This is a genomic window from Hymenobacter sp. IS2118, assembly GCF_000715495.1.
Classification (GTDB): Bacteria; Bacteroidota; Bacteroidia; order Cytophagales; family Hymenobacteraceae; genus Hymenobacter.
This window is the reverse complement of record NZ_JNLX01000149.1, coordinates 56,263-113,933: the sequence shown is the minus strand read 5'-3', so window position 1 is coordinate 113,933 and position 57,671 is coordinate 56,263. Positions and strand designations below refer to the sequence as shown.

The following is a 57,671-nucleotide window of genomic DNA, read 5'->3' as shown; positions in this document are numbered from 1 at the left end:
GGCCGCATCGGGCACGAAAATGCTCCCGTGAACGCGCTGGCGGTGCCGGCAAATCTGCTGGGGTTTCGCACTATTTTTTCGGCCTTCCACCACTTTCCCCCCGAGGCGGCCACCGCCATGCTGCGCGACGCCGTGCGCGCCGGCACGGGCATTGGCGTGTTTGAAGGCGCCGGGAAGCACTGGCTGGAGTTGCTGCTGGCGGTCACGGTGCTGCCCGTGGCGCAACTGCTGCTCACGCCATTTTTTCGGCCGTTCCGGCTCAGCCGGCTGGTGTTTACCTACCTCATCCCCATCATTCCGCTCTGCACCATCTGGGACGGGTCGGTGTCACTGCTCCGCATGTATTCCACGGATGAGCTGCTGGCCCTGGCCCATTCGGCCGACCCGGCGGGGCTGTTTACGTGGCAGGCGGGCAAAAAGCACCACTGGTGGGGCCCGCAGGTCACCTACCTCATCGGCTGGCCGAAGCAATAGTAGCGCGAAGCGGTGCTTCGCGTTTCCGCGCCGTTTGGGTAATTGGCAAGACCAAGAAACCACCCTTCCCCCTACTTTCGTGCATGTCTTTTGCTGCTTATAAAAAAGCGCTGCCGCTGCTGCGCATTCCTTTTTCTATTTACCTCATGCCCGTGTTCTGGTTTGGGCTGAGTGCTCTGCGCGGGCCATGGAGCAGCGGACGGGCGGCGGGCGTATTTGTGGTGCTGCACCTACTGGCCTACCCCGCCTCCAACGGCTACAATTCCTACTACGACAAGGACGAGGGCAGCATTGGCGGCCTCAAGGCGCCGCCCAAAGTGACACCGGAGCTGCTGCACCTGGTGTGGCTCTTCGATGCGCTGGCCGTGGTCGGGGCAGCGTTGCTGTCGCTGCCGTTTGCGGGGCTGGTGGTGGTGTACCTGCTAGTTTCGAAGGCGTACAGCTACGAGGGAATCCGACTAAAAAAGTACCCGCTGCTAAGCACGCTGGTGGTGGTGGTATTTCAGGGTGCTTTTACTTTTTTGATGACGCAGGTAGGCGCGGGAGCCACGGAAAGCCAGCTATTGGAAAAGACCAACCTGCTGCTGGCGCTGGTGAGCACGCTGTTTTTGTGCGGCTCTTACCCGCTCACGCAGGTGTACCAACATGAGGAAGACGCCCAACGCGGCGACCGCACCCTAAGCTTGCGGCTGGGTATTCGGGGCACGTTTGTGTTTGCAGCGGTGGGACTGCTGGCAGGCGCTGCCACGCTGGGCCTGGCTTACTGGCTACGCCAGGAAATCCGGCCGCTGCTGCTATTTCTGGTGGCTACCGGGCCGGTGGTGGTACTGTTTGGCCGCTGGGCCTGGCTGGTGTGGCACGATGAGAAAGCTGCCAATTTTGAGCACACCATGCGCATGAACCAAGTGTCGTCGTTGTGTCTGAGTGCGGCCTTTATTGCTATGCTACTCTGGCACTAACGCGGCCCTTATTCCGAAAAAACACCTTCTGCACGGCGCATTTGCGTATAAACAAGTATTGTCTCGTTTCTTATTAGCTGACCTCATGCGCTACTCTTGGCTCGCTCTGTTGCCGCTGCTGGCGGCCTGCAATTCCAACCCCTCGGCCGTGCAGGAAGAAACGGCCTCCGCTACGGCCGGCCAGCCAGCGCAGGATTCTGCGGCGCTGCCCGCCCCCGATACTTCCCGCGCCAAAGCGGTTTCGGCCCTGCGCGACACCTTGCGCACGGTGCGCGAGCGGCGCAATTTCAGCAGCCCACAGGGTCCCCCCGATACCTTCCAGCTGGTATTTCGGGGCCCGTCGATGCTGGAAGGCACCGGCGAATTCACCATTACCAACGCCGAGGGCCAGGTCATCTTCCGAGAAATGCTCACTGAGCCCGACCTCGAAGCCGCGCTGGTGTACGAGATGACCACGCCCACTGCCACCCGCGCCCAGCGCGAAGCCTTTGTACGGCGGCGCATCGACCAGTTCTTTCAGCCTTCGCAATTTCACGCCCCCGCCATTGCCGCCGAGGCTGCTTTGCCAACGGGCCTTGAGAACCTGGACCCTACCGCCTGGAACGACCTCAAGCAGCGCCCCGACGCCATTCGATTCGACTATTTAAAAGGCAAAGAAGACCAGCAGCGGATTGCGTGGTCGCCACTGCAAAAAGAGGTTATTCGAGTACGGTAAAGCGCCGACCTATTACGCACCTTGCTCCCGCAACAGCTGCTCCAAGCCATGCCGTACCAGTTCGTAGGGCTGGTAGCCGCGGGCCAGCACGTAGCCCCGCTCCCCCAGCCGCACCACGCTGGTGGGGAAGCCCTGCACCCCGATGCGGGCCACGGCGGCAAATTCCTGCTGGGTTGCCCGGGCCGTTTCGGGGGCCGCAAACCGGCGGTGGAACTCCGTTGCATCCACGCCGAATGGCGCCAGCAGCGCGTTGTAGGTAGTCGGGTCGTTCAAATCCATTCCGTCCCGAAACAGGGCCAGCTGCACGGCGTGCGCGAAGGCCACGGCGCGGGCGGGGTCCTGCGTAATCTGCCGAAAAGCGACAATGGCCCGGCTCGGCGGCTCCGAGTCGTACACGTAATTTCCAGTTTCGGCCAGAGCGGTGAATGCAACGCCTACTTCCACGCCCGTCGCCTTTTTTACATCGGCCAACTCCTTTTTGAGGTCGTGCCATGCTTCCGCCATGGGTGCGGCCTGCACGCCGGTCAGCATGCCGCCGCACAGCACCGATACGTCGAGCCGGCCGGCAAAATCAGCTTGGACGCGGCCGATAACGGGGCTCATGCCGTAGCACCAGCCGCACAGTGGGTCGTGGATGTAGAGTAATTCGGGCAGGGAAACAGGGGCCATTGGGTAATGTGATGGAGCCCAAATTTAGCGGTGTAGAGACGCATATTTGCGTCTCGTCGTTGAACGACTTGCGGCAGCGCCGTCGAACAAATTGCGTTGAACGACTTGCGTCTCGTCGTCGAACGGTTCCGTTCAACGACGAGACGCAAATATGCGTCTCTACCCCGTTGCACAAAAAAGCCCGCTGCATTACTGCAACGGGCTTTTCGTTTGTAAAGCAAATCGGGATTAGCCGTTCATGGAGATGAGGAATTCCTCGTTATCCTTAGTGCCTTTGATGCGGTCCTTCAGGAATTCCATGGCCTCGGTGGCCGTCATGTCCGACATGAACTTGCGCAGTACCCACACGCGGCTCAGCTCGTCCTTGCTCATGAGCAGGTCTTCGCGGCGGGTGCCGGAAGCCGGGATGTCGATGGCCGGGAATACGCGCTTGTTGGCCAGCTTGCGGTCCAGCTGCAGTTCCATGTTGCCGGTGCCTTTGAATTCCTCGAAGATAACCTCGTCCATTTTGGAGCCAGTTTCGATGAGAGCGGTGGCAATGATAGTGAGTGAGCCGCCGCCTTCCACGTTGCGGGCCGCACCGAAAAAGCGCTTGGGCTTTTGCAGGGCGCCCGCATCGATACCACCCGAAAGGATGCGCGAGGAGCTGGGCTGCACCGTGTTGTAAGCCCGCGCCAGGCGGGTAATGGAGTCGAGCAGAATGACCACGTCGTGGCCACACTCCACGAGGCGACGCGCCTTGTCGAGAGCCATTTCGGCGATTTTCACGTGGCGGTCGGCCGTTTCGTCGAAGGTCGAGCTGAGCACTTCGGCCTTCACGGTGCGGGCCATATCGGTCACTTCCTCGGGGCGTTCGTCGATGAGCAGTATCATCAGATACACCTCGGGGTGGTTCTCGGAAATGGCGTTGGCTACTTCCTGCAGCAGCACGGTTTTACCGGTTTTGGGCTGGGCCACAATCAGGCCGCGCTGGCCTTTGCCGATGGGGGCAAACAAGTCAAGCACGCGGGTGCTGATTTGGCTGGACTTGGTGCTCAGCTTCATGCGCTGGTCGGCAAAAAGCGGGGTGAGGTGGCTGAACGGCACCCGGTCGCGGACTTCCTCCACGGTGCGGCCGTTCATGCTGTCCACACCCACCAGGGCAAAGTATTTTTCGCCTTCGCGCGGCGGGCGAATGGTGCAAATCACCGTGTCGCCGGGCTTCATGGCGTATTGCTTCACCTGCTGCGGCGACACGTAAATGTCGTCGGGCGAGGAGAGGTAGTTGTAGTAGGGCGAGCGCAGGAAGCCGTAGCCACCGTCGGGCATCAACTCAAAGGTGCCGCCGCCGGGCACCACCAGGTCCAGGTCCTGCCGGGCGGGGCGCTGGGGCTCGCGCTGCGGCTGGGGTTCGCGCGGCTCGCGCTGGGGCTGGTCGGTGCGGGGCGTGCCATCGGGGTTGAGGGCGCGCTGTTGGCGCTGTAGGTCGCGCTGGGCGTAGCGCTCCTCGCGGGTCAGGTTGCGGTTATTATCGCGCTCCTGGCCATTGCGGGGCTGGTCGTTGCGCGGCTCGCGGGGCTGGCCTTCCCGGTTTTCGCGGGGTTGGTCGTTGCGAGGCTCACGCTGCTCCCGGGGTTGGTCGTTGCGGGGCTCGCGGTTTTCACGGGGCTGGTCGTTGCGCGGAAAGCGCTGCTCGCGGCCGTCACGCGGCTCGCGGTTGTCGCGCTCGAAGCGGTCGGCGCGGTTTTCGCGGCGGTCGCCAAAGCCACTCCCACCGGGTTCGCGGCGGCCATCACGGCCATCATTGCCGTTCTCCAAGGGCGCGTTGGCAGCTTCGGCGGCGGCGGCAATTTCGGCGGCGGCTTTTTCGGCGGCCATCTCGGCGGCGCGCTGCTCCGTGATGGGGCGGCCGGCGCGGTCTACCCGCTCGCGGCGCTCGCGGCGCTCGCGGCGCTCGGGGCGGGCGGCGTTGGCGTCCTGCTGCTCGGTGCCGTTAATCTGTTGGTCGGCGCTGGGGCCAGCTTCTTCGTTGGCCTGCGGGGCCACTACTGGCACGGGCTCGTTGGCCAGGGAGGCGCCGGTAGCTTCCGAGGCGGGCACCAGGGCCAGGCCTTCGATGGGGTCCAGAATTTCGACGTTGGCGGCGGGCTCGGACTCGCGGCGGGGCTCCCGCGCGGGGCGGGCGGTTTTGGCAGCGGGCGGGGCTACGTCCGAAAAAGGCTGTTCGGCGGTGCTGGGGGCCGGGCGGCGGGCTTTGGGTGCGCGGGGTGCGGCAGCGGTCGCCGCAGGGGCTTCGGCCACGGCGGCCGGAGCAGCCGCGGGGGCAGGCTGGTCGGCGGCACCCGGAATGAGGGCTTGCTGGTCGAGGATTTTGTAAATCAAATCCTGCTTGCTGAGCCGTTTAAAGTTGCCGACATTCATCTGCTCGGCAATTTCTTTCAGGTCGGACAGCAGCCGGTCCTTCAACTCGTTAATGGTGTGCATAAAGGGAATAAGGGGAGAAACATCGGCGTGAATCGAGGGGCTGGCGACCCTGGGAGCCCGCGTGGGGCCCAACAAACCAGCTACGGCACGAAAGCGGACAGGCCGCGATAAAGCATTGGCAGGAAACGCGGGCTATTGCGAGAATAGCAGCGCGCGGCGCGCAATGGATAAGCAAGAAAATGAGGTGCGAAAGGGGCCGCGAGGGGGTTCAGCAAATGACGGGCCGGAAGCAGGCGCCAGGGCCTGCGGTTCCGGCCACGGCGGCCGGTTGCTAACGCAATGTTAGCGCATTACGGGCAAACTGCCAAATCGGATGCCGCCCGACGAGGCCCTAACAGGCTGGGCCGCAAAATAAGTTGCGTGCCCGCGCCAAGGCCCACAGCAGCAGCCCTGTGGTTCTACCCGGTTTTACTTCCGACATTTGCCCCCGTTCCACTTCAAGCCCCATGCTGCAAATTTCCGTTCTCCGCGACCAGACCGAGCTGGTGCTGGCTGGCCTCGCCAAAAAACATTACGCCACCGGCCCCGCCGATGTGGCCGCCATCCTTGACCTGGACCAGCGCCGCCGCTCCCTCCAAACCAGCCACGACGCGGCCCAGGCCGAAGCCAATGAGCTGGCCCGCCAGATAGGCGGCCTGATGAAAGCCGGCGATAAAGCCGGTGCCGAAACCCTCAAGGCCCGCACTGCCGAGCTCAAGCAGTACACCCAAGCCGCCGCCGCCGAGCTGACGCAAGTGGAAAAAGAGCAGCAGCAACTGCTCTACAAGCTGCCCAACCTGCCCCACGCCAGCGTGCCCCAGGGCCGCGCCGCCCAGGACAACGAAGTAGTGCGCGAGCACGGCACCAAGCCCACGCTGGGCCCCGACGCGCAGCCGCACTGGGAGCTTATTAAAAAGTATGACATCATCGACTTTGAGCTGGGCAACAAAATCACGGGCGCGGGCTTTCCGGTGTACAAGAACCAGGGCGCCCGGCTGCAACGCGCCCTCATCAACTTCTTTCTGGACGAGGCCCGCGACGCCGGCTACACCGAAATGCAGCCCCCGATTCTGGTGAACGAGGCCAGCGGCTACGGCACCGGCCAGCTGCCCGACAAGGAGGGCCAGATGTACCACGACGCTAAGGACGACCTCTACCTCATTCCCACGGCCGAGGTGCCGCTGACCAATATTTACCGCGACGAAATCATTGCCCTGGATAAGCTGCCCGTGCGCATGGCCGGCCACACGCCCTGCTTCCGCCGCGAGGCCGGTTCCTGGGGTGCCGACGTGCGCGGCCTCAACCGCCTGCACCAGTTCGACAAGGTGGAAATTGTGCAAATCACGGAGCCCGACCAGAGCTACGACGCCCTGGAAGCCATGCTGGCCCACGTAGAAGGCCTGTTGCAGCAGTTGGGCCTCCCCTACCGCGTGTTGCGCCTGTGCGGCGGCGACATGAGCTTCACCGCTGCCCTCACCTACGACCTGGAGGTATGGAGCGCCGCCCAGGGCCGCTGGCTGGAAGTGAGCTCGGTATCGAACTTTGAAACCTACCAGGCCAACCGTCTCAAGTGCCGCTACCGCGCCGACGGCGGCAAAACCCAGCTTCTGCACACGCTCAACGGCTCGGCCCTGGCCCTGCCCCGCATTGTGGCCGCGCTGCTGGAAAACAACCAAACCAGCACGGGCATAGCCCTGCCGCTGGTGCTGCACAGCTACTGCGGCTTCGAGCGCATTGGGTAGAATATTTTTTTTAGTTGATGGTTGTGGGTTGTCAGGGTTGAACTTGAGACCGAAAAACTAGAATAGACAACCAGCAACTGACAGCGCCACGTACAGGCAGCAAAAAGGCGTCCCCAACCAAGATTGGGGACGCCTTTTTGCTGCCGCTAGCCGGAACGGTTGGATTATGATTTGGGAGTGTAGGGGAATTTTTTGGAAGCATTGCGCATCAGCGCGTCTACGATGGTTTCAGGGGAGCTGAAAACCGAGCCGGCAGCCACGTAATCGTACTTCCAGAGCAACGTACCAGCGCTAGCTTCATGAATGTTCACGGTGATGTTGGCCTGGTTGGTGGCGCCCCAGGCACCGGCTATCAGGCCGACGGCGACGGCGGCGCCGTCGCTCATAGGCTTGGTGGTGCGCACGCTGGTGGTCAACACGGCATCAACGCCCAGAATTTTAGCTAGTTCCTGGGGCGTATGGGTACGCAACTCGGTGAAGGGGATGCCGCTTTCGCGCAGGCGCGCATCGGTCTGACGTACGTCCTGGAAGGTTACGGTGTAGCCGCGCTGCTGGCCCCGGCGCAACAACCAGGCGTAGATTTTCTCCTGAAAATCGAGGCCGCTTTTGGCTTCGACAGCGCGCTGTTGTTCGACAGTCGTTTTTTTGGCTTGATTGGGCCGTAACTCCATGGTCACGTCGGCTGGCAAAATGGCCACCATCTTGTGCGTGGGGGCGTAGTTGCGGAAATCCTTGGCCAGGTAGATGGTGGGCCCGCATGCGGTGAGCAGCAGGGCAGTGAGGGCCATTGCAGCGGTGGCCCGGAAAGTAGAAAGGCGCATAAAGCGAATCTGAAAGATGAGAAAATGAAATAGAATTGCGCCGGCTTGGGGGCTTACAAAGCTAATGTCTTTTTTCTCTTTTCAGCGGCCGTCGCGGGCGGGCGGCAGGTCCAGGTCCAGCGTTTGGTCGCGCATGCACTTGAAGTGGCCCTGCGGGCACTTAGCAAAGCCAATTTTGGAGCACGGCCGGCAGGGCAGGTTCGGCACTTCCAGCACGCGAAAATCGGTGCGGTAGGGGTACATGCCGAAGGCGGGCACGGTGTTGCCCCACACGCTAAAAATCTCCTTTTTGAAGGCGGCGGCAATGTGCATCAGGCCGGTGTCGTGGCTCACCACAAACTGGGCCTGCCGCAGCAGCGAGGCCGATTGGTGCAGCGAATAGCGCCCGCAACCGTTCACAATGAGTGGCTGAGGGATTGAGTGACTGAGTGGCTTTGCGGGGAAACGGTACGGGTCGTCGGGAATGGTAGCCGCCTGCGCTTGGGCGGTGGCCGCGTTTGCCTCGAAGGCTTGTTCGATGATGTGGCCGATGCTCTCGTCTTCGGGGCCGCCCAGCAGTATAATGGGCCGGTTGAGCTTACCGCACAGCTCGATGAGCTTCTCTACGGGCAGGCGCTTGGTGGCGTGTTGCGCACCGATGGCCACCGCCACATAGCCACGCCAAAAGGCGAGCGGCAGCGTATCGAGGCTGATTTCCTGGTCTTTGGGAATGAAGTAGTCGAGCCCCTGGCCGTCGTCGTGCACGCCCAGGGGCGCGGCAGTTTGGAGGTAGCGCTGCACAATGTGCACGCGCGGCAGCCGGTCAATCTTGAGGTTGACCAGCAGCCACTTCTGCCAGTTCAGCTTGTCGAAGCTGAAGGACTGTACGCCCAGACGAAGCTTGATGAGGCGGGTGCGCAGGTTATTGTGCAGGTCGATGATGTAATCGAACTGTTCAGCTTTGAACTCCTGCACCAGCTCATCAAGGCTACCGGTGAGGCAATGGACTTTGGCCACGTAGGGGTTGGGTTCCAGCAGGCCGCGATAGCCGGGCTTGGTGGCGAAATGAACCTGCGCCCCCGGCACCTGCTGCGCCAGCGCCCGCACCACGGGCGTGGTCAGAACGATGTCGCCAATGGAGGAAAAGCGGAGGACGAGGATTTTCATTTTTTAGCTGCAAGCTGTCAGCTGCAAGCTGCAAGCTCTTACCTTTTGAAGGCTTGTAGCTTGCAGCTAAATAACTCTACTCAAACAACGACTTCTTGTACTCCAAGGGCGGGGTGATACCGGCTTTGCGCTTTTCAAAATAGGCGGCAGCTTCTTCCACCGACTTGGTATTGAAGGTCATTTCCTTCGTCAACAACCCTTTGCGGCCCATGAGCACGCCGTAGCGCATGTCGGCGTAGCCGTCGGTGTGGTGGGCGTCGGGGTTGATGCTGAGCAGCACGCCCTGGTCGAGGGCGTAGCGCACCCAGCGCCAGTCCAGGTCCAGGCGCCAGGGGTTGGCGTTGATTTCGATGATGACCTGGTGCTTGGCGCAGGCGTCGATAACGGCTTTGTAATCGATGGGGTAGCCCTGGCGGCGCAGCAGCAAGCGGCCAGTGGGGTGGCCCAGCATGGTGCAATACGGGTTTTCGATGGCGCGCAGCAGGCGGTCGGTGGCTTTGCGCTCTTCCATTTTCAGGTTGGAGTGCACCGAGGCCACCACGAAGTCGAAGCTGGCCAGCACCTCGGACGGGTAATCGAGGGAGCCGTCGCTGAGGATGTCGCTTTCGATGCCTTTGAAGATGCGGAAGGGCGCAAGCTCGGCGTTCAGCTGGTCGATTTCCTGATGCTGCTGGCGCACCCGGTCCACGCTGAGGCCGTTGGCGTAGTGCGCGGCCTGGCTGTGGTCGCAGATGCCGAGGTACTCATACTTGTTGTCGCGCAGCCAGGTGGCCATTTCGCGCAGGCTGTGGTTGCCGTCGGAGTAGGTGCTGTGGTTGTGCAGGGCGCCGCGCAGGTCGGCGTCTTCGAGCAGGCGAGGCAGTTTTTTGTCGGCGGCGAGGGCAATTTCGCCCAGGCCTTCGCGCAGCTCGGGCACAATGAATTGCAGGCCGGCCCGCTCGTAGAGGGCTTCTTCCTGCTGGAATTTTTCGCGCCGGGCCCACTGGCGGAGAGTGACTGAGTGATTGAGTGGCTGAGTGGCGGGCAGCTGCTCGCTCAGGTGGGCTTCGGCGGCTGAATTCAGGAATAGTTCGGTCACAAAATCATCTGGCGCGACTAGCAACACCTCTACCCGCACGCCCGACGGTGTGGCCGTGCCCCGCCACGCAAACGGCCCCGACCGGCGCGGGTCGGCGGTGAGGCCGCCCATGGTGTCGAGGAGTTTATGCGCCGTTTCCGGCTGGCCGGTGGCGGCTACTACGCGCACCACTTCCACGGTTTCGAGGCGGCGGCGCACTTCGCCGGCCACGCCTACCTGCTCGGTTTTGAGGGCACGCCGCAGGTGCTGGGCAATGTCTTCGGCCAGGGACTCGGCCTGCGGGTACAGCAGCTTGCCCTTGCTCTGGTCAGCAAACTCCAGGGCTTCGAGGATGGATTCCTGGGTTTTCTTGCCGAAGCCCTTCAGCTTGCTTACCTGGTCGGTTTCGGCGGCTTCGCGTAGCTGTTCGCTGCTCTCAATACCTAATTCGCGCCACAGGCTGCGGATTTTTTTGGGCCCAATGCCTTTGATGCTGAGCATTTCGACCACGCCGGGCGGCGTGGCTTCCAGCAGGCGCTGCAACTCCGGAAACGTGCCGGTGTCGAGCAGCTCGGCTACCTTGGCGGCGGCGGTTTTGCTCAGGCCGGTGCGGTCGGGCAGGCCGGAGCGCTCCACCTCCGCCACTGGGAAGCTCAGGGCCTCCAGGGCGCTGGCGGTGCCTTCGATGGCGCGGATTTTGAAAGGGTTTTCGTCGTGCAGCTCCATGAGCTGGGCAGCCAGCTTGAAGGCGCGGGTCAGGGCGCGATTATCCACGGGTAAGGGGTTATTGGGGGCACGAATGTAGCGTATGCCAGGGTTTACGCGCCGGAGCGGAGGTTGTCCAACTGCCCTCAAAATGCGTAGCTACTTGATTAGGGTTACCTTTCCGCTTATTCTATTTGCTGAATCCCATGCGTGCGCCGTCTTCTTCTACCGGGCTACTGCTGGCCGCGCTGCTGCTGGCCACCGCCTGCAAAAAAACCAAGTCCACGGCCGTAATCACCATGCACGGGTTGGAGGGCACCTGGCTGAATTCGCACGAGGAAAACGCCGGCGACACGCTGGTGTACCGGCCCCAAACGTATAAGTTTCCGCCTGCGCGGGGCCGCACCGGCTTCAGAATAGAGCCCTACAGCCACTTTGAGCAGTTCGACATTGCGCCCACCGACGGCCTCACCGACCGCCCCGGCACCTGGACCATCGACCGCAAACTGTTCCTGCGCATCACCCTCGAAAGCGGCCCAAATCCCAATTACACGCTCCAGGTGCTTGAGCTGGACACGGTGAAACAGCTACTAAAAGTGCGCCGCCTGCCCGAGGATAAGTAAGCGCTACAATTTCAGCCGGCTCTGATTGGCCAGCTGCCGCAGAACCAACCGACCCAACATGGAGTTATACGGGCCAATTTAATCTGTTTTTAATCTCCTATACGATGCCTCTTATTGCTAAAAGCCCGTTGCTAGCCATTGCCTTGGGCTGCATTTTAACTAGCGTTTCGCCCGCTGCCGGGCAGGAAGCCGCTGCTACGGCTACTGCCGCCGCGCCACAGCCGGTATCGCCGCTCGTTTCGGCACCACAGGTGCTGCTAGAGGCTCCCGCCGCTTGGTTGAGTGACCTGAAGACGGCCCAGGCGCAGGCCAAAGCCACCAACCGGCCCGTGCTGGTGGTTTTTTCGGGTTCCGACTGGTGCAAGCCCTGCATCATGTACGAGCAGGAAGTGTTTTCGCAGCCGGCCTTTACTGCCTATGCGAAGGACCGGCTGGTGCTGGCCCATTTTGATTTTCCGCGCCAAAAGCGCAACCAGCCCACGGCGGCTCAACTGAAGCTCAACGAAGCCGCCGCCGCGCAGCTCAACCGGTCGGGCGATTTCCCGCTGGCCGTGCTGCTCTCGCCCGAGGGCCAGGTGCTGGCCAAAACCGGCTACATTGCCGGTGGCCCCGCTGCGTTTGAGGCTTATTTGAAAAAGGTGCTGCCGGCGCTGTAGCCCCGTTGGCAGGCCGGCCGGTAGCTGCACGAGCATTTCCCGCAGCGTGCGGCGCGGGAAATAAGACACGAAAAGAAATCCACAATCCCCGTTTAGTTTGATGAAAGCCATGAGAAAACCCGGGCTGTGGCTTGGGCTGCTGCTGGGCCTGTTGCTGTTGGGGCAGACGGGCGGGGCGCAGGGTGTGGAACCGCGCCACACGTTCACCCGCAGCGCGCACGTCATGGGGTCGCGCTTCACCTTCACAGTGGTGGCTGAGAACGACTCGGCCGGGCAGCGGGCCCTGCGCGCGGGTCTGGGCGAAGTGCGGCGCATCGACCGCCTCATGTCGTTCTGGGATTCTACCTCCGAGGTGGTGCACATCAATCGCATGGCCGGCATCCGGCCGGTGGTCGTTTCCACCGAAACCTTCGCCCTCATCAGCCGGACGCTGCGGCTCTCGCAACTCAGCGGCGGCGCGTTCGACATCACCTTTGCCAGCGCCGACAAGCTCTACCGGTTCGACCGCCAGGCCCACCCCAGCCTGCCCGACTCGGCGCTGGTGCGGGCCTCGGTGCGGCGCATCGGCTGGCAAAAAATCAAGATGGACGCGGCCCGGCACACGGTATACCTGCCCGAAAAGGGCATGCGCATCAACCTGGCGGGCATCCTGCAGGGCTACGGCATCCGCCGGGCCAAGCAGGTGCTCACCGAAATGGACATCAAAGGCGGGCTGCTGAACGGCTCGGGCGACATTTATTGCTGGGGCCGACAGGCCGACGGCTCGCTGTGGCGCGTGGCCATTGGCGACCCCGACCACCCGCACAGCGTGGCCGCCTGGGTGGACGTGACGGACGTGGCCGTGGTCACGGCTGGCAACTACGAGCAGTACTTCACGGTGGGCGGGCAGGCGTACGGGCACATCATCAACCCGCACACCGGCTACCCTTCGGTGGGGTTGCGCTCGGTCACGATTGTGTGCGCCGACGTGGAACTGGCCGACGGCCTGGACGAAGTCGTATTCGTGAAAGGGCCCACCGAGGGCCTGGCGTTTATCAACAATCTGAAAGGAGTAGATTGTACGTTGATAACGGATGACAACCGCACGCTGGTATCGCGCGGCATGAAACTGAATTATTACCACGGCGCCACCAGCGCCAAGCCCTAACTCCAACCACCCATGGCACTGCCCAAAAGCCGTTTTCTTCCCACTGCCCGCGTGCTGCTGGCGCTGCTGCTGTTTCCGCTGCTCGCGGCGCTGCCCAGCTGCGTATCGGTGGCGGCGTACCAAAAAGCCTACCTCAACGACGAGGACATGAAGCTGAGCAGCAAGGTGGTGGAAACCCCCGAAACCAACTTCGAAAGCTACCGCGAGGGTGCCGGCGGCGCCAATGGTGGCAAAGTGGGCGGCGGCTGCGGCTGCAATTAACTTTTACCCTTAGCCGACAGGCAAAGAATCACGCTGAATAGCTACTACCATATGGTGGGGTGATGTAATCAGAAATAACGAATTCCGTGAAACACATTGTACTTCAATTGGTAGCCGCCGCGCTACTTGCTGCGCCGGCGCTGGCCCAGAACCAGCCGGGTGGCACGCCCCTGCTGCCGAACCGGGTGGACGGCTTCGGCGCTCCGGCGGCGGCCACCGTGCCCGTGAACCGGGCGCGTGATGAAGCCACCATTGACATTCTGGGCAGCTACTACCAGCAGGACGGCACCAAGGGCGCGGTAGAAGGCGGCCGCGGCACCGAGCAGCTGACTGACGTGACGCCCACCATCATCCTCAACATTCCGCTGGACACGGTGAGCCGGCTGACCGCCAACATCGGCACTGATTTTTACGCCTCCGCCTCTACCGACCGGATTGACTTTGCCCTGTCTACCCCCTCCAGCCGCGACGAGCGGATACACGCCGACTTCGGTTACACCCGCGAGCAAAAAGCCAAGGGCACGCAGTGGGGCGCGGGCGCGGGCTTCTCGCAGGAATACGACTACCTGTCCTTCAACGGAGTGGGTTCCTTCGCCAAAACCTCGGCCGATGGCAACCGCCAGCTGGGCGTCACGGCCCAGGTTTTTATCGACCAGGCCACCCTCATCCGGCCCATTGAGCTGCGCAGCACCCCGGTCGAAGGCGATGGCGCCCGCCAGAGCTATAACGTGTCCATTTCATACTCGCAGGTGCTCACCAAGCGCCTGCAAGTGGGCATCAGCACGGAGCTGGTGCAGCAAAACGGGCTGCTGAGCACGCCGTTTCACCGGGTGTACTTTTTCGATAACCCCGACCCCAACCGGGCGCTCACGGTTGGCGACAACTTCGCGCCCCTCGCCCCCTCGGCGGCTCGGGTTGAAAAGCTGCCCAGCTCCCGCTTCAAGTACCCGGTGGCCCTGCGGCTGAACTACTACGCGTCGGACCTGGTCCAAATTCGCTCCTTCTACCGCTTCTACAACGACAATTTTGGTATTCAGGCCCACACGTTTGAGCTGGAGCTGCCGGTGAAGGTGACGCCGTTTTTTGTGCTCTACCCCTTCTACCGCTACCACCAGCAAACGGCGTCCACCTACTTTGCCCCTTACCTGGGCCATTCCGTGGCCGACAAATACTACACGTCGGACTATGACCTGTCGGGTTTCACGGCCCACAAAACGGGCCTGGGCCTGCGCTACTCGCCGGTGTACGGCATCGGCCGCTTCCACGTACCGGGCCACGACCGCGCGGGCCGGGCGCGCGTCATGCGGTTCCGGTCCGTGGACCTGCGCTATGCACACTACCAGCGCAGCACCAACCTCACCGCCGACATCCTGAGCTTCGATTTGGGCTTCTCGCTGTAGGCCCCATGCCCGAATGGGCCGGTGCGTGACGCAGGAGCTTACTTTGTGGTGCAACAACTCACGCTATAGGCCGCTGCCATTCTCCCCACTTTTTGATTAATAATGAAGCATTGGCTGGTCAAATCTGAACCCGAAGCATACTCTTGGGCCACGTTTGTGCACGAAGACGGCACCGCCTGGACCGGCGTGCGCAACTACCAGGCCCGCAACAACCTCAACCTGATGCAGCCCGGCGACCTGGTGCTGTTTTACCACAGCGTGAGCGAAAAAGCCGTGGTGGGCATTGCCGAGGTAGCCGCCCCGGCAGCCCCCGATGCCACCGCCGAAGCCGACTCGCCGTGGGTGGCCGTGGCCCTGCGCCCGGTGCAGCCCCTGCCCCGGCCCGTGAGCCTGGCTCAGCTCAAGGCCGATGCCCGGCTGAGCGAGCTGGCCCTGCTGCGCCAGTCGCGCCTGTCGGTGTTGCCCGTGCGCCCCGAAGAGTTTGATATTATTCTGGCGTTGGGAGGCCAATAGGCTGGCTTCCCGCGAACAAAAAACAGGGCTTTGGTTGTATCTTTAGAAGGCTAACCACTCGTAATAGTGGCTAGCAAACGGTTGCTTCTATTTAAGTGCAAGGGCATGAAAATCCGCTACTTACTCCTGCTGCTTTTGCTCTCTTGGGGCCTGCTGCCCGGCGCGGCGGTGCTCCACGCCCAGAAGCGTCCGCTCCCGCCCCCGCCCAATGCCCCGGCCCAAACGGCCCGCACCGAGCTGCCGCTCACGGCCACTGAGAGCGAGGTGCACGTGCAGACTGTGCCTGCCGATAGTACGGTAGTGCTACTCGTAGGCCGCTCCCGTACCTTTTCCACTAAGTCCTCATTCGCCTTTCAGCAGTACGACCACGCCCTGCGCCTGCGCCAGGAAACGCCCCTGGAGGTGCCCGAAGAATTCGAGTTTAACCGCATGTGCGTGGAGGGCAACACGGTGTATGCCTTATTTTTATCCCTCAGCAAACCCGGCCGGCTGTGGGCTGCCGCCTACAATGGCAAGCTGGGCCAAACGCGTACTCAGCAGTATGAGACCCGCCTGACGCGTGACATTGTGGAGTTGAAAGCTTTGGATGGGCGGCTACTCGCCACGGTCCTGCTCAACGACCAGCAGCATGTGACGGTGCTGTTGCTCGACGTCACCAATGGCCGCATGCAGTACGTGTCGGCCATCTACGAGCCCTTACCTACGCAGCTCACATCGGTAGCCGACGCGGGCAGCCAGCGCGCCGAGTACGTGCTCACGCAAACCAACGGCCGCAAGTCGCGCCTACTGCTCAAGAAACTGAGCGAGCAGGGCCAACTGGTGAGCTCCGAATTTGTGCAAACGGAGGGCGAGCGCAGCCTCATCACGGCCCAGATTACCCCGCCCCAGGACACCACCGCCCGCCTGCTGATGGGTACCTACTCGCTGCGTGACCCCAACTATGCCCAAGGCCTGTTTGCCACCGACCTGCGGGCGGCAGCCAACGCGGGCACCAAGCCGCCGCTGCGCTTTTATGACTTCCTGCGCCTCAAGCACTTTTTCGATTACCTGAAGCCTTCGCGCCGGGCCCGCCTGCGCGAGCGTACCGACCGCCGCCTGGCCCGGTCGGTGGCCCCCTTGCGCTGGCGATACCGCGTGCTATTGCACGAGCTCCTGCCCCAGCCCGATGGCGGCTACGTGCTGGTGGCCGAAATCTACTACCCGCACTACCGCTACAACAACTACGGCAGCTTTGCGGGCTCTTTCAACACCGGCTACAACCCTTACGGCTCCGGCTATGCCAATTCCCGGGTTTTCGATGGCTACCAGACCACCCACGCGCTGGTCTGCGGCTTCGACCGGTCGGGCACGCTGCTCTGGGACAATACCTTTGTGGTGGATAACCTGCGGCGCTACACCCTGGAGGAAGCCGTGCGGCTGCAAACCCTGCCCGATGGCCGCCTCGTGCTGGCTTACCTCGACGACAACAAAATTCGCTACAAGCTCATTGACCGGGCCGAAACCTCACCCAACGACCATCAAGTGCCCATTCTGACCGGCACCGGCGTCAATGGCGGCAAAGAGGATGCCCGCGACACTTCGCAATCCGACCTGATGCCGTGGTTTGGCAGCCGCTTCGTGGCCACTGGCTACCAGCGCGTGCGCTCCGAGCGGGGCCCCGACCGTGAGGTGTTTTTTATTAATTCGGTCGTTTTTTAGGTCAGCCGGAACAACCGTGGGCGGGGCCGGGTGCGTACAACGCACTCTTTATTTCTCGCCTCTTCTTCTTTGTGATGCAAAAACTCCGCTTCCCCGTCCTTTTTCTATTTTTGCTGATGGTGGGCTGCCGCACGGCCGGCCCCGGTACCCCGGCTACTACCGTCGCCTCGTTTTTCTCGAAATACCAGGGCCGCTCCGGCTTCAAAACCGCCGACTGGTCGGCCGACCTGCTCGAACGCCTGGCCTTGGTGAAGGCCGCCAAGCTGCTCGGCGGCTCGGAGCTGACCAACGCCATCACGGGCATTCGCAAAGCCCGGATTATCAGCTTTGCCCCGGTCACGGGCTCGGCCGAAAACCTGGCCCAGCAGGGCTTATTGCAGGAAGCCACCGGTATTCTGAAAGGCAATAAGTACGAACCCATTTCAACTGGCTCCACGCTGGGCAGCGACTACCAGGTGGCGGTGCGAGCCAGCGGCGACCGGGTTTCGGAATTTGCCGCCACCGGCAAGCTGCCCGATGTGGCCGATTCGTTCGTGCTGGTAGCAGTAGATGGTAATTTCACCCGCTCGCAGGTGCAGGCCCTCAGCAAGTACCTACCGCAGCTGGTGCAGGCCACGGCCCGCTAGCTTCCTATTGGTTGATGTAAGCAGCCACACAGGAGCACTCTTGTTCCCTTCAGTTTGTCATGCTGAGTTTGTCGAAGCCTCTCTACCGCACCGTCAATACCATTCAACGGTGCGGTAGAGAGGCTTCGACAAGCTCAGCATGACAGCTCTGTTAATTCTCACCATTACCCAAAAAACCCTTCAGGCGATACCTGAAGGGTTTTTTTACCGCAAAAGCCGCGTGGTTTACTTCTTACCCATCAGGGCTTCAATGTCGGCGGCTTGCAGGGGAATGTTGGCCATGAGGTCCTCGTTGCCAGTGGCAGTGAGCAGAATGTCGTTTTCGAGGCGAATGCCCAGGCCTTCCTCTGGGATGTAGATGCCGGGCTCCACGGTGTACACCATGCCGGCTTCGAAAGTGCGGTACTTATAACCCACGTCGTGCACGTCGAGGCCCAGGTAGTGGCTGGTGCCGTGCATGAAATATTTTTTGTAGAGCGGGGCGGCCGGGTCCTGATTTTTCACGTCGGCGGCGTTCAACAAGTCGAGCTTGATGAGCTCCTGCTCCATGCGCTCGCCCACGGCTTTGTGGTAGGCTTCGATTTCGCCGCCGGGCACAAGGTGGGTTTTGGCAAAGTCCATCACGGCCAGCACCGAATCGTAGACCTGCCGCTGGCGCGCCGTGAACTTGCCATCGACGGGGATGCTGCGCGAGAGGTCGGCGGCGTAGTTGGCGTACTCGGCCCCAAAATCGAGCAGAATCACGTCGCCGGCCTGGCACTGGTTGTCGTTGGTGGTGTAGTGGAGCACGCAGGCATTTTTGCCGCTGGCCACAATACTGCCGTAGGCCGGGCCGCGGCTGCGGTTGCGCATGAACTCATGCACGATTTCGGCCTCAATCTCAAACTCCCACACGCCGGGCTGCACAAAGCCCAGCAACCGCCGAAACGCCTTTTCGGTGATGCCGCAAGCCGTGCGCATAGCCTTGATTTCCTCGGGGCTTTTGATGGCGCGGAGCTGATGCAGCAGCGGCGCGGCACGGCGGTAGGTGTGCAGCGGGTACTGGCTTTGGATGGCTTTGATGAAGCGGGCATCACGCGTTTCCACTTCCACCACGGCCCGAATGTGGTCGTTGGCGTTCAAATACACGTTTTCGGCCTCGTTCATGAGGGCGGGCAGCACGGTCTTGAAGCTATCGAGCCACATAATGGTGCCGATGCCGGAGTTCGTCTTGGCCGCGTCCTTGGTCAGCTTGTAGCCTTCCCAAATGAGAATGAGCTCAGATGTTTCTTTCAAAAACAGGATTTCGCGGTGCTGGGGCAGCCGGGCGTCGGGGAAGAGCACCAGAATGCTTTCTTCCTGGTCGATGCCGCTGAGGTAGAGCAGGTCGTTGCTTTGCCGGAAGGCCATCGTGCCGTCGGCATTGGTCGGCATGATGTCGTTGGACTGGAAAATGGCCAGCGAGGCCGGCGGCAGCTGCTCGCAGAAGCGGCGGCGGTTCTCAACGTAATGCTCGGGGGCGAGGGGCGTGTAGCGCATGCGTTTGATTGGTTGGGAATGGGAGGCGCAAGTTAGGCCCCGGCGGCTGTTGGGGGCCGGAACCGGCCGCCGGGTGGCCCGTTTACGCTCGCCCAGGCCCAATTAGCAATGGAGCAGCGCGGTAGTATTTCTGTGTTTTAATCGGTAATTCCTGCAAGCGATAGACGGTACAGCAATCGAATTATTAGCTGACGTTACGCATCAACAGGCTGGCGCGAGTCTCTGCGCAACAGCAGTTATTAGTATTTTCATTATATATAATTGTTCTTATGCCTAAACCCACAAAACAAACATCCCTGCTCGCCCATTTTATCACATTACAACCTCATAAACAACTACTTATCCTATAAAATATTCATTCTTCAGTCACTAGCAGCATCACCGGTTTTATAAACTACCAGTTATCATGAGGCATATTATTGCATTATTGAATTATAATATATTACTTTGACCTATATCCCGCAGCGAAATGCGGTAGCTACTTTTCCATCTAACCCGCTCAACATGAAAACGCCCTTCTACGTCTTGTGTGCCTTGGGAGCCTTGCTTGTCACTGCCATAGCAACCCCGGCCGATGCCGCCAACACGCACAAACCTGCACTCGCCCACAACGCAGCGACCAGCTGCAGCGCCATGTCCGAAGCAGCTACTCCGCCGCTGGGGCGGCGTAAAAAGAAGCGTGCCTCTTCCACTCCGACCAGACTCAACCGCCAGATGCATCAAAACCAGACCCAGCTCAAAGCGAAAGCCCGGCGAGAATCAAATTCCAACTGGAAACGCTGCAAAAACGGGTTCTAAGGAGTGAGCCGTAAGCTCCAGGCTGCAAGCTTTCCTTTTAATTATGAATTAGTTATCAGCCATTCAAAGTGCGTTTACTTTTGCACAACTACTCAAAAATCTCTTTGCCTTAACAGGGCAGTTTCAAAACTAAAAAGCCCTTTGCCAGACTGGCAAAGGGCTTTTTAGTCGCTTACAACGATGGCATTACGCCGTCACCTGCGCTTCGAGCTTTTGGGCGAGTACGTGCTTGGGCACGGCGCCAACTTGTTTATCAACGATTTGGCCATTTTTGAACACCAACAGCGTGGGAATGCTGCGGATGCCGTACTTCATAGACGTTTGGGGGTTGGCATCAACGTCCACTTTGCCGACCACGACTTTGCCTTCGTATTCGCCGGCAAGCTCTTCCACTACGGGGCCTACCATGCGGCAAGGGCCGCACCATTCGGCCCAGAAATCGACCAGTACGGGCTTGTCACCGTTGATGATTTCGTCAAAGTTGGCGTCGGTTATTTCAATTGCTTTGTGTCCCATTACGGTTTGGGTTGGGTTAAGATTATTCTGGCGTGTACGGCCAACGGGGTCGCAAGGTAGCAGATTGGATGGTTAAACAGCGTGTGCAGGGGAAAGTTCAGCCGGAGGGTTCCAGCCGGGCGAAGGGCATCAAATTCTATCTGAACGTCATACAAAGCGCCATAGAAAGCATTTGCGGTGCCTTATAACTGGCTGCGCTTGCGAGGCATTTCAGCACCTTCAAACGCGTTGTTCAGCAGTGAGAAGAGGCTTCGCAACTGTAGTAGAACAGGCAAGACTTATATCAGCGTGCAGACTTCCATTTCCATTTCGTGCATTTTCTGAATGAAGGTTTTCGGCTCAATCTGAAAGCGGCGCGAGAACATATCCACGGCCAGGTGCTCGTGCGGCTCGGCAAACTGGATTTCCAGGCGCTTGCTGCCCGGCGCGGCTTCGATGGCTTCTTCCAACCGGTCGAGCATGAGGCTGGTCACGGTGCGCAGGTCCAGGCGCACACGCACGCCTTTGCTGCGCTTTTCGGCCACATCGGCCAGCGGTTCCATCGTCAGAATGCGCAGGTCCCACTGGTCCTGGGAGTGCCGGCGCAGCTCCTGTTTCAGGCGCACGTACATGGGCGGCACCTGCTCGTTGGGGTAGTTGCGCGGGTTGATGAGCGGCGCGAATTTGGTGTAGTCGTCACGGAACAAGGCCGGGTTGATGCTCGTCTCGTAGTCCTCCAAAGTAAAGGTGCAGAATGGCTGACCGGTTTTGGTGGTTTTGAATAACACATTGTTAATCAAGCCTGCCACGGCAATTTCCTTGTTCTTGATTTCGTCTACTTTGTCCAGGCCGCAGGTGCAGTAGGCATCCAGCTCCAGCTTGAAGACATCGAGCGGGTGGCCGCTCAGGTAAAAGCCCACCACCTCTTTTTCGCGGCGCAGCTGCTCGGTTTTGCTCCAGGGCTCCATCTCGTGCATCTTGGGCAGCGGCGCGGCCACGGCCCCAAAAGCACCGGCCCCAAACAAGCTGTGCTGAGCCGATTCCTTGGCCGCAGCGTGCTGCTGGCCCAGCTTCATGGCCTTTTCGATGAGGTTCTGGTCACCGGCCGGGGCGTCGAGGTACAGGCGGCGGTGCTTGTCGAAGCCGTCGAAGGCACCAGCCTGGGCCAGGCTTTCGAAGGTTTTCTTGTTCACGGTGCGCAGGTTCACGCGCTTGGCGAAATCGAAGATATCGGAGTAGTTGCCGCTGGCTTCGCGCTCCTGCACCATGCTTTCCACGGCGAGTTCGCCCGCGCCCTTCACCGCGCCCATCCCAAAACGAATGGCTCCTTCCTGGTTCACGTTGAATTTCAGCAGGCTCTCGTTCACGTCGGGTCCCAGCACGGGCACGCCCTGCTTGCGGGCTTCCTCAATGAAGAAGGTTACCTTCTTGATGTCGCCCATGTTGTTGGTGAGCACGGCGGCCATGTACTCGGCCGGGTAGTTAGCCTTCAGATAACCAGTCTGATACGCCACTACCGAGTAGGCGGCCGAGTGCGAGCGGTTGAAGCCGTATTCGGCAAACTTCTCCATCACGTCGAATACATCGTTGGCTTTTTTGGCCGGAATGTCGTGCAGATTCTTAGCGCCATGGATGAATTTTTCGCGCTCCAGGGCCATCTTTTTCATGTCCTTTTTGCCCATGGCACGGCGCAAAAGGTCGGCGCCGCCCAGCGAGTAGCCGGCCAGAATCTGGGCCGTCTGCATAATCTGCTCCTGGTACACCATAATGCCCTGGCTGTACTCCAGGATGGGTTTCAGCAGCTCGTGCGGATATTCTACTTCCTCTCGCCCGTGCTTGCGGTTGATGAAGTTTGGGATAAACTGCATGGGGCCCGGCCGGTACAGGGCGTTCATGGCAATCAAATCCTCAATATTTGTCGGCTTCAAGTCCTTGAGATACTGACGCATGCCCTCACTCTCGAACTGAAACGTGCCGATGGTATCGCCGCGCTGGTAAAGCGCGTAAGTCTTTTCATCATCGAGGGGAATCTCATCGATGTCGATTTTCACGCCGTGGTTGCGCTCAATCAGCCGCATGGCATCCACGATGACGGTCAGGGTTTTGAGCCCCAGAAAGTCCATTTTCAGCATCCCCGCCGATTCAATTACCTTGCCGTCGAACTGCGTGATGAGCAGGTCCGAATCTTTAGAGGTCGAAACCGGGATGTACTTCGTGATGTCGTCGGGCGCGATGATGACGCCGGCCGCGTGAATGCCGGTGTTGCGTACCGAGCCTTCGAGCTGCACGGCCAGCCGCAAAATCTGGCCCTTGAGGTTGTCGGGGCTTTCGTCGCGCAGAATGTATTCCAGCTCCTGGTTTTCGGCAAAGGCGCCGGCCAGGGTGGTGCCGGGCTTGTCGGGCACCATTTTGGTCAGGTCGTTGGTCTGCGGCAACGGCAGCTCCAGGGCCCGCGCCACGTCCTTGATGCTGGATTTGGCCGCCATCGTACCGAAGGTGATAATCTGGGCCACCTGCGTCTTGCCGTACTTATCCACCACGTAGTCAATGACTTTCTGACGGTTCACGTCGTCAAAGTCAATGTCGATATCGGGCATCGACACGCGCTCCGGGTTCAGGAAACGCTCGAACAGCAGCGAATACTTAATTGGGTCGATGTTGGTGATGCCCACACAGTAGGCCACCGCCGAGCCCGCTGCCGAGCCCCGGCCCGGCCCCACCGCCACGCCAATTTTACGGCCGTGGTTGATAAAATCCTGGGTGATGAGGAAATAGCCCGCAAAGCCCATCGTCTGGATGATGCGCAGCTCATAATCAAGCCGTTCCTCCACTTCGGGCGTGCGCTCGGAGTAGCGCGGCGGCTTGGTCATCGTCACGGTGCCGTTGCCGGCGCTCGGGCCGAAGGCGCCCACGTAGGTTAGCTCGCGCAGGAATTCGTCGGCGTTGGCGAAGGGCGCGGGAATGGGGAAGTTGGGCAACAGGATGTCGCGGGCCAGCTTCGGAGGCGTGATTTTATCGACAATCTCATTGGTGTTGTCCACGCTCTCGGGCACGTCGATGAACAGCGCGTTCATCTGCTCCTGGGTCTTGAAAAAGAACTGGTCGTTGGCAAAACCGAAGCGAGTGTGCGGCTTGGGCTTCTGCAGCTCCTCGTCGATGCGGCGGAGCTGGCGCTGGGCTTTTTCGTCGCGGCTGTGGTCGCGGCGCAGGTTGTCGAGCAGGTCGTACTTCACCTCCCCTTTGCCCGTCATCAGGGTGTAGTAGTTGGTGTGAATATCGCCGATGGGGTTGCTGTGCTCCTCGCCGGTATTCACGCACAGCAGCAGGTCGTGGGCCGCGTAGTCGGTCTGGTCCACGTAGTGCGAGTCGTTGGTACAGATGACTTTAACGTTATGCTTGCGGGCCAGACGCAGCAACACCTGGTTCACGTCCTCCTGGCTTTTGCCGGTGTTGTCGAAATTCATCAGGCCGTGGCGCTGGATTTCGATGTAGTAGTCCTCGCCGAACATATCGAGCCACCACTTCAGCTTTTCCTCGGCTTCGGCTTCGGTTTTGAAGAGGATGGTTTGCGGAATCTCGGCGCCGATGCAGCAGCTGGTGGCAATGAGGCCCTCGTGGTACCGCTCCAGCAGCTCCTTGTCGATGCGCGGGAATTTGGAGTACACGCCCTCAATAAAGCTCATCGAGCACAGCTTGCTCAGGTTGTGGTAGCCAGCCTGGTCTTTGGCCAGCAGCAGCTGGTGGTGACGTACGTCCTTCTCGCCTTTCTCCCGGCTGAACGCCTTTTTGTGCCGGTCCTCCACCAGGTAAAACTCGCAGCCCACAATGGGCTTCACGTTGTACTTGTTGGCCTCGGCCACAAAGTTGAACGCCCCGAACATGTTGCCGTGGTCGGTGAGGGCCACGGCGGGCATGCCATCGGCCTGCGCCTTCTTCATCAGCTTACTGATGCTGGCCTGACCATCGAGCAGGGAGTATTGCGTGTGCGAGTGGAGGTGCGAGAAAACGGGCATATTTCATTAATTAATAATTAGTAATTATTAATTACTAATTACCAGTGGCTGGTTTTAGTAAAGATACCCCCGGCTGGCGGGCATTCCCAAACCCCCAATCCCTGGTGCCTGATTCCCTGAGCACTGTCTTTTTCACTGCTTCACCAGTACCACCCGCCACCGTGCTACCTTCGTGGCCGAACTTGTCAAGCTCAACCGCGTTGTACACGAACTGGCCTTTGGCTGTGGCAGCTTCCCGCTGTTTTTTGTGCGCTGCCTCGGTGGCGGGCAACACAAAACCTGCTTTCTAGCCCCGGATAGCACGAATTCTCCTATCCCAGCCATGAAAAGCTTTACTGCCAGCACCGACCCAGTATACCTCGCTCCCACCCAGCCGTCCGGCCTCGACCAGTTCTTTGGCCGCTACGTGCAGGACGTGCGCGACCTGCCCTTCATCTACCTCACCCTAAAAATCTCGGCCACGCTGCTGCCGCTGGCGGTGCTGCTGTTCGTGCCCGCGCTCACGGGCGGCGCGTGGTGGGCGGTGCTGGCGGTGTACCTGTTTTTGGGCAACCTGCGCTTTAAAGGGCCTTTCGGGTTGATGCTGCACTGCACCAGTCACCGGGTGCTGTTTAAAAAGAAGTACGGGTTTCTTAATAATTATATTCCGTGGGTGATTGGGCCGCTGTTTGGGCAAACGCCCGAAACCTACTTCACGCACCACCTGGGCATGCACCACCCGGAAAACAACCTGCCCGACGACGACAGCTCCACCATGTTTTACCAGCGCGACTCGCTGCGGGGGTTTCTGCATTACCTGAGCAGCTTTTTCCTGCTGGGCATTCCGCGTCTGGTGCAGTATTTCACGCGGCGCAACAAGCCCAAGCTGCGCCACCGCCTGCTGCGCGGCGAGCTGGTGTACATCGGGGCCACCATCGTGCTGGCTTTCGTGAACCTGCCGGCCACGCTGGCCGTGCTGGTGCTGCCGGTCATCCTTTCGCGCGTGGTGATGATGCTGGGCAACTGGGCTCAACACGCTTTTATCGACGCCGCCGCGCCCGACAACTGCTATACCAATAGCATCACCTGCATCAATACAAATTATAACCACAAGTGCTGGAACGATGGCTACCATATCAGCCACCATCTCAAGCCGGCCCTGCACTGGACCGACCACCCGCACCACTTCCGTCAGAACCTGGCCGAGTACACCCGGCAAGATGCCATTGTGTTCGACGGCATTCACTTCCTACACATTTTCCTGTACCTGATGACCAAGCGCTACGACCGGCTGGCACACCATTTCGTCAACCTCGGCGACCGTGACCGCAGCACCCAGGAAGTGGTGGCATTGCTCCGTGCCCGTACCCAACGGATTCCCCGCACCGCCTACGTTGCGCAGCTCGCTTAGCAGTTATTAAGCAGGTGTGCATAAGTAATCGTATTGAGTTTTGACCGTCATGCTTCGACAAGCGCAGCATGACAGCATAAACAGAATATTTCGCCCCAATCTTTATCCAACAGACTGGCTAATAACCAACAACTCACTTGCCCTTTAGGGTGAGCACCTCTCCTGTTTTCACGCTGCCATCGGGCTTGTTGTTCCAGGCTTGCAGGTCGGCCGGAGTCACTCCGTAGCGACGTGAAATGCTGTATAGAGTTTCTCCTTTTACCACCGTGTGTTGCGTGGCTGCGTCGGTGAGAATGGCTGGTGCCACTGGCGTAACCACCGTTTTGGGCGAGTAGATGGCGGCCGGATTGGTGCGCCCGTTTTGCGGGGCCACACGCGGCTGCGCTGCCGCCGGAGTGGCGGGCAGGGGTTCAGATGAATTCAATAGTAATACCTGCCCTACCGCCAAGGTCGCGGGCATGGCAAGGTCATTGAGGGCCATCAGGGTTTTGGGCGGAATCTGGTAGCGGCGGGCAATCGAGTAAACGGTTTCGCCAGCCTCCACCCGGTGCGTGGCATCGGCCGTCTCGGCGGCGACTGAAGGAGCCGCGACCGGAGCAGGCACCGAAGCTACCGGGCGGGTCGCCGGAGCAACAACCGCCGGTTTGACCGCGACTGGAGCGGGAGCAGCTTTTACCACGGGCGCAACGACCACAACCGGCGCAGCCTTCGCCATGGGTACGGCTTCCGCAACTGGGATGCTTACTGCGGGCGCTGCTTCGCGGGGCTCATCGGCCAGCGGGGCGGGTGCCGGGGCGGGCGCTGCGGGCGGCAGCTGCACCACGGTTGGAACAGGACCTGTCGGCCTCGCGAGTTCGGGAGCACTGATAATGGCCGGTGCGGCGGCCGGCACCGGGGCGGGTGCCGCCGGGCGCGGTGGGGCCGGGGCAGCCGCTACCGGACTGTTGCGGCTGGGCAGGGCTTCGCCCCAGCCATCTTCGGCCGCCGCTTTCTGGCGCTGGCTTTTGGTGGATGTTCCTACGGACTTTGCCACCGGCATTTCAATGGGCTGGTCGGGAGCCACGGGTTCGGCAATGGGCCGGGCGGCGGCACGCGCGCGCTCCAGACCGGCGCCTTCGCGCAGGCTGCGGTATTCCACGGCCACTTCGCGGGGGCGCGTGTGCTGCAACCACAGCAAGCGGCCGGGGCGCAGCTCTTCGTTGCGGGCCATTCGGTTTTTATTCAAAATGGCCTTTTTGCGCATGCCGTACTTCTGCGCCACGTCGAATACGGACTCGCCGGGCTGCAACACGTGGTACTCCACGGCGCCAGCATCGCGCTTGTTTTCCAGGTAATAAGGCCGGCCGGTTACGGCGGCGTCGAAGGCCGTCATTTCGTTGTGGCGCAGAAAGTCGCGCATCCGCTGCTTGCCACGGCGAGCCAGGTCGGCGGTGGTTTCGCCGGGCAGGGCAATAATGGCCCGCAGCCGGTTGAGGCGTACTTCGGCCGTGGTTGAGGGGCTGACCTCGGGCACGGCCAGCAATTCCCTGGCGCTCTGCAGGCGCTGGTTGGCAATGAGCCCGGCAGCCTGCGACACATCGCCGATGGGCACAATGAGGGAATAAGGCCGGCCGGCCGGCACAGCGGCGGCCAGCAGCCAGCGGTTGTGCACGGCCAGGTTGGCCGGTTCGGTGTGCAAGGTCAGGGCCTGGGCTTCAAGGGTCTGGCCGGCGGTGGCCGGAAACTCCTGCAGCCGCAGCGGCGGGCGCGGGTTCAGGCCGCAGTAAGGCTCAAAAACCAGCTTGTGCGCCAAAAATGCCAGTACGTACGGTGAAGTCGCGCCAGTAATGGTCATTTGGGTAGCCCCGGCGTCGGTAGGCAGCGTGTAGGGTTTCACGCCGGTCAGGCCGGTGTTGTAGCTAAGCAGGGCATTCAGCCAGTTGTGCAGCGCGGCGTTGCTGCGCGCCAGGTAGCGAGCGGCGGCGCGGGTGCTGGCCGTGAGGTGCTGACGCTCGTCCACTTCGTCATTTATCAGCAGGCCGAGGCCGGCAGCGGTTTCGCGCTTGAACTGCCAATAGCCCACGGCCTGGCTCGCGCTGCGCGCATCGCCCACCAGGGCGCTTTCCTGCAGGACGAGATAGCGGAAATCCAAAGGCACGCCCTCTTCTTTCAGCACCCGGTCGATGATGGGAAACGCGGCATCGGCTAGGTCTACGCGGGCCTGAAACGAGGGCTGGTGGCGCATCAGGCCGTCGGCTTTTTGCTGCACCAAGCGCTGGGCGTCCTGGTTTAGCACCAGGCGCATACCCAGCACATCAAATGAAGCCGGCACGGGTGGGGCCGAATAAGCCGCCAACGGCTTTACCAGAACCACCATCAACAACACCAAAAACGCAACTGTATTTCGCATAAGCAAGGCAGGCGGGCAGTAGCCACCGTGGCCACCGCCCGCCCGGAAGTTGCAAAGAACCTGAATTTTGGCCAAAAATCCCGGCAATGCCCTACGGACGGCCACCGCCCCCGCCGCCGCCTTCACGGCGGCCCCGGCCCTCGCGTGGGCCATCGGTGGGCTCGGCCGGCGCCACTACGTTGCCGCTGCGGATGTTATAGGTGAACATCAGCATGAGGTAGCGCTGCAAAATGGTGGTTTGCACGTCTTCCACGTAGGCATCGGTCACGTTGCGCTGAATGGACTGGTTCTGGCCCAATATATCGAAGGCGTAAAGCTTGATTTCGCCGCGCTGGCCGGGCAGTATTTTCTTGCCCAGGCTGGCATTCCAGAGCAAATACTGCTGGTTGAAACCCGCCGAAAGGCCGGAATTGGCCTGGTGCACGAGGTCGGTTTGAATGTTGATGCCCGGCCCCAAAATCCAACCCAGCCGGAAGCGCGTCACCTGCGAGAAATAGTTACTATTGAGCCGCGCCTGGAGCGTGTTGCGCACGAAATTCTGGCTTGCCGTGGTGCTGGCCGTGAAATCCAGGTTGGCGCTGATGTTGGAACTGAGCGTGAGGCCCGCCCCCAACGAAGGCACGCGGGCCAGGTTCAGCCCGCCATTCACGAGGCCCGGCGTTTGCCGGTAGTTGGCGTTTAGACTCAGGTTCACGTTTGTTTTGAGTGCTTTGATGGGCCGGCCGTAGCTCACGAGCGAACGCAGCGTATACTGCTGGCTCAGGTTGGTGGGCTGGGTGAGCTGGCTGCCGGCCGGCAGCGTCACGGCGGGGGCACCGTCGGGCACCACCGTAGTGTCGCGGGCCGCCACCAGGGTGCGGTTGGAAATGGGATTTTGGGTGTAGGAACCCGCCAGCAGCGCGAAGAAATTGCTGGCCACCTCCGGGCTCGATGCCGAGTAGCGGAAGTTAACGGCGTGCTGGTATTCCTGGCGCAGCGCGGGGTTGCCGATGGTGAGCTGCTGCGGGTTGGCGTTGTTCACCACGGCCTGCAGCTGGCTCACGCCGGGAGCGTTGGTGTTGGTGCGGTAGTTGAAGCGCAGGTTTTTCTGCTTCGTAAAGCGGTAATTGACGTTGGCATTGGGCAGCGCGTTCACAAAATAGTACCGCCCGATACCGGGCCGCGGAAACTGCGCGTCGCTGTACAGCTCCGAATACTGCCCCGCCAGCCCGATGCTGGCCTGGTATTTTGGCGTAATGTGCCGGTAGCTCAGGCCGCCCGACTGGTTGAGGTAGTAGTTGTCGAACACGTTGCTCAGGCCCTCGTTCAGCTGCCGCGTGTCGCCGGTCAGCAAGTCGTAGGTGTACTTTTCGGAGCTGTTGGGCGCGTAGCTGATGGCGTAGTTGCCTTGCAGAATATCGGTGCGGGTGAGGGCTTCGGTCAGGGCCAGGTTGGCATTCAGGCTGCCCCCGTTTTGGTTGAGCGTGCTGGTTTGGTTGAGGTTGTTGCGGGTCGCGCCGGTGTCGTCGGTGCGCAGCGCCGTGTTGCCGTCGCGCTGGGTGTAGCTGCCGCCCAGGGTGAGGCTGGCGGTGCGGCCGGCCTTCGCAAAGCGGTGGCGCAGCAGCAGGTCGCCAGCAGCGTTCAGGCCGTTGTTGTCGGCGTCGTAGGTGCTGTTGAGGTTGCTCAGGGCCGTGTCGGCGCGGCTGGTGCGGCCGGCCACCACGCTGGCGGCGTCATTGCGTTGATAGCTGATACGCGGCCGAAACAGGATGGAATTGGCCGAGTCAATCTTGTGCTCCAGGCGCAGGTTGAAGCGCTGGTTCGTGTTGAGGCTGCGGCTATTGGCCGTTTGGGTGTAGTTGGTGCGGCCCCGGTCGGCGAACTGGCGCTGCGTGTTGCTAAGCAGCGCGTTGCTGGCCCGGTTGAAAAAATAGCTGGCCGAAAGCTCGGTTTTCTTGTTCCAGGCGTTCGAGTAGTTCAGGCCCACCGCATTGGTGCGGGTGATGCCACCGTTCTGGTTCACCAGAAAATCGCCGGCATTGCCACCGTTGCCGCCGCCGCGCCCGCCCCGGCCCCCGCCGCCCTGGTTGGCGTTGCCCACCACGCCCAACAGGTCGTCGGTGCCGAAATTCTGCTCGTTCACGTTGTTGGACTGCGCCAGCACCGACACCCGACGGTCGCCCTTGAAGGTATTCACGTTGCCGCTCGCCTTGTAGCGCTCGGGGCCCGCGCCGGCCACCACCCGCCCAAAAGTGCCGTTGCGAAACTCGATTTTGGTCACGATGTTGATGGTCTTGGTCGTGTTGCCGTCGTCGAAGCCCGAAAAGCGGCTCTGCTCGCTGCGCTGGTCGAACACTTCTACTTTGTCCACCATTTCGGCGGGCAGGTTACGGAGCACGGCGTCGGGGTCGTTGCCGAAAAACTCCTTGCCGTCCACCAGCACGCGCTGCACGGTTTCGCCCTGGGCCTGCACCTTGCCATCGGTGCCCACGGTCACGCCCGGCATCTTGGTCAGCAGGTCCTGAGCGCTGGCATCGGGGCCGGTTTTGAAGGCTTTGGCGTTGAACTGCGTAGTGTCGCCCTTCTGCACCGACTGCGCGGCCTGCCCCGTCACCACCACGCCTTTAAGCTGAATGCCACCAGGTTGCAGCGCGATAATGCCCAATTGCACCGGCGCGTCGCTCACGGTCACGGCTTGGCGCTGCTTTTGGTAGCCCACGAAGGAGGCGTCGAGCACGTAGCGCCCGGCAGCCACGTTGTCAAACTGAAACCGGCCTTCCGTGTCCACCGCGGTGCCGGTTTTCACCGAGTCTGGCAGGCGAATCAGCAACACGTTGGCCCCGATAAGCGCCGACTGGTCCTTGCCGTCGGCCACGCGCCCGCTCACTGTAGTAGCGCTTTGCGCGCGCGCGGTATTCACCCCGATTATCAGGAAAAGCAGGAGGCACAAAAACCGCATAGCACTAGAAAAAACAACAGAAGCTCGTCTGACGACAACACGCCTGTCAGGGTTTAATCAGCTATCGGGCAATGCGGCACATTACTTTTTGCGCAGCAGAAGCAACCCATCGCGCAAGGGCAGAAAAACCGGTTCCACCCGCGCATCCCGCGCCACCTTGTCGTTGAAAGCGCGCACGAAAGGCGTGTCCTTGTCGCCGCTTTTCAGCTCGTGCGTGGGCAGCACCTTGCCGCTCCACAGCACGTTATCAACGATGAGCAGCCCGCCGGGGCGCACCTGCCCAATTACGGCTTCAAAATAAGCGTCATTATTCCGCTTGTCGGCATCAATAAAGACCAAATCCCACGCTTCATCGACCAATTCCGGCAAAACGTCGAGGGCGGCCCCAATGTGCAGGCACACCTGGCTGGTAATGCCGGCCGCCGCTACGTAACGCCGGATGCGGGCCTCCTTCTCCGGGTCGATTTCGATGGTGTGCAGGTGCCCGTCCGGGGCCAGGCCCTCGGCTAGGCACAGCGTGGCATACCCGCAAAACGTCCCGATTTCCAGTACCCGGTGCGGCCGCATGAGGTGGCTCATCAGGCTCAGGAAGCGGCCCTGCACGTGCCCGCTGCTCATGCGGGCGGTCATCGTTTGCAGGTGGGTTTCGCGGGTGAGCTGGGCCAGCAGCGGCGGCTCGGGCGCGGTGTGCTGCCCGGCGTAGTCCTGGACTGGGTCGTTTGTAATCATTTTACGCTCAATAAATAGGCGGAGTCAAGCAGCTTTCACCGCAGAAGGCGCAGCAGATTTCTCAGGAGCAACAACCTCTGCGCTCTTCTGCGAAATCCGCTGCGCCTTCTGCGGTGAAAAATGGTCACCCAACCGGCCGGTAGCTACCCACGCGCCCAAATACCGGCTGGCTTACTTAGCTTCCGGCACGTATTGCAGCACGCTCAGGTGCTCTTCGGTCAGCACTTCGTTGGCCATCTCGCGCAGCTCGGGAGCCGAAATCCGCTCAATTTTTTCGAAGATTTCGGTCAACGGCTCCACACGGCCCAGGTCCAGCGTGCTTTTGCCGAGGAGCTGCATCAGGCCGCCGTTGCTTTCCTCGCTCATGGCGAGCTGGCCCATAAGCTGGTGCTTGGCTACGTGCAGCTGATTGGTGGTGAGGGTTTTTTCGCGCAGCAGCTTCAGCTCCTTTTGCACGAGGCCCAGCGTGCGCTTTACCTGCTTGCCCTCGGTGCCGAAGTAAATGCCGAACAAGCCCGTGTCGGTGTAGGGCGAATAGCTGCTGTCGATGGTGTACACGAGGCCGTATTTCTCGCGCACCGCCAGGTTGAGGCGCGAGTTCATACCGGGGCCGCCGAGGATGTTGTTCAGCATGAAAAAGGGAATGCGGCGCGGGTCATTCAGCGAGTAGGCCGGGCCGCCCACCAAGCAGTGCGCCTGCGTAATGGGCCGGGTTTCGACCTGCGACTTGCGCTGGTAGCCGCCCACCGGCCGCCGCACCCGCGCGCCCAGCCGGGCCGGCAGCGGCGCCAGAAATTTATCGGCCAGCCGCTTCACCTCCTTGAACGGCAGGTTGCTTACCGAGCTGAACACCAGCCGGTCGGTGCGCAGCTGCTCCTGCAAAAACGCATGGAAGTCGGCAGTCTGGAACCGGCTCACGCTCTCGCGAGTGCCCAGAATATTAACGCCCAACGGGTGGTCGCCGAAAACCACCGTATCAAAATCGTCGATAATGGCGTCTTCCGGAGCATCCAGGTACATGCTCATCTCTTCCAGAATCACACCCCGCTCCTTCTCCAACTCGCGGCCCGGAAAAACGGAGTGAAACGTGAGGTCGGTGAGCAGTTCGAACGCGCGCTCGAAGTGCATGCTGAGGAGGGAAGCGTAAAAGCAGATTTTCTCTTTGGTCGTGTAAGCATTCAACTCCCCGCCCACTGTTTCGAGGCGGTTGAGAATATGAAACGACTTGCGCTTGGTGGTGCCTTTAAAGGCCATGTGCTCCCAAAAGTGGGCCAGCCCCTGCTGGTGCGGGGCCTCATCGCGCGAGCCGATGTCGAGCAGGAAGCCGCAATGCGCAATTTTAGTATGCACTACCTGCTTGTGCAGCAGGCGGATACCATTAGGATATTCGTGAATTTCGTAGTCAGGCATAAGAAGCACAAAGGTACTTGCGGCGGTGAAGAGTACGCTGCAACCCATGAACAGTTATCCAAGGGAAAATGTCGCCGCAAGGCTTGATTCCGGTCAGCTATTCTCCCCCCAGCGGGGCCAGAAGCTGCGTTATCTCGATGGTGTGGGCGCAGCGAAAGTGCCCCTGCGGGCAGGCACCATGTCCGTGCAGCCCGCAGGGCCGGCACGGCAGGGCTTCGCTGGTTTGAACAACAAAAGACACCGGCGACAACGGCCCGAAACCAAAGGCGGGCACCGTACTGCAAAAAATGGCCGTGACCGGCGCGCCCACCGCCGAGCACAGGTGCATGGGCGCCGAGTCGTTCACGTAGTTCATCACCGCCCCACGCATGAGGGCCGCCGAAGCCAGCAAACTCAATTTGCCAGCCAGGCTACTTACCTCCGGGCGGCCACTGGCCGCAGCCAGCCGCGCGCAGGCAGCCACATCGGGCGGGCCGCCCAGCAGGTACACGCGCCAGTGCGCGGGCAGCCCGGCCAGCAGCTCCAGCCATTTTGCTTCCGGATACTGCTTGGTGAACCACACCGAGGTGGGCGCAATGCACACGTAAGGCCCGGCGGCGGCTAAGGGCGCGGCCGCAGCTTCATCGGCAGCCGAAGGATAGAGCCGGGGCAGGGCGGCATGCTCCCCGGCCGCTCCCTGGAGCGAAGGCGCCAGCAGCCGCAGGTTCCGGATAACTTCGTGGGTGCCGTCGCCGATGACGTGCGGCTCGCGGCGCGTGAAAAAACGGCTCAACGGGTTTTTGGCGAAGCCAATTCGCTCTGGAGCCCGCGAAAAGGCCGTGAGAAAGCCGGTGCTGGCAAAGCGCTGCAGGGTGGCGACCCGGCCGTAGCGGGCCGCCCGAATCTGCAGCAGCAACTGCCACAGCGCGGCGTACTTGCGGTGCTTTTTGTCCCAAATCAGCACCTGGCGCACGTACGGGTGGCCGGCCAGCAGACCTTCGTTGCCGCGCCGAACCAGCACGTCTACCGGCGTGGCGGGTTCGGTTCCGTGCAGGTGTTCCAGCAGCGCAGTCATCAAAATGACGTCGCCGATAAAAGCAGTCTGGATAAGCAGCGTGGCGGGCGGGGAAGCAAGCATAAGCAGAACACAAAAGTAAGCCCCAACGCGCTGCGGTGGCAGATTCTACGGGTTCAAATCCGCCACATTAGCCCAACTCAACGGCCTTAGCTTCCTAAAACCAGCCCTGCACAAACAAGCCGCAGGAGTGTGCGATGCACGTCCCTGCGGCTTGTTCCATCTTGCTAATCCGGGCTAAACGCCTAGAGGGTAAGTAGCGCCGGCCGGTTAATTACCTCTTCCAGCGAAATCAGGGTTTCGGTGCGCTCAATGCCATCGATGGGCTGAATCCGGTCGTGCAGCACGTCGCGCAGGTGCTGCGTATCGCGGCACACCAAGCGGGCAAAAACGCCGTAGGCACCCGTGGTGAAATAGATATTCACCACCTCCGGAATGTCGCGCAGCTGCTGCACCACGCTGGTATACACCGAGCTTTTGAGCAAATAGATTCCCAGAAAAGCGTTTACACCGTACCCAAGCTTCTGGTAATCAATTCGTAGTGTGGCGCCCTGCACAATGCCCAGCTCTTCGAGGCGGGCCATGCGCACGTGCACCGTGCCGCCCGACACATTGACCTTGCGGGCAATTTCCGTGTAGGGCATCTTCGCGTCCTGAATGAGCAGGTTGAGGATACTACGGTCAGTATCATCAAGTTCGTAATTTCTAGCCATATTTTGCAGAAAAGGATTGTAGGAAACACAAAATTAGTAGCAACTGAATCAATTTATTTCAAAAAATTTTAGCAAGAATTCTAAAATTTGTATTATCTGCCTTACGCTGTTACATTTGTCATAATCCAAGGCAGAAGGCCACAACAAAAACAATTTGCGAATTTTAAATAGCAATCAACGCCGGCAATCCGGCGTTATTGCACGTCAACTTCCTCACTGAGGGTTGATTATTTGCACCATGGCCGTGGTTGGATACAGCGGATAAGAGGGGAAAACGAGGTAGCGCATCTGGGTGGATGCCTGCCTCAACATTTGGAAGAGGCGGCCTCTGGGTGGAGGGCGCCTCTTCGTGTTTAAAACGGTGGTGAAGCGGGCACAAAACTACGACCCAACCCAGCCAGCAATACGCTTAACGCACTGCTACCGGCGCGCGCTGGCCGGCAAACTGCTTAAGCCCAGCATCTAAGAAAGCCGCAAACTGGGCCACGTCGGGCTCGTAGGCAATGGGCGCTACCACCGGCTTGCCGGTGGCCTCGTTGGGGTCGATGATGACGTAGTAGGGCTGGGCATTGAAGCCGTAGCGGGTCACCTGCAGGTCGGCGTTTTGCTTGCCCAGGGTCTTTTTCAGCTGCTGGTCGCGGGGCGAGGTGTACCACTCGCTTTCGGGCAGCTCGGTTTTATCGTCCACGTACAGGGCCACCACCACGTAGTCGTTGCGCAAGCGGGCCAGCACCTGCGGGTCGCTCCACACGCTGGCTTCCATCTTGCGGCAGTTTACGCAGGCGTGGCCCGTGAAGTCGATGAAGACGGGCTTGTTCTGCTGGCGCGCCACGCGCTTGGCCTGCTCCAGGTCGAAGTAGCCGGTCAGGTTGTGGGGCAGCTCCAGGAACTCGCCGAAGCGGGGCACTTCCTGGCCCGCGCTGCTGCCCGTGCTTACCACGGGGGCCGCGGTGCTAGCGGTGGCCAGCGAGAAATCGCGCTTGGATTGAGGTGGCAGGTAGCCGGCCAGCAGGGGCAGCGGCGCCCCAAAGAGACCCGGCACCAGGTACACCGTGAAGGCAAAGGCCAACACGGCCATCAGCAAGCGGCCCACGCTGAGGTGGTCCAGCGGCGAGTCGTGCGAGAGTCGGAACTTGCCCAGCAGGTAGAAGCCCAGCAGGGCCGAAAGCACAATCCAGAGCACGATGTACACGTCGCGGTCCAGCAGGTGCCAGTGATAGGCCAGGTCGGCGGTGCTCAGGAATTTGAGGGCCAGCATGAGCTCCACAAAGCCCAGCACCACCTTCACGGTATTGAGCCAGCCGCCGGAGCGGGGCAGGCTCTTGAGCCACGAGGGGAAGATGGCGAACAGCGTGAACGGCAGCGCAAACGCCAGCGAGAAGCCCAGCATGCCCACAATGGGCTGAATCCGCTCGCCGCGCGCGGCCAAGCTCAGAATGCTGCCCACAATGGGCGCGGTGCACGAAAACGACACCACCACCAGCGTGAGGGCCATAAAGAAGATGCCGCCCCAGCCGCCTTTGTCGGCCTGGGTGTCCACGGTATTCACAATGGTATGCGGCAGCGTGATTTCAAACAAGCCCAGAAACGACAGGCCAAACACCACAAATACCACGAAGAAAATAACGTTGGGCAACCAGTGCGTGGCAATCAGGTTGGGGCCGTCTTCGCCGAGCAGCGCCGACACCAGCACGCCCACCAGCACGTAAATGCCAATGATGCTGGCCCCGTACACCAGCGCCTTGAAAATGCCCCGTTGCCGGCTGTCGTTGCCGCTCGTGAAGAGCGAAACCGTCATGGGCACCATCGGGAACACGCAGGGCGTGATGAGCGCGGCCAGACCGAAGGTGAACGCCAGGAAGGCGAAGCCCCACAGCCCACCGGCCTTGCTCACGGGGTCTACTGCGGCGGCTACGGCGGCGGCGGGCGCCACGGCGGCGGCCTCCGGGTTCTGCATGGTGGCGGGTTCAGCAGGGCCGGGCAGGGCGGGCGCGGCGGCAACAGCAGCCGGCTGGGAGGCGGTATCGGGTGCGGCGGGTGCCAGCGCCGTGGCGGCTGGAGCGGCAGCCGGAGCAGCGGTTTGGGCCGGGGTAGCAGCAGCCGGGCCAGCCGCCGGAGCCGCCGCCGCCGCACCACCCACAGAGATGGGGCCGAAGGTGAGGGCATCGCTGCCGGGCACGCACTTACCGTCCACGTTGGTGCAGCTTTGGTAGTCGGCGGTAGCGGTGATGGTGAGGGTGCCGGGCTTCAGCACTTTGATGCGCTGGCGAAGCTGGCCGGTTTTTTCCCAGAAGGCGACTTCTCCCTTAAAAACTTCGTCCTGCTCGTGGTGCGATTTTATGGATTGCAGCTTGCCCACCAAGGCATAGGCGGGGTTGGGCTTGAGGGCCAGCGTAAAAACTACCGGCCCCACTTCGTCGCTAAAATCGGAGGCGTAGAGGTGCCACGTGTTGTCGATGCGGGCGTTGATAATTAGCTCCAGCTCCTCCCCTACCTTGGCGGTGGGCTTGCTGAGGGCGGTGCTCAAATGCGTGGGGGTGAGAATCTGGGCCGTGGCTGGGGCGAGGGCCCACAACCACAGCAACAACAACTTACCTATCAAATTTTTCTTCATAACTACAAACAAGAAGCCCGGTGTGTGGTGTTACCTTTTCTCATTAGGAAAAGGCGCTGACGGCGGAATCCGTTCCCACTTCCTGGGGGGCTAGACGGCCCGGCGGCTCGTTTCTTACACCTGCATTCTACCACAAAATAAGGCTGTCCGTACCACAAACTGGTGGCCGGAAAGTTCGACGGCCCAACCAGCCGCCCTAAACTCCGTACTTTTGACCAACTAAGGCCTCCAGACCGTCCGTGTCGCGGGGACCATTCACATGGGTTTAAAAATATTATTCACCGTTTTACTTGTTTTAGTAAACGGATTTTTCGTGGCCGCCGAATTCGCGCTGGTCAAAGTGCGCATCTCCCAAATAGAGCTCCGCGCCAAGGAAGGAAACCGGTTGGCCAAGCTCACCCTGAGCATGCTGCAGGACCTGGAAGCCTACCTCTCGGCCTCGCAGCTCGGCATTACGCTGGCGTCGCTGGGCCTGGGCTGGATAGGCGAAAGTGTGGTGGCCTCCATCATTCTGGCCGCCGTACACGCCCTGAATCTGAACATGACGGACGTGCTGGCCCACCAAATTGCCTTGCCCGTCTCGTTTGCTACCATCACGGTGCTGCACATCGTCATCGGCGAGCAGGCGCCCAAAATGCTGGCCATTCAGCGGCCCGAGGCGCTGAGCATTGCTGTGGCGCTGCCGCTGCGGCTGTTCTACATCATCAGCTTCCCCGCCATCTGGGTGTTGAACAAGCTGTCGGGCATGACCCTGCGCCTCTTCGGCGTGGGTTCGATGCACGGCAGCGAAGCCCACACCTCCGACGAGCTGCGCATGCTGCTGGACCAGAGCAAGGAAAGCGGCGAAATTCAGGACTCCGAGCACGAGCTGATTGAGAACGTGTTCCAGTTCAACGACCGGATGGTGAAGCAGATTATGGTGCCCCGCACCAAGCTCTCGGCCCTGGACGTGAACGCACCCGCCGAAGAGTTGCTCGACGTGGTGTTCAGCGAAGGCTACTCGCGCCTGCCGGTGTTTGAGGGCAACATCGACAACATCGTGGGCGTGCTCAACGTGAAGGACCTGCTGCCCATCATCCGGCGCGGCGAGGCCGTGGAGCTGGCCCGCATCATGCGGCCGCCCTTCTTCGTGCCCGAAACCAAGAAAATAAACCGCCTGCTGCGGCAGTTCCAGCGCAAGCACATTGTGATGGCCATCGTGAGCGACGAGTTCGGCGGCGTGTCGGGTATCGTCACCATCGAGGACATCATGGAGGAGCTGGTGGGCGAAATTCAGGACGAGTACGACAACGAGGTGCCCGTGGTGGAGAAGGTATCCGAAGACGAGTACCGCGTGAACCCCGCCACGCCCATCTCCGACGCCAACGAGTACCTCCCCTTCCCCCTGCCCGAGGGCGAAGACTACGAAACCGTGGGCGGCCTGCTCAACGTCATCTACGGCAGCATCCCGGAAGTGGGCGACGTGGCCGTGCTCGACCCCTACGAGTTCCGCGTCCTGCAACGCTCGCGCCGCGCCGTGGAGCTCGTGCAGCTGCGCGTGACCACCGTGGCCGAGCGCGCCGAGCCCCGTGGTGTGCTCGGCGACGAGCTGTAAAGGCCCTATCCGGTTTAGGTGCTACTTTTACTGGCATGGAAGTTACTAAGCTGCGGCGGCTGGCCACCTGGGCTCTTGATGCCTTGTGCATTCTGATAATTTTTGCCGTTGTTGTCAATATGCTGCCCACCCGCCTCGTTCCGGTCGAGCATTTTCGCCTTCTGGTGGTGGGCATTAGCTTTGTTTACTACGCCACGGCCGAACTGCTCTTTCACCGTACGGTAGGCAAAGCTTTGTTGCACACGCGTGTGGTCACGGCCGATGACAACCTGCCTAGCTCAGGCCAACTGCTCCTGCGCACCCTCTGCCGGTTTCTGCCCTTCGAGCCCCTGAGTCTGCTATTTAGCGGCCGTAGCCTGGGCTGGCACGATACCCTGTCGGGCACCAAGGTAATTCACCTCGATTATTGAGGATTTCACCGTAGTTTGCATCGTTCATACTCACCCTTCACCCAACGTTCTATGTTTAAATTTCGTCAATTCGTTGCCCTCGGGTTCCTGGCCACTGCCATGTCCAGCTGCGCTACCATTCTGGGGGGTCCGATTACGGCCTACCAGAAAACTAAACCGCTGGCCGGCCAGCCGCAGCGCGAAATTCGCGTAGGAGCCCTTGTCGCCGACATTCTTCTCACGGGTATCCTCGGCACCGGCATCGACTTTGCCACCGGCGCCATCTACAAGCCGCAGCCTACGAGCAGCACGCCAGCGGCCAAATAGCAGCCCCATATTTCTGTTCCCCATGCAACAGCCGTGGCCTCCTTCTCTTGCAGGAAGCCACGGCTGTTGTATGCCAGTCAGGCACGCTGTTGCTGCCTTCACTTAGCACTCCCTTAGTCTCTTTACCTCACCCATTGCTGTTTTCCCATGACCAGACTCCGACAATTTGTTGCCTTCGGGCTGATTGGTGTTACCCTTTCCAGTTGCGCCACCATTCTGGGGGGTCCGATTACGGCTTACCAAAGAACTAAGCCGCTGCCCGGCCAGCCGCAGCGCGAGATTCGCGTGGCTGCCCTCGTCGCCGACATCGTTCTGGTGGGCTTACTGGGCACAGCAGTTGATTTTGCCACGGGTGCCATTTACCGCCCTCGTCCCTCCTCGCAGCCGGCCCCAGCTTACGTGCCCGCTACTTCTACCTATGTACCGGCTCCCGGTGTTCCGGCACCACCAGCCACGGCTCCGGCGGCGCTACCAGCCCCGGCGGCGGCCCCAGTTGCTTCGCCCACGCCCGACATCAGGTAGCATCTGCTTAGCGGAACTTGTAAGTAGGTCGGATACATTAGTTTGCGTTTCAAAGTCGCGCTAAACGTAACATTCGTAACAGAATAGTTACTAATTGCAAGCTAAAGGCTAATAGCTGACCTACTTACCTAACCTTTCCGCTGCCCGAGGGCGAAAACTACGAAACCGTGGGCGGCCTGCTCAACGTCATCTACGGCAGCATTCCGGAAATGGGCGACGTGGCCGTGCTCGACCCCTACGGGTTCCGCGTGTTGCAACGCTCGCGCCGCGCCGTGGAGCTCGTGCAGCTGCGCGTGGCTACCGTGGCCGAGCGCGCCGAGCCCCGCGGCTCCCTGAGCGACGAAATGTAGGCCAAACACTTGCTAGGCCCACGGCTAGCGTTGGCGGTGCTCCTGGGTGCATCAATGCCGGCTGAACAGAATAGCGATGCCATCGACCAGGGCGTGGAAATAGTTGCTGAGCACCACCCCCAAGCCCGCACCCACCAGCACGAAGAGCACAAAAACGGCGCCCCATCCTCCGCCAAAAAAAGCTAGGCTGGCAATGGGCAGCGCCAGGGCCGCCAAAGCCAAGCCTCCCAGCGAAGTCAGTAAATACCGGCGCGCCCGCCTATTGTCGCCGATGTAGAACAGGTGGGCACCAAAAAAGCCCAACAGCACGGCCAGCAAAAGCACCACACCCTTGTGCACAATTCGTACCGGCGGCTGGGGCGAACGGGCAGCCGCATTGCCGGCCCGGTGCTTGTGCTGCTTATCGGGGGCCTTAAGTAGCACGGGCTGCCGGCGTCCGGCCACGACTGCGGCCGGGCGCCGGGGCGTCGGTGCCGGCCGGCGGGAGGCCAATCGCAACTGTGCTTTGAGGCTCGTCGGAGCTACTAATGTTTCGGCACCGGGCCCGGTATCAACCGGCTGGAGGGCGGCGGCGGGCGGCGCTTCTTGAGCCACGTTGTATCGCTCGGTGGCAATGGTCTGGAACGGATAGCTCGCGCGTTGGCAGCCAGCAAACAGCATGACCAGAAGAAGTAACCGCAATGCACGGTATAGGTCAGGCATGGGTTCCATGGTAGAAGCTAGAGACGCTTATCGAAGCGGCCGTTGGTAACGCGCACCGTGTCGCAGCCGGGCTGGGCTAGCGTGAAGGCGAACGTGCCCGAGATGATGCCGTTTACACGGTCCAGCCGCGTGATGACTAACTCCCCACGACAATACGCGCCGGGACTAGTCCTATCGTAAATGCAATTACCTTGAAAATCGTCAAATGCAGCCCCGTGGTGTCCTAACAGACGAAGCTTATACCGACCAATTCCGGGCAGTAAACTGTCCGAGAAAACACCAATTGTTTGCCGCTTGGCTTGGCTATTGGCGTAGCGGTACGCCGCTATATTTAGAGTACCGAGTCGAAAGTTGGGGTCATAGGAGACGGTGTAATTGGACGAGCCATCGTTTCCGACGGGGGTCCACGGCTGGCCGTTAACGAGGCAGCCAATGGTATTGGCCCCGGTCTGGGTGGCGGGGGGCAGTTGCGCCTCGGGGGAGGGGTCCTTCTTCTTGCACTGGCTCAGGCCCAGTAGGGCGGCGGCCAGGGGGAGGAGGTAGTAGGTTTTCATGGGCGGAGAGGAAAAAGGTTAGGCAAGATTAGAGCAAAAACGGCTATATCTGAAATCACTATTTCGTTACCAGGTTGCGACTTCGCTGAGGTAGCCGGTGGGCACCTGGCTTTTGTCTATGTTGGCGAAAATAGACGTGAGCTTGAGCCGCAGCGAGTCGGAGCCGCTGAGTTGGGCTTGGACAGGGGTAGCACCGAAAAGCCCGCAGGCAATCAGCAGCAAGAAGTAGATTTTTTTCATGATTCAGGAACAGAAACAAAGTGGTCCAGTGGAAAAAGAGAAGCAGCGCTACAAGCGCTTGTCAAAGCGGCCGTTAGTGACGCGCACCGTGTCGCAGCCTGGCTTGGCTAGCGTGAAGGCGAACGTGCCGGAGATGATGCCGTTTACACGGTCCAGCCGCGTGATGACTAACTCCCCACGACAATGCGTCGTGGCATCTGTTGAGTAATAGGTGCAGTTGCTAGGTCCGTTAACGTACCCGGCTCCGTGGTGCCCTAATGTCTGCAACCTATATATGCCGGTGCTGGGCAACAAGCTGTCAGAGAATACGCCTAGCGCTTCTTGTTTGGCTTGGCTATTGGCGTAGCGGTACGCCGCTATATTTAGAGTACCGAGTCGAAAGTTAGGGTCATAGGAGACGGTGTAATTGGACGAGCCATTATTCCCTTGGGGCGTCCATGCTTTGCCGTTAACGAGGCAGCCAATGGTGTTGGCCCCGGTCTGGGTGGCGGGGGGCAGTTGCGCCTCGGGGGAGGGGTCCTTCTTCTTGCACTGGCTCAGGCCCAGCAGCGCGGCTAGCAGCAGGGCAGAATGCCGGACTTGCTTTTGGAGAGAATTCATGAAATAGGGAATAACCAGAAAATCTTCACTGATACCGCGTGAACCCCGCCACGCCTATTTCCGACGCCAACGAGTACCTCCCCTTTCCGCTGCCCGAGGGCGAAGACTACGAAACCGTGGGCGGCCTGCTCAACGTCATCTACGGCAGCATTCCGGAAGTGGGCGACGTGGCCGTGCTCGACCCCTACGAGTTCCGGGTGCTGCAACGCTCGCGCCGCGCCGTGGAGCTCGTGCAGCTGCGCGTGACCACCGTGGCCGAGCGCGCCGAGCCCTGCGGCTCGCTCGGCGACGAAATGTAGGCGGGTAGCTGCCGGGCTGATTGATTCTTGCGGGTGACCGCATGACTTTCAAGCCAGCTCAGCTTTTTTGGAACAAGCCAGTAATCAGCAGCGCCACTCCGGCCAGGAAGCTTACAAGCGCAATGGTTACGAGGATGACTCCAACATCTAATCCGGGGTTTGCGGCTACTGTAGCTAGGAACAATACCAGGCCCGCAGCCATCAGCACGCCAGCAGTGCGAAGCAAAACGGTTTTCGCTTTCGACTGCGTTTGGGAATGTTCAGCGGTAGTCCGCCGGGGAGTCAGCATTTTTACTGCCCGCGTCACTATTTTCCGGGGTGCTGCGTGCTGAGCCAACAGGTGCCGGACTGCTCGTTGTGGCTTCCCCGGTTCCGCCAAGCGGCCAGGGCCCTTGCGGGGAGCCGCAACCGGTGTTGGTACGGGCACGGGCGAGGCAATGGCTTGGGGGAGGGTAGCCGGTGCTACGGGCACTACTGTCGCCATCGGGCGCTTCGTCGCTTCCGCAGCATCGCCCCGGTACGTAACCGTATTGGGTTGGAAAAATACGTGGCACGGTTACAGGAAGTAAGGGCAATACCTCCCCCGATTCCTACCAGGAAGAGCAGTTGTTGAATTTTGCGCATAATGACGGAGGGAGTGCTGAACCGGCACCTGTGTGATTGGGTCAGCAAGTACACCTCATCCGCCAGATTTCACCAATCATATTTTCGATTTATTCGACATTATATTGGCCGCCCGCATAAAATGTAATTTGTGTAACCAATTGAAATTCAACGGTTCTTTTCTTATTTTAAAGACAATAAAAGGACATTTCAATTAGCTGATTTCTGGCCGAAACCAGCTGGCGTAGGTCTGGTAATTGGCGGCGGTGCGCTGCAATCCTTCCCGCTGGGCCTCCGTCACGGGCTTGATTTTGCGGGCGGGCACGCCGGCGTACAAGAAACCCGGCTCGCACACAAAATTCTCCAGCACCACGGCTCCGGCCGCGATGATGCAGCCCGTGCCCACCACGGCGTGGTCCATCACAATGGCGCCCATTCCGATGAGCACGTCGTCTTCTACGGTGCAGCCGTGCACCAGCGCCCGGTGCCCGATGCTCACGCGGCTGCCGATAGTGAGCGGCGCTTGCTGGTAGGTGCAGTGCAGCACCGCGCCGTCCTGCACGTTGGTTTCGTCACCGATGCGGATGCGGTGCACGTCGCCGCGAATCACGGCCGTGAACCAGACCGTGCATTTCGAGCCGAGCACGACATCGCCCACAATCGTGGCGTTATCGGCAACAAAGCAGTCGGCCGGAATGGTGGGCGAAATGCCGTGAACGGGAAGAATGAGAGCGGGCATGAGTAGTGCGGTAAGCTTTAGCTTGCCGTGTTTTTTTGGCAATGATAATAATACGGCAAGCTAAAGCTTACCGCACAAGCAATCGTTTCCACGTGCCTTTTTCCCAGTTGTATTTCAGCGTACTGGGCAGGGCTTGCCAGAAGTACTTGCTGGTTTCGACGGCGAAGCTGGGCTGCATGTAGCAGTTGATGGTGCAGCCCTCGCAGGCGGGCAGGCGGCCTTCCAGGGCAGCCAGGCGCTGAGTTTCGGGCGCATTGTAGAGGTCAAACAACTTGCCTTCGATGGGGAATTTCTGCTCGCCCAAGTGATAGCAGGGCAGCACCAGCTCGTTGCTGGGCGAGATGACCAGCGTGGTGCTGGCGGCCCGGCACACCGGCGCGGCCACGTGGTTGCCGCCGTCGCGCCGCAGCTGAATGAAGGCTTCGTTGAGGTACACGCCCTTCCGCTTGCCGAAAGCGGAGAGGTAGTCCAGCTCCTCGGGCGTGAGCTGCTCGCCGGTTTCCACATCGCCGTACTCGAAGGCTGGGTTCAGGATGAGGACCAGGTTGTTGGGCTGGGTGATGTCGCGGTACACGGCCTCCAGGTCCGCCAGGTTTTTGCGGAACACGGTGAAAAGGATGTCCGGCCGCTCGCCCAACTCCTTGGCCACGCGGATGCTTTCGAGCACGAAATCGTAGCAGGCCACGCCCCGGCCCAGGTCGTGGGTGTCGCGGTCGGCCGAGTCGAGCGAAAAGTGCAGCATATCGACCAGCCCGCGCAGCTTTTCCGCGTTTTTGGGGTAAAGCAGGCCGTTGGTGGTGACGGTGGTGATGAAGCCCATCTGGCGGGCCAGGGCCAGAAACTCGGGCAGCTGCCGGTGCAGCAGCGGTTCGCCGCCGGTAAAGTCAAGCACCGACACGCCCAGGCGCTTCAGGTCGCGCAAGTTCTGCGTCACGTCGTCCAGCGTGATATAGGGCGAGGGTTTCTCCCAAATATCACAAAACGCGCACTTCGCATTGCAGCGGTACGTGACGTAGTAATTACAGAGGACGGGATGCTTGACGAGGCGCATTTTTTTTAAGCTAATAGCCTATAGCTGTTAGCCATTAGCTTTTTTCCCTTTGGAACGAAGGTTGGCGATTATAACGAAGCTAACAGCTAATAGCTAAAGGCTGACAGCTAAACCTTAATGCGGCAGCTGGCCCCAGGCGGCGGGGTCCCATTGGGCGGGGGTGGCGGCCAGGACCTCGGCCGTGGCGGCGCCGTAGTGTTCCTGGTAATAATTGCAGAATCCTTTTAGCGGGCAGCGCGGGCAGTTGGGGCGCTGGAAGAAGCAGATTTGCTGGCCGTGCCAGTAGTTGTGCTTGTGGAAGTTGAACAACGCTTCGGCATCGGCGGGCAGCAGGGGCGGCAACACAGCGTGGGCTTTTTCGACCGACACCTTGGGCCCCAGGAAGCCCACCCGCTGCGCTACCCGGTGCACGTGCGCATCAACGGGCAGCACGGGCTTACGAAAGTTGAAAAGCAGCAGCAGCGAAGCCGTTTTCAAGCCAATGCCGGGCATGTCGATGAGCCAGGTCATGGCGCGGTCCAGCGGCCACTCAGCCAAAAAGTCCAACTCGAAAGCTCCGCCGGTTTCGGCCGCAATGCGCCGCAGAATCTCCTGAATGCGCGGCGCCTGGGTATCGGGCCAGCGCGTGGTACGGATGGCCTGAGCCAGGGCCGCCGTGGGGGCGGCCAGCACGCCCGGCCAGTCGCCAAAAGCGGCCAGCATGCGGTCGTAGGCCAGCTCCTCGTCGGCGTGGGTGGTGCGGTGCGAGAGCACGGTGGAAATCAGCTCGCGCATGGGCGTGCGGCGGGGCGCCTTGGGCACGGGCCCATAGAAGGCGTTCAGAATTTCGTGGTCGGCGCGGGCCTTTTCGGCGGCCGGGGAGGCGTAGGTAGCAGGCATGGGCATTGTACCACCGAAGCCGCGGCGGGGTTGTCACTTCAACTCCGCCGCCGCGATGGTGCGCTCCCAAAGCGGCTGGCCAGCCTTGTTCAGCACCGAAATCCGCAGCTGCCGGGCCGCCAGCGGGCCACTCACGGCCACCACGGCAAAGTTGCGCTCCAGTACCAGGCTGCCCGCTACCCGGCCGGTATTGGCCTCGTTGCCGGCGCTGGTGGCCACGCCGCTGGTGAGGGGCGAGCAGGTGAAATCGTAGAGCGGGTACGTGCCGGGGCGCTCCAGCTTGGTGAGCTCCGTGAAGTGCCGGTCACCGTCGAGAAACACCACGCCGCTGATGTTACGGGCGGCGATGCCTTGCAGCAGCGTGGCCCGCTCCTGCTCGTAGTTGCTGTAGTTCTCAAATACTTTGGCCGGATTCAGCACCTGCCCGCCCACAGCAATAAGCTTAAACGTGGCCCGGCTGGCGGTGAGGGCATCGAGCAGCCAGTTCAGCTGCGCCGGCCCCAGGTAGGCGCCCTCCTTCTGGTTGTAACCATTGGGCGCCCGAAACCACCGGTCATCGAGCAGAAACACCTGCACGTCGGCCCACTCAAACGTGCCACCGATGCCCTGGCCCGCTTCCTGGCCGTAGTTTGGGTTGGCCCAGAAGTCCTTGAACGCCTCCAGCGTGGTGGCCTTGCCAACGTAGCTGCGGTCCGAGTCGTTGGGGCCGAAATCGTGGTCGTCCCAGATGGCGTAATTGTGCGTGCGCGCCAGCAGGGGCTGCATTTCGGGCAGAGCGCGCGAGTGAGAGTAACGGTGGTAAATGCCGGTCCGGGTATTCCAGTCGGCGGGGCGCAGGTAGGTATTGTCGCCCATCCAGAGCATAAAGTCCGGTTGCTGGGCATTAATGCTGGTGAAGATGCCGTAGTCGCCACCGTATGCGGGGCCAGCCCGGTCATAAGGCGTTTCATTGATGTACACGCACGAGCCCATGGCAAATTTGAAATCGGGTGGGTCCTGCTGCCACTGCCACTGGGCCTGGCTTTGAAATTCCAACGGGTAGGGCCGGGCCACGCGCTGGCCGTTCAGGTACAGGGCGTAGGCGTAGCGCCGGCCGGGCTGCACCTGGTCGGCCAGCAGGTGGGCCGTGTGGGCACTGGCCGCCTTGGTGGCCACGGGGGCCGTGCGCCACTTCACCGCCGGTTTCTCTTTGTCCCAATACTCAATCTGTGCGGTGGCGGGGCCCGTGGTTTGCACCCACAGCGCCACCTCCCGCATCTCCGAATAGCCCACCATGGGGCCCGAGCGCAGCAGTGCCGACGCCATAACTACGGGTTTGGGCCGGGCCGGGGCGGCCTTGCGGGGCTGGGCCAACAGGGCGCCCGGCACCAGCACGGCAACCAGCACACACTTTGCGAAAAAGAGTAGTTTCATGCCCAAAACTACGCTCCTTCCTTCAGAGCAGGCGCACAAAAAAAACGGCGGCCCGAAGCTGGACCGCCGTTTTCTATTGATGCCACCGTGCCAGGCACGGCGAGCAGATTTTTACAGCTGGCCACGCTTGGCGGCTTTCTGCATTTTTTCGTTGGCGAAAATGGCTACCTCTACGCGACGGTTGGCCGCTTTGCCCGAAACCGAGGTATTGTCGGCCACGGGCATGGTGGCGCCGTAGCCGGTGGAAGTAATGCGGGCACTTTCCACGCCCTGCGAGGTGATTTCGTTGGCCACGGCCTGGGCCCGGCGCTCCGACAGCGGCTGGTTGATGGCGTTTGAACCGCTGGCATCGGTATGGCCTTCTACCACCACGTTGGTATCGGCGTATTTCTTCAGGGTAGCGGCCAGCTGGTCAATGTTGCCCGCCGCCGCGCTGGTCAGGCTCGACGAGTTGGTACCAAACAAGATGCCCGAAGCGAAGGTGATTTTGATGCCTTCGCCCACGCGCTCCACGGTAGCGCCTTCCAGGTCGCGGCGCAGCTCGGCGGCCTGCTTGTCCATGCGACGACCGATGAGCGCGCCGCCAGCACCGCCCACGGCCGCCCCGATGATGGCGCCTTTGGCCGTGCCCTTCTTGCCGCCAATCAGCCGGCCGGCGACCCCACCGGCCACCGCGCCACCCAAGCCGCCAATCAGGCCGCCTTTCAGGGTTTTGCTCATGGTGCCCTTGGGGCGCTCCGTGGATACGGTAGAAGTTTGGGCCTGCGCAAAGGTGTTCCCCAGCAGCAACAGCGCCAGCAGGAAGGCGAACGACGAACGGAAGTATTTCATGGGTGAGGAAGTAATCGTAAAAAATAAGTGGCCGGCAACAGCCCGCCGCAGGCGCAACGGGCCGGCAAGTACGCCATTTGCAACCACCTTGCCAAACTCGTTTAGCTCAGCTTTAACCCTCACGCGTGTAAACATAGACCGTCAAAAAATTGCCAAAAAAAAGGCCGCCTGTTCGGGCGGCCTTTTTAACGTTTCAGGTCGGGCTTTGCTGCGAGGCAACGGCCGGTCCTGCCACGAATCGGTGCTTACAAGCGGCCGTCTTCAGCAGCTTTCTTCATCTTTTCGTTGGCGTAGATGGCAACTTCCACGCGGCGGTTGGCCTGCTTGCCTTCGGCCGAAGCGTTGTCGGCGATGGGCTGCGACGAGCCGTAGCCCTGAGTGGTCACGCGGCTCGAAGCCACGCCCTGGGCGATGGCCTCACCGGCCACGGCCTGGGCCCGGCGCTCCGACAGGGGCTGGTTGATGGCGTCCGAGCCGCTGGCGTCGGTGTGGCCTTCCACGAGCACGTTGGTGTCGGGGTATTTTTGCAGTACGGCGGCCATTTTATCAATTTCGCTCAGCGAAGCAGGGCGCAGGCTCGACGAGTTGGTGTCGAACAAAATGCCCGAGTCGAAAGTGATTTTGATGCCCTCGCCCACGCGCTCAACTTTGGCGTTCTGCATGTCGCGCTGCAGGTCTTCGGCAGCTTTGTCCATTTTGCGACCGATAATGGCGCCGGTGGCACCGCCCGCAGCGGCACCCACGATGGCGCCAATAGCCGTGCCTTTGCCACCGCCAATTACGCGGCCCAGGATAGCGCCGGCCACTGCGCCACCGCCGGCGCCAATCAGGCCGCCTTTGGCCGTTTTGCTCATGCCGGTTTTGCGTGCGCCGGTGCCGTTGTTAGTCGAAAGGTCAGGTTGCGTGCCAGTCGGCTGCGAGGTGGCGCAGGAGCTGAACAATAGCACGAAGGCCATCAGCACAGAAAGCAGGGATTTGGAGGTGTTCATGGGGAAAAAGAAAATGGGTGATTATATTTTTGGGCTTATACGGGAAAAACCCGTTCCGGTAACGGAAACGGGCCTTTCAATAAGTATGCCGAAAGCAAAAGTGCCTCAAAACAGCCTTTTATTGGGCTTTTTGGGATGTTCTACGAGCTTCGCGAGGCGCCGGACTAGCGGCTAGCACGGGCTGTAGCATGCCCAGCAGGTCGGCCAGGCGCTGCTTCAGCTCGCGGCGGTCCACGATGAAGTCGAGGAAGCCGTGCTCCAGCACGAACTCGGCGCTTTGGAAGCCTTTGGGCAGGTCCTTGCCAATGGTTTCCTTGATAACGCGGGGGCCCGCGAACCCAATCAGCGCGCCGGGCTCAGCGATGTTGAAGTCGCCCAGCATGGCAAACGAGGCCGTTACACCGCCCGTAGTGGGGTCGGTGAGCAAGCTCACGTAGGGCACACCGGCTTCCGAAAGCAGGGCCAGCTTAGCCGACGTTTTGGCCATCTGCATCAGCGAATAGCCGGCCTCCATCATGCGGGCGCCGCCGGAGCGCGAAATCATCAGAAACGGCGTGCGGGTTTGGCGGGCGTAGTCGATAGCGCGGGCAATTTTTTCGCCCACCACCGAGCCCATCGAGCCGCCAATAAACTTAAAATCCATGGCCGCCACCACCAGCGGCTGGCCAGCCGACACGCCGTGAGCCGTGCGCACGGCGTCTTTCAGGCCCGTGTTGTGCTCGGTGGCCACCAGGCGCTTGGGGTATTCTTTGGTATCGATAAAACGCAGCGGGTCACCCGAAGTCAGGTTGGCGTCGAGCTCCGTAAAGTGGCCGCCATCGAAGAGAAAGTCGAAATAGTCGGCGGCGTCAATACGGTCGTGGTGGCCACAGGGGCCGCACACGTGCAACAGGCGCTTATGTTCGGCCATGGTAACCACCGACTTACACTCGGGACACTTGTGCCAGAGGCCGTCCGGTGTTTCCTTTTTTTGGTCGGTGGGGGTGACGATGCCCTTTTCTACGCGCTTAAACCAGGACATATTAGGAATGGGGTTTTTAGCTGGGAGCTAGTAGTTAGAATTACAATTGCAGGGTCAAAAGTAAGGGATTATCAGGCTTGTGAAGCGCAAGCCTATCGCACTCCCGGCGCCGGCGCCTCGCCAATTGCTCCAAACGGCCCTACGCCGCGACGGTTTTGGGTTGCAACCACCCGCCCTGAACGGCACGGAACAGGGCCCGTCCTTCGGGAATAAGAACCCTGAATAGCGTTGCAGCCCGGAATTAGGCCGGCCCCGAATAAATGCGGCCAATGGCAGAACCAGAACCGCTCAAAAGCAGGAGAAACACCCTCAACAAAGAATAGCTCGCGCACTTTCCGGCGGGCTACCAGGTGGACCAATGCGCCTGAAATGCCGTGCGGATTGAACTCAATGGGGCGCTGGCAGCGCGCCAGGCGCTACCTTGGCCTTCCAAATGCGGCCGGGTAGTCTGGCTGCCACTGCTGCTGCTTGTTTCGCCTTTCGCCCGTGAAAAATCTCTCCCCCGCCTTATTGGCGCTCTCGTTGCTGGCCACTCCCCTGCTCAATAGCTGCGTAACCGCCAAAAAATACGACGACCTGAGTGCCCGCCAGAAGGCCGATGCCGACGGCAAAGCCGCCGCCGAGCGCCAGTACCGCGGCGCCACCGCCGAGCTGCAAAAAGCCACCGATGAGCTGGCCCAGCTGCGCCTCACCCAAAAACGCCTCGTCACGGACTCGGCCGAAACCGGGGCCGCTTACCGCAAAACCCGCGGCCTCTACAACGACCTCACCAGCAGCTACGACAAGCTGCTCAAAAACAGCGACCGGGAGTTGGCCAACAAGTCGTCGGACTACAACAAAGTGGCCCGCGACCTGGCCCGCCGCGAGGCCGAGCTGGGCGCGCTGGACGTGTCGCTGCAAAAAAGCAAGGCCGAAAACGACCGTCTCGCCGCCGACCTTCAGGGGCGTGAAGCCCGCCTGACGGAGCTCACCAAAGCCCTGGCCGACAAGGACAAGGCCGTGAACGACCTGCGCGCCCGCGTGAGCAAGGCCCTGCTCAGCTTCAACTCCAGCGACCTGCAGGTGAAGCTCAAAGACGGTAAAGTGTACGTGTCGCTGTCCGAGCAGCTGCTCTTCAAGTCGGGCTCGACCAAAGTGGACGCCAAGGGCGAGGAGGCCCTCAAGCAGCTTGCCGCCGTGCTACAGGAGCAGAAAGACGTGAACGTGGTGGTGGAAGGCCACACCGACTCGGTGCCCATAGCACGCGGCACGGCCGGCCTGACGGATAACTGGGACCTGAGCGCCCTGCGCGCCACCGAAATTGCCCGCCTGCTCACCGCCAGCGGCGTGCCGCCGGAGCGGGTCACGGCGTCGGGCCGCGGCAAGTACGTGCCCGTGGCGGCCAACGACACGCCCGCTAACAAAGCCCTGAACCGCCGCACCGAAATCATCCTCACGCCCAAGCTCGACGACCTGTTTCAGATTCTGGACAGCAGCTCCTCGGCTAAATAGGCGGGTGGGTAAATTCGCCAGTCCTGTAAGCTGGCCGGAGTTTAAGCGCAGCGACAACTCCGTGCCTGGCAGTAATGCGAGTTTGCAACTCGCCCGCGTGCAGTCATTCGTTCAGCAGGCGAGTTACAAACTCGCACAACCAGCGGCGCGGAGTTGTCGCTGCGCTCAAACTCCGGCCAGCGTAACCAGCAGCTCCTCGGCCAAGTAGGCGGGCGGGCAGGTAAATTCGGCGCAGGCTAACACGAAGCCCCAATTTGGCTCAGCCAGGTTGGGGCTTGCTTTTGCAGGTAATCCCGGCCTAAGATTAAGCAAATTAAAAATTGTACATTACCCTGAAAGTACATTCGCGTTATCAGCTATTCGTAGAGTTGCCAACCTTTGGCTGTGCGCTCCCATTCCACACTTAGCAATTTCTATCACTGCCATGCGTACATCTCTACTCATCATCAGCCTGCTTGTTGCTTTAAGCTGGATTGGAAACATTACGGCGGCCTGGGCTTCGCATACATTAGGCGCAGAGCTTGTGTACGAATACATTGGGACGGCTAGTGCTCCGCATCGCTACCGTGTCTCGGCCTGGATTTTTCACGATGCCACTTCAGTAGTCCAAAGCCAGGCATATACCTTGACTTGTGGCAAAAATGAGTGCGGCAATACGCTACCGGGCAGTTTCATCACCCTGCTCACCCTGGCTCGCACATTGCCGGAGCCCATTTCCCAGTGCCAGGTGCCACAATATCCTCCCCCCTATCAAATCCGGGTGATTGAAGGAGAAGTGGACTTACCACCCGCCCAATGGACGCTGAGCATCAACAGTGATAACCGGCAAAGGGGGGTTGTTAATCTTCCGAATTCCGCCGACCAATCCATTTTCGTGGCAGCCACGCTCGACAACTCCACGGGTTTAGTAAATTCCTCCCCCAAATTCAATTCGCACTACCTTATTCAGGTGGTCGGCAATCAGACGCCACGCCATAGCCTGAGCGCCTTCGACAGCGAAGGCGACTCGCTCACCTACGAGTTGGTGCGCCCTAGGTCGACCCCTTTCTCGGCATCAACCTGTGGGGAGTTGGTTGCCGGCAGTACCGTGGCCCCGCACTTTGAGCTGAACGCCGCCACCGGCGAATTACTGACGCGCGCAATCCCCATTCAGCAAGGCATTTTCATGGTCGCGGTTACTGTGAATGAGTACCGAAAAATAAACGGAGACTGGCAGCGAATAGGACAAATCAACCGCGACATGGTGTACGGAATCAGCACCAGTAGCAACCAGGCACCGATATTTAGCCGTGTGGCCTTAACCAGCAACCCCACTGGCCAGCTGCTGGGCCAACCCATTGCCGTGACGCAGCGCCAAACAGTGGCGCTCGACCTCACCGCTACCGACCCCGACGCGGGCCAAACCGTGCAGCTAATGAGCGAAGCCGCCGGCAAGGTGCCAGGCGTTACGTTCCAGGCCCAGGGCAACGGGCAGGGCCAGCTTACCTGGCAGGTGCCGGCACTACAGGCGCCCGGCCGCTACATCCTCACCGCTACTGCCGTTGATGATGCTTGTCCTGGCAAAGGCATCACTACCCAAACCATTCGGTTTGTGGTAGCGCCTTTGCGGCCGGCATTGGCAGCCCGGACGCGCCAGCCGCTGGCGCAGAAACCGTATCCGGTGCCCTTTCGGGAAGAAGTCCACTTTCAGCTTGCCGAAAAAGGCAGCCAGCCCGTGGTGATTCTCGACGAGTTGGGCCGGATAGTAGCCCACCTTGCTACTGCTACGGACGGCAGCATCCGATGGCGCCCAGCCAGCAGCCTGCCCGCCGGCCTCTACCTGGCTCGCAACCTGCGTGGCACTCAAGTGGCACGTTTATCCTACACCGGCCAGTAGAAAGGTTGCTGAACTGCTTTACAGGTCCGTCTACCAACTGTAGCCATTAAAAATGCCAGCCCCGAAACCGGAGCTGGCATTTTTATGAAAATCGGAACCTGTTCTTCTACAGCGTGAAATTCAAGCGGGCGAAGTAGTAGCCGCCGTTGAAGCCGAACTGGTTGGCGTTGTACACGAAGCGGTTGCGGTTGGTGTTGTCGAGGCCGGAGCTGAAGCTCGTGGCTGGGTCTACCGAGAAGTTGTTGGGGTTGTTGCGGGAGTTCAGGCGGAATTTGTCGGGGTACACGTCGAACAGGTTGGTTGCGCCGATGGTAATGCCGAGCTGCTTAGTTACCTGCTGACTCACGGACAAGTCGGTAATCCACTTGGCCGAGAAAGTTTGGTCAACGAGGGCGGCGCGGGTCGGGTCGGCGTCGCGGAACACCACCTCGCCGAAGCGCACGGTGCGCAGCTCAACGCTAAAACCGTCGTGGCCGTAGTTGGCGGCCAGGTTGACTTTGCTGCGGGGCTGGGCCGACTCGATGCGGGTGCGCTGCTGGCGGTCGAACAACGTGTTCTGCAGGCTGGCGTTTTCGTTGATGGTGCTGGACGAGGTGTTGATGCTGCGCACGTTGGTTTCGGTAAAGTTGGCGGCCACCGTCAGGCCCAGGCGGTGGCTGCCAAAAGTGAGGCGCTCGTTGGCCACAACGTCGATGCCGCGGGTGCGGGTATTGATGGCGTTGGCGAAAAACTGCACGCGGCTCACGTCGCGGCCAGCCAGAATCTGGTCAATAATGGTGGGCGGCGGAACCGGCTGGCCGGCAGCCGGCGGAGGAGTTTTGGCAAACTGTGAGGACAGCACAATGCGGTCGTCGATGTCGATTTGGTAGGCATCCACGGTCAGGGTGAGGGTGCGGGCCACGCGGGCGGTGATGCCCAGGCTGTAGTTCACCGATTTTTCCTGCTTGAGCGGGCCTACGCCAAAACCCTTCTGGCCGGTGCTGGTGAGGCTGTTGCGCACGATGGGGTCGTCGTTGTTCACGGTGAGCACCTGGTTGGCGATGCCGCTCACAAACTGGGTGCTGGTGTTGGTGAAGTAGCGCTGCTGCAGCGAGGGAGCCCGGAAGCCGTTGCCCACCGAGCCGCGAATGGCGAGCCCGTCGAGGATGCTGTAGCGGCCGGCTACCTGCCCGCTCACGTTGGAGCCAAAGTCGCTGTAGTTTTCGGCGCGGCTGGCCAGGCGCAGCAGCAGCTTCTCGGTGATGTCGCTTTCCAGGTCCAGGTAGCCGGCCACGTTGTTGCGCGACTCATCCAATTCGTCGCTGGGCTGGTAGCCCGGAAACACCTGCGCGCCCGAGGCCGTGGGCGCGCCCGCCGAAGTAGGCGTAACGCCGGTCCGGCGGCCACCGTTGAGGTAGGAATTGGGCTCCCCCGCTTCAATCTGAAAACGGTCGACGCGGTACTCGCCGCCAAATGCCAGGTTGAGCGTAGCCAACGGGCCAAGGTTGTTGAACTTGCGCGAAAAGCCCAGGTTGGTCGTGTTCTGGCTAAATTGCAGCTGGCCGGCGTAGAATTCGGTTTGGTTGCGCACGCCCGGCACCTGCGGCAGCGAGGCATTCACCGTGTTGCTGATGTCGAAGCGCAGCTCGTTGCGGCCGTAAGTGTTGCTCAGGTCGGCGGCAAAGCCCCCGATGGTGCCGCGCAGGCCGGTAATAGCCGACTGGTCGTTGATGGTGGTGTTGATGAAGGGCAGGAAGCCGTTGGGGAAGAGGGAGAGGTCGCTTTGCGCGGCCTGGTTGGGCAGGCGGTAGAAGCCAGCGGCCTTGCCGGTGCGGTGCGTTACGCCACCCGTCACGTACGCTTCGATGCCGGCGCCGAGGCGGTAGGCCGCGTTCACGAAGCCCCCGATGTTGCGGGACTCCGAGTTGCCCACGCGCATGTTCTTGCGGTCGAAGCCGCGCTCGCGCACCAGCTGGTCGTCCTGCGCCTTGAGGGCGCGGCGCAGCTGCTCGGTGTTGGCGCTGCCGGGGTAGTTGCCGCCGCTGCCCAGGTATATCAGGGGCGCGGTGTCCTCAAAGGTGCGGTTGGTGTAGCCACGGTTCAGAAACTGCCCGCTCACGTCCACGTAGCCGCGGCCGCCGAGGCCGATGCCCACGTTAGCATCGCCCTGAAACACGCGGCCATCGACTTCGTAGTGCTGGCCGCCGGTGGCGCTGGCCGTCACGCCCGTGGAGTCGTCTTTGAGCTGAATGTTGATAACGCCGGCAATGGCATCCGAGCCGTAGAGCGCGGCCGCGCCTTCGCGCAGCACCTCAATGCGCTTGATGGAGGCCAGGGGAATCACGTTGAGGTCGGTGCCCACGGAGCCGCGGCCCACCGTGCCGTTGATGTTGACCAGCGCCGAGTTGTGGCGGCGCTTGCCGTTCACGAGCACCAGCACTTGGTCGGGGCCCAGGCCGCGCAGGCTGGCGGGGTCCACGTGGTCGGTGCCATCGGAAATAGCCTGGCGCGACGACTGGAACGAGGGCGCCGCGAAGGTGAGCACCTGCGAGACATCGGTTTGGGCAAACGCCTTGATTTCGCGGGCCGAAATCACGTCGACCGGGGCCGTGGTAAGGATATTGGAACGGCCCTCGGTGGCCCGCGAGCCAGTCACCACCACCTCGTTGAGGTCCTGGGCAGCGGCTACCAGTCGCACCTCAATGCTGCTGCGGCCACTCACCGGAATTTGCTGGGTGGCGAAGCCGATGGCCTGCACCGTGAGGGTCGAGTTGGGCGCTACCGAGAGCAAAAAATCGCCGTTGCCGCCCGTTGATGTACCGTTTGTAGTGCCCCGTTCCAGCACCGTGGAACCGGGTAGGGCTTCTCCAGAAGCACCAACCACGCGGCCACTCACAGTTATTTTCTGGGCGTGCGCCGTCAGTCCCATCAGGACCAACAGAAGGAGGAGTAACGTGTTTTTCATACGAAAAAAATTGGTGAAATGGTAATAGAAAAGTGCTAGAAAACTCAAGTTGCGGACCACAGCCCCATCGGGGCGACACTTGTTGAATGAGTGTCGCCCCGACGGGACTTTGGTCTTTTTTTTGCGTGATTTTCTACCGGCATGTTGCCCCTACGGGGCTTAATTTGGTAGGCCGCAACTTGGGTTAGGAAAGAAAACGCGGAGCGAACCGGAGCAAACAAGTCAGCCTACCGTCGGAATGAGGACGACTTACAACCAAACTATATTCCGGAAATGTACAACTCATTGGCCCGTTGAATCAACCACTCAGCCATTCTTAATTTAATTGTGCAACTGTGGTCAAGGCATCAGCTGGAATTTGGCGGCCAGTGAGTGCGAAGGTCCGTTTTCTCCTGTTCAACAGGAATTCCAAGCCTGATTGTTTATTCCGTTATTTCTTACCGTCATATTTCACGCCAGCAACACCATTCGCCCTACTGAAAGAGCACGGCACGCAGGTGGCAAACGGAGCAGAAAAAAGGGGAAGCACGAACCCAGCGCTT

Annotated in this window: 48 protein-coding genes and 1 pseudogene (1 of these 49 running past the window's edge); 22 read left to right on the top strand and 27 right to left on the bottom strand. The window is 60.8% G+C overall.

Features of this window, described 5'->3' with window-relative positions:
- From GM79_RS15270 to GM79_RS15260, 3 genes are all read left to right on the top strand, one after another.
- On the top strand, nt 1–474 hold the 3' portion of the coding sequence (locus tag GM79_RS15270) for a hypothetical protein (protein WP_035565435.1). The gene continues 315 nt to the left of window position 1, outside the view; 474 of the gene's 789 nt are visible here — the last part of the coding sequence; the start codon falls outside the window, past its left edge; the stop codon is at nt 472–474.
- A gap of 83 nt (nt 475–557) precedes the next feature.
- On the top strand, nt 558–1,433 hold the full coding sequence (locus GM79_RS15265; protein WP_035565433.1) for a UbiA family prenyltransferase: 876 nt from the start codon (nt 558–560) through the stop codon (nt 1,431–1,433).
- Nucleotides 1,434–1,518: 85 nt separating this feature from the next.
- Nucleotides 1,519–2,148, top strand: a complete 630-nt coding sequence (locus tag GM79_RS15260; protein WP_035565431.1) for a hypothetical protein — start codon at nt 1,519–1,521, stop codon at nt 2,146–2,148.
- Between the two features lie 12 nt (nt 2,149–2,160).
- Here GM79_RS15260 and GM79_RS15255 read toward each other — a convergent pair whose 3' ends face one another.
- Both GM79_RS15255 and rho read right to left on the bottom strand, forming a co-directional pair.
- Complete coding sequence (locus GM79_RS15255) at nt 2,161–2,817, bottom strand: DsbA family protein (protein WP_035565429.1); 657 nt, start codon at nt 2,815–2,817, stop codon at nt 2,161–2,163.
- Between the two features lie 228 nt (nt 2,818–3,045).
- Nucleotides 3,046–5,280, bottom strand: coding sequence for a transcription termination factor Rho (gene rho / locus GM79_RS15250; protein WP_035565427.1), 2,235 nt, complete (start codon nt 5,278–5,280; stop codon nt 3,046–3,048).
- Nucleotides 5,281–5,726: 446 nt separating this feature from the next.
- Between rho and serS the strand changes: the two genes are divergently transcribed.
- Entirely contained in the window at nt 5,727–7,001 is a 1,275-nt protein-coding gene (gene serS / locus GM79_RS15245) for a serine--tRNA ligase (RefSeq protein WP_035565425.1), read from the top strand.
- A 164-nt stretch (nt 7,002–7,165) separates the two neighbouring features.
- Here serS and GM79_RS15240 read toward each other — a convergent pair whose 3' ends face one another.
- The 3 genes from GM79_RS15240 to GM79_RS15230 form a co-directional block, all read right to left on the bottom strand.
- Nucleotides 7,166–7,822, bottom strand: coding sequence for a hypothetical protein (locus tag GM79_RS15240; protein WP_152560016.1), 657 nt, complete (start codon nt 7,820–7,822; stop codon nt 7,166–7,168).
- 81 nt (nt 7,823–7,903) lie between these two features.
- Entirely contained in the window at nt 7,904–8,968 is a 1,065-nt protein-coding gene (locus GM79_RS15235; RefSeq protein WP_035565423.1) for a glycosyltransferase family 9 protein, read from the bottom strand.
- A 76-nt stretch (nt 8,969–9,044) separates the two neighbouring features.
- Nucleotides 9,045–10,799: a helix-hairpin-helix domain-containing protein gene (locus GM79_RS15230; protein WP_035565421.1), complete on the bottom strand. Its 1,755-nt coding sequence runs from the start codon at nt 10,797–10,799 to the stop codon at nt 9,045–9,047.
- Between the two features lie 137 nt (nt 10,800–10,936).
- On the opposite strand from GM79_RS15230, the gene GM79_RS15225 reads away from it, so the two are divergent.
- From GM79_RS15225 to GM79_RS15190, 8 genes are all read left to right on the top strand, one after another.
- Nucleotides 10,937–11,353, top strand: a complete 417-nt coding sequence (locus tag GM79_RS15225) for a hypothetical protein (protein WP_035565419.1) — start codon at nt 10,937–10,939, stop codon at nt 11,351–11,353.
- Nucleotides 11,354–11,457: 104 nt separating this feature from the next.
- Complete coding sequence (locus GM79_RS23220; protein ID WP_051718939.1) at nt 11,458–12,009, top strand: thioredoxin family protein; 552 nt, start codon at nt 11,458–11,460, stop codon at nt 12,007–12,009.
- Between the two features lie 109 nt (nt 12,010–12,118).
- Nucleotides 12,119–13,156 (top strand): FAD:protein FMN transferase, encoded by a 1,038-nt coding sequence (locus GM79_RS15215; protein WP_161787192.1) that lies wholly within the window; start codon nt 12,119–12,121, stop codon nt 13,154–13,156.
- A 12-nt stretch (nt 13,157–13,168) separates the two neighbouring features.
- Nucleotides 13,169–13,417 (top strand): DUF4266 domain-containing protein, encoded by a 249-nt coding sequence (locus GM79_RS15210; RefSeq protein WP_081867798.1) that lies wholly within the window; start codon nt 13,169–13,171, stop codon nt 13,415–13,417.
- An 86-nt stretch (nt 13,418–13,503) separates the two neighbouring features.
- Nucleotides 13,504–14,817 (top strand): DUF3570 domain-containing protein, encoded by a 1,314-nt coding sequence (locus GM79_RS15205; RefSeq protein ID WP_161787191.1) that lies wholly within the window; start codon nt 13,504–13,506, stop codon nt 14,815–14,817.
- 102 nt (nt 14,818–14,919) lie between these two features.
- On the top strand, nt 14,920–15,330 hold the full coding sequence (locus GM79_RS15200) for an EVE domain-containing protein (protein ID WP_035565417.1): 411 nt from the start codon (nt 14,920–14,922) through the stop codon (nt 15,328–15,330).
- 105 nt (nt 15,331–15,435) lie between these two features.
- Nucleotides 15,436–17,028: a hypothetical protein gene (locus tag GM79_RS15195; protein ID WP_035565415.1), complete on the top strand. Its 1,593-nt coding sequence runs from the start codon at nt 15,436–15,438 to the stop codon at nt 17,026–17,028.
- Nucleotides 17,029–17,102: 74 nt separating this feature from the next.
- Nucleotides 17,103–17,654 (top strand): DUF4252 domain-containing protein, encoded by a 552-nt coding sequence (locus GM79_RS15190; RefSeq protein WP_035565413.1) that lies wholly within the window; start codon nt 17,103–17,105, stop codon nt 17,652–17,654.
- Nucleotides 17,655–17,879: 225 nt separating this feature from the next.
- On the opposite strand, the gene GM79_RS15185 is transcribed toward GM79_RS15190, so the two are convergent.
- Complete coding sequence (locus GM79_RS15185; protein ID WP_035565410.1) at nt 17,880–19,172, bottom strand: aminopeptidase P N-terminal domain-containing protein; 1,293 nt, start codon at nt 19,170–19,172, stop codon at nt 17,880–17,882.
- Nucleotides 19,173–19,676: 504 nt separating this feature from the next.
- Here GM79_RS15185 and GM79_RS24955 point away from each other — a divergent pair.
- Entirely contained in the window at nt 19,677–19,970 is a 294-nt protein-coding gene (locus GM79_RS24955; RefSeq protein WP_152560015.1) for a hypothetical protein, read from the top strand.
- A gap of 186 nt (nt 19,971–20,156) precedes the next feature.
- On the opposite strand, the gene trxA is transcribed toward GM79_RS24955, so the two are convergent.
- Nucleotides 20,157–20,486: a thioredoxin gene (trxA, locus tag GM79_RS15180; RefSeq protein ID WP_035565407.1), complete on the bottom strand. Its 330-nt coding sequence runs from the start codon at nt 20,484–20,486 to the stop codon at nt 20,157–20,159.
- A 278-nt stretch (nt 20,487–20,764) separates the two neighbouring features.
- Entirely contained in the window at nt 20,765–24,478 is a 3,714-nt protein-coding gene (dnaE, locus tag GM79_RS15175; protein WP_035565405.1) for a DNA polymerase III subunit alpha, read from the bottom strand.
- A gap of 322 nt (nt 24,479–24,800) precedes the next feature.
- Between dnaE and GM79_RS15170 the strand changes: the two genes are divergently transcribed.
- Nucleotides 24,801–25,868, top strand: coding sequence for a fatty acid desaturase family protein (locus GM79_RS15170; RefSeq protein ID WP_035565532.1), 1,068 nt, complete (start codon nt 24,801–24,803; stop codon nt 25,866–25,868).
- A gap of 133 nt (nt 25,869–26,001) precedes the next feature.
- Here the strand turns inward: GM79_RS15170 and GM79_RS15165 are convergent, their stop codons facing one another.
- From GM79_RS15165 to GM79_RS15135, 7 genes are all read right to left on the bottom strand, one after another.
- The gene (locus tag GM79_RS15165; RefSeq protein ID WP_161787190.1) at nt 26,002–28,257 is read right to left on the bottom strand and encodes a LysM peptidoglycan-binding domain-containing protein; all 2,256 of its coding nucleotides are present in this window, start codon (nt 28,255–28,257) and stop codon (nt 26,002–26,004) included.
- Nucleotides 28,258–28,348: 91 nt separating this feature from the next.
- Complete coding sequence (locus GM79_RS15160; protein WP_161787189.1) at nt 28,349–31,156, bottom strand: TonB-dependent receptor; 2,808 nt, start codon at nt 31,154–31,156, stop codon at nt 28,349–28,351.
- A 120-nt stretch (nt 31,157–31,276) separates the two neighbouring features.
- Nucleotides 31,277–31,924, bottom strand: a complete 648-nt coding sequence (locus GM79_RS15155) for an O-methyltransferase (RefSeq protein ID WP_035565399.1) — start codon at nt 31,922–31,924, stop codon at nt 31,277–31,279.
- A 171-nt stretch (nt 31,925–32,095) separates the two neighbouring features.
- The gene (locus GM79_RS15150; protein WP_035565397.1) at nt 32,096–33,334 is read right to left on the bottom strand and encodes a M16 family metallopeptidase; all 1,239 of its coding nucleotides are present in this window, start codon (nt 33,332–33,334) and stop codon (nt 32,096–32,098) included.
- A 97-nt stretch (nt 33,335–33,431) separates the two neighbouring features.
- The gene (locus tag GM79_RS15145; RefSeq protein WP_081867795.1) at nt 33,432–34,451 is read right to left on the bottom strand and encodes a glycosyltransferase family 9 protein; all 1,020 of its coding nucleotides are present in this window, start codon (nt 34,449–34,451) and stop codon (nt 33,432–33,434) included.
- A gap of 182 nt (nt 34,452–34,633) precedes the next feature.
- Nucleotides 34,634–35,101 (bottom strand): Lrp/AsnC ligand binding domain-containing protein, encoded by a 468-nt coding sequence (locus tag GM79_RS15140; protein WP_035565392.1) that lies wholly within the window; start codon nt 35,099–35,101, stop codon nt 34,634–34,636.
- A gap of 409 nt (nt 35,102–35,510) precedes the next feature.
- Nucleotides 35,511–37,715: a protein-disulfide reductase DsbD family protein gene (locus GM79_RS15135; protein ID WP_035565390.1), complete on the bottom strand. Its 2,205-nt coding sequence runs from the start codon at nt 37,713–37,715 to the stop codon at nt 35,511–35,513.
- Between the two features lie 313 nt (nt 37,716–38,028).
- Between GM79_RS15135 and GM79_RS15130 the strand changes: the two genes are divergently transcribed.
- The 5 genes and pseudogenes from GM79_RS15130 to GM79_RS15115 form a co-directional block, all read left to right on the top strand.
- A complete protein-coding gene (locus tag GM79_RS15130) occupies nt 38,029–39,309 on the top strand; it encodes a hemolysin family protein (protein WP_410471185.1) in 1,281 nt (426 codons plus the stop codon).
- Nucleotides 39,310–39,344: 35 nt separating this feature from the next.
- Nucleotides 39,345–39,719: an RDD family protein gene (locus tag GM79_RS15125; protein WP_051718936.1), complete on the top strand. Its 375-nt coding sequence runs from the start codon at nt 39,345–39,347 to the stop codon at nt 39,717–39,719.
- A 51-nt stretch (nt 39,720–39,770) separates the two neighbouring features.
- Entirely contained in the window at nt 39,771–40,025 is a 255-nt protein-coding gene (locus tag GM79_RS15120) for a hypothetical protein (protein ID WP_035565385.1), read from the top strand.
- A 147-nt stretch (nt 40,026–40,172) separates the two neighbouring features.
- On the top strand, nt 40,173–40,547 hold the full coding sequence (locus GM79_RS25815) for a hypothetical protein (protein ID WP_200875617.1): 375 nt from the start codon (nt 40,173–40,175) through the stop codon (nt 40,545–40,547).
- 137 nt (nt 40,548–40,684) lie between these two features.
- A pseudogene (locus tag GM79_RS15115) lies at nt 40,685–40,897 on the top strand (transporter associated domain-containing protein); the annotation flags it as partial.
- 51 nt (nt 40,898–40,948) lie between these two features.
- Here the strand turns inward: GM79_RS15115 and GM79_RS15110 are convergent.
- The 4 genes from GM79_RS15110 to GM79_RS23215 all read right to left on the bottom strand — a co-directional run bounded on the left by GM79_RS15110 (nt 40,949) and on the right by GM79_RS23215 (nt 42,993).
- The gene (locus tag GM79_RS15110; RefSeq protein WP_035565379.1) at nt 40,949–41,557 is read right to left on the bottom strand and encodes an NINE protein; all 609 of its coding nucleotides are present in this window, start codon (nt 41,555–41,557) and stop codon (nt 40,949–40,951) included.
- A 59-nt stretch (nt 41,558–41,616) separates the two neighbouring features.
- Nucleotides 41,617–42,153, bottom strand: coding sequence for a hypothetical protein (locus GM79_RS15105; protein ID WP_035565378.1), 537 nt, complete (start codon nt 42,151–42,153; stop codon nt 41,617–41,619).
- A 66-nt stretch (nt 42,154–42,219) separates the two neighbouring features.
- Nucleotides 42,220–42,393: a hypothetical protein gene (locus GM79_RS25535; RefSeq protein WP_161787188.1), complete on the bottom strand. Its 174-nt coding sequence runs from the start codon at nt 42,391–42,393 to the stop codon at nt 42,220–42,222.
- A gap of 48 nt (nt 42,394–42,441) precedes the next feature.
- The gene (locus GM79_RS23215; protein WP_051718935.1) at nt 42,442–42,993 is read right to left on the bottom strand and encodes a DUF6252 family protein; all 552 of its coding nucleotides are present in this window, start codon (nt 42,991–42,993) and stop codon (nt 42,442–42,444) included.
- 38 nt (nt 42,994–43,031) lie between these two features.
- Here GM79_RS23215 and GM79_RS15095 point away from each other — a divergent pair, with 38 nt between their 5' ends.
- Nucleotides 43,032–43,292 carry a transporter associated domain-containing protein gene (locus tag GM79_RS15095; RefSeq protein WP_035565376.1) on the top strand — a complete coding sequence of 87 codons (261 nt, stop codon included), beginning with the start codon at nt 43,032–43,034 and terminating at the stop codon, nt 43,290–43,292.
- A gap of 817 nt (nt 43,293–44,109) precedes the next feature.
- Here the strand turns inward: GM79_RS15095 and GM79_RS15090 are convergent.
- The 7 genes from GM79_RS15090 to accD form a co-directional block, all read right to left on the bottom strand.
- On the bottom strand, nt 44,110–44,634 hold the full coding sequence (locus GM79_RS15090; RefSeq protein WP_035565374.1) for a gamma carbonic anhydrase family protein: 525 nt from the start codon (nt 44,632–44,634) through the stop codon (nt 44,110–44,112).
- A gap of 67 nt (nt 44,635–44,701) precedes the next feature.
- On the bottom strand, nt 44,702–45,685 hold the full coding sequence (locus GM79_RS15085; RefSeq protein ID WP_035565371.1) for a radical SAM protein: 984 nt from the start codon (nt 45,683–45,685) through the stop codon (nt 44,702–44,704).
- A 114-nt stretch (nt 45,686–45,799) separates the two neighbouring features.
- Entirely contained in the window at nt 45,800–46,564 is a 765-nt protein-coding gene (locus GM79_RS15080) for an endonuclease III domain-containing protein (RefSeq protein ID WP_035565524.1), read from the bottom strand.
- Between the two features lie 33 nt (nt 46,565–46,597).
- Nucleotides 46,598–47,977 carry an alkaline phosphatase D family protein gene (locus tag GM79_RS15075; RefSeq protein WP_072008627.1) on the bottom strand — a complete coding sequence of 460 codons (1,380 nt, stop codon included), beginning with the start codon at nt 47,975–47,977 and terminating at the stop codon, nt 46,598–46,600.
- Nucleotides 47,978–48,088: 111 nt separating this feature from the next.
- Nucleotides 48,089–48,808, bottom strand: coding sequence for an OmpA family protein (locus GM79_RS15070; RefSeq protein WP_035565520.1), 720 nt, complete (start codon nt 48,806–48,808; stop codon nt 48,089–48,091).
- A gap of 245 nt (nt 48,809–49,053) precedes the next feature.
- A complete protein-coding gene (locus GM79_RS15065) occupies nt 49,054–49,797 on the bottom strand; it encodes an OmpA family protein (protein WP_072008626.1) in 744 nt (247 codons plus the stop codon).
- Between the two features lie 118 nt (nt 49,798–49,915).
- On the bottom strand, nt 49,916–50,818 hold the full coding sequence (gene accD / locus GM79_RS15060) for an acetyl-CoA carboxylase, carboxyltransferase subunit beta (RefSeq protein WP_051718934.1): 903 nt from the start codon (nt 50,816–50,818) through the stop codon (nt 49,916–49,918).
- A 486-nt stretch (nt 50,819–51,304) separates the two neighbouring features.
- Here accD and GM79_RS15055 point away from each other — a divergent pair, with 486 nt between their 5' ends.
- The gene (locus GM79_RS15055) at nt 51,305–52,309 is read left to right on the top strand and encodes an OmpA family protein (protein ID WP_035565369.1); all 1,005 of its coding nucleotides are present in this window, start codon (nt 51,305–51,307) and stop codon (nt 52,307–52,309) included.
- Nucleotides 52,310–53,183: 874 nt separating this feature from the next.
- Nucleotides 53,184–54,185 carry a hypothetical protein gene (locus GM79_RS15050; protein WP_035565366.1) on the top strand — a complete coding sequence of 334 codons (1,002 nt, stop codon included), beginning with the start codon at nt 53,184–53,186 and terminating at the stop codon, nt 54,183–54,185.
- 106 nt (nt 54,186–54,291) lie between these two features.
- On the opposite strand, the gene GM79_RS15045 is transcribed toward GM79_RS15050, so the two are convergent.
- Nucleotides 54,292–57,129 carry a TonB-dependent receptor domain-containing protein gene (locus GM79_RS15045; protein WP_035565363.1) on the bottom strand — a complete coding sequence of 946 codons (2,838 nt, stop codon included), beginning with the start codon at nt 57,127–57,129 and terminating at the stop codon, nt 54,292–54,294.
- Nucleotides 57,130–57,671: the final 542 nt, after the last annotated feature.

Excerpts from the sequence above, each read along its gene's own strand:
- GM79_RS25535 (WP_161787188.1), bottom strand. The coding sequence starts at position 42,393 with ATGAAAAAAATCTACTTCTTGCTGCTGATTGCCTGCGGGCTTTTCGGT.
- GM79_RS15165 (WP_161787190.1), bottom strand. The coding sequence starts at position 28,257 with ATGCGAAATACAGTTGCGTTTTTGGTGTTGTTGATGGTGGTTCTGGTA.
- GM79_RS25815 (WP_200875617.1), top strand. The coding sequence starts at position 40,173 with ATGACCAGACTCCGACAATTTGTTGCCTTCGGGCTGATTGGTGTTACC.
- GM79_RS23220 (WP_051718939.1), top strand. The coding sequence starts at position 11,458 with ATGCCTCTTATTGCTAAAAGCCCGTTGCTAGCCATTGCCTTGGGCTGC.
- GM79_RS15260 (WP_035565431.1), top strand. The coding sequence starts at position 1,519 with ATGCGCTACTCTTGGCTCGCTCTGTTGCCGCTGCTGGCGGCCTGCAAT.
- GM79_RS15070 (WP_035565520.1), bottom strand. The coding sequence starts at position 48,808 with ATGAAATACTTCCGTTCGTCGTTCGCCTTCCTGCTGGCGCTGTTGCTG.
- GM79_RS15265 (WP_035565433.1), top strand. The coding sequence starts at position 558 with ATGTCTTTTGCTGCTTATAAAAAAGCGCTGCCGCTGCTGCGCATTCCT.
- rho (WP_035565427.1), bottom strand. The coding sequence starts at position 5,280 with ATGCACACCATTAACGAGTTGAAGGACCGGCTGCTGTCCGACCTGAAA.
- dnaE (WP_035565405.1), bottom strand. The coding sequence starts at position 24,478 with ATGCCCGTTTTCTCGCACCTCCACTCGCACACGCAATACTCCCTGCTC.
- GM79_RS15145 (WP_081867795.1), bottom strand. The coding sequence starts at position 34,451 with ATGCTTGCTTCCCCGCCCGCCACGCTGCTTATCCAGACTGCTTTTATC.
- GM79_RS15105 (WP_035565378.1), bottom strand. The coding sequence starts at position 42,153 with ATGAAAACCTACTACCTCCTCCCCCTGGCCGCCGCCCTACTGGGCCTG.
- GM79_RS15155 (WP_035565399.1), bottom strand. The coding sequence starts at position 31,924 with ATGATTACAAACGACCCAGTCCAGGACTACGCCGGGCAGCACACCGCG.
- GM79_RS15255 (WP_035565429.1), bottom strand. The coding sequence starts at position 2,817 with ATGGCCCCTGTTTCCCTGCCCGAATTACTCTACATCCACGACCCACTG.
- GM79_RS15225 (WP_035565419.1), top strand. The coding sequence starts at position 10,937 with ATGCGTGCGCCGTCTTCTTCTACCGGGCTACTGCTGGCCGCGCTGCTG.
- GM79_RS15080 (WP_035565524.1), bottom strand. The coding sequence starts at position 46,564 with ATGCCTGCTACCTACGCCTCCCCGGCCGCCGAAAAGGCCCGCGCCGAC.
- GM79_RS15120 (WP_035565385.1), top strand. The coding sequence starts at position 39,771 with ATGTTTAAATTTCGTCAATTCGTTGCCCTCGGGTTCCTGGCCACTGCC.
- GM79_RS15150 (WP_035565397.1), bottom strand. The coding sequence starts at position 33,334 with ATGCCTGACTACGAAATTCACGAATATCCTAATGGTATCCGCCTGCTG.
- GM79_RS15065 (WP_072008626.1), bottom strand. The coding sequence starts at position 49,797 with ATGAACACCTCCAAATCCCTGCTTTCTGTGCTGATGGCCTTCGTGCTA.
- GM79_RS15190 (WP_035565413.1), top strand. The coding sequence starts at position 17,103 with ATGCAAAAACTCCGCTTCCCCGTCCTTTTTCTATTTTTGCTGATGGTG.
- GM79_RS15140 (WP_035565392.1), bottom strand. The coding sequence starts at position 35,101 with ATGGCTAGAAATTACGAACTTGATGATACTGACCGTAGTATCCTCAAC.
- GM79_RS15135 (WP_035565390.1), bottom strand. The coding sequence starts at position 37,715 with ATGAAGAAAAATTTGATAGGTAAGTTGTTGTTGCTGTGGTTGTGGGCC.
- GM79_RS15215 (WP_161787192.1), top strand. The coding sequence starts at position 12,119 with ATGAGAAAACCCGGGCTGTGGCTTGGGCTGCTGCTGGGCCTGTTGCTG.
- GM79_RS15240 (WP_152560016.1), bottom strand. The coding sequence starts at position 7,822 with ATGCGCCTTTCTACTTTCCGGGCCACCGCTGCAATGGCCCTCACTGCC.
- GM79_RS15235 (WP_035565423.1), bottom strand. The coding sequence starts at position 8,968 with ATGAAAATCCTCGTCCTCCGCTTTTCCTCCATTGGCGACATCGTTCTG.
- GM79_RS15125 (WP_051718936.1), top strand. The coding sequence starts at position 39,345 with ATGGAAGTTACTAAGCTGCGGCGGCTGGCCACCTGGGCTCTTGATGCC.
- trxA (WP_035565407.1), bottom strand. The coding sequence starts at position 20,486 with ATGGGACACAAAGCAATTGAAATAACCGACGCCAACTTTGACGAAATC.
- accD (WP_051718934.1), bottom strand. The coding sequence starts at position 50,818 with ATGTCCTGGTTTAAGCGCGTAGAAAAGGGCATCGTCACCCCCACCGAC.
- GM79_RS15045 (WP_035565363.1), bottom strand. The coding sequence starts at position 57,129 with ATGAAAAACACGTTACTCCTCCTTCTGTTGGTCCTGATGGGACTGACG.
- GM79_RS15195 (WP_035565415.1), top strand. The coding sequence starts at position 15,436 with ATGAAAATCCGCTACTTACTCCTGCTGCTTTTGCTCTCTTGGGGCCTG.
- GM79_RS15075 (WP_072008627.1), bottom strand. The coding sequence starts at position 47,977 with ATGAAACTACTCTTTTTCGCAAAGTGTGTGCTGGTTGCCGTGCTGGTG.
- GM79_RS15200 (WP_035565417.1), top strand. The coding sequence starts at position 14,920 with ATGAAGCATTGGCTGGTCAAATCTGAACCCGAAGCATACTCTTGGGCC.
- GM79_RS15085 (WP_035565371.1), bottom strand. The coding sequence starts at position 45,685 with ATGCGCCTCGTCAAGCATCCCGTCCTCTGTAATTACTACGTCACGTAC.
- GM79_RS15210 (WP_081867798.1), top strand. The coding sequence starts at position 13,169 with ATGGCACTGCCCAAAAGCCGTTTTCTTCCCACTGCCCGCGTGCTGCTG.
- GM79_RS15185 (WP_035565410.1), bottom strand. The coding sequence starts at position 19,172 with ATGCGCTACACGCCCCTCGCCCCCGAGCATTACGTTGAGAACCGCCGC.
- GM79_RS15170 (WP_035565532.1), top strand. The coding sequence starts at position 24,801 with ATGAAAAGCTTTACTGCCAGCACCGACCCAGTATACCTCGCTCCCACC.
- GM79_RS15110 (WP_035565379.1), bottom strand. The coding sequence starts at position 41,557 with ATGCTGTTTGCTGGCTGCCAACGCGCGAGCTATCCGTTCCAGACCATT.
- serS (WP_035565425.1), top strand. The coding sequence starts at position 5,727 with ATGCTGCAAATTTCCGTTCTCCGCGACCAGACCGAGCTGGTGCTGGCT.
- GM79_RS24955 (WP_152560015.1), top strand. The coding sequence starts at position 19,677 with ATGAAAACGCCCTTCTACGTCTTGTGTGCCTTGGGAGCCTTGCTTGTC.
- GM79_RS15090 (WP_035565374.1), bottom strand. The coding sequence starts at position 44,634 with ATGCCCGCTCTCATTCTTCCCGTTCACGGCATTTCGCCCACCATTCCG.
- GM79_RS23215 (WP_051718935.1), bottom strand. The coding sequence starts at position 42,993 with ATGAATTCTCTCCAAAAGCAAGTCCGGCATTCTGCCCTGCTGCTAGCC.